Here is a 55374-nt window from a genome sequence, read left to right on the forward strand (position 1 = left end):
CAACCTTTTCGCGCCGCTGCGGTCCGTGCCCGCTATGACATCGACATGTTGCGGTCGCGCTTCGGCGTCTCTTTCGAGCAGGCGGCGAACCGGCTGACCACGCTGCAGCGGCCGGGTGCGTCGGGTGTGCCGTTCTTCATGCTCGAGGTCGACAGTGCCGGCAATCGGTTCCGCAAGGCGGGCAGCCACGGCTTTCCGCAAAGCCGCTTCGGCGGCGGCTGTCCGAAGCTGCCGGTCCATGCCGCCTTCGCCCAGCCCGGCCAGATCCTGGTCGAGGCAGTGGAAATGCCCGACGGTGCGGCGTTCCTCTGCATGGCCCGCACGCTCGAAGGGCCGCAGGGCTCGTTTGCCGAGCGCCCGCGGCGCACGGCGCTGTTGCTCGGCTGCGACATCGGTTTTCGCGACGAGGTCGTCTATGGAGCGGCATTGCCGGGGCCGGCCGCCATCGGCAAGACCGGACAGAGCGCCGCTGCGCTGGCGACGCCGGTCGGCCCTGCCTGCCGGCTGTGCGAACGCATCGGCTGCCTCGCCCGCGCCGAGCCACCCGTTACACGTCCGCTCGGCCTCGACGAGATGGTCACGGGACTGTCGGCGTTCGATTTCCAGTGACGGCAAGCAGAATTGCCGGGATCGCGCCGCCGGCGCATTCTTCTAGTGGCAACCGCTGCCTATCAGAACGTCCATTTCAATCGTCAGCGGCTCTCCAGCGCCCGGCGAAGCTAGCCCGCGCCAGACCTCCTCGCGCACGATGCGCTTCGTATCTTGAGGAAGCTGGACATACTCCTGGCCGCTCAATGTTGCTCCCTTGGCGATGCCGCTGAAATAGTCGTCGAAGGACGCGAACTTGATCGGCCGAGTTTCGAGCTGGACGTCAATCTTTCGAAACCCGGCGCGATGCAGCAAGTTATGCAAGCATGTCGCGTCAGGGATGGAGAAGAAGCGATTTAGCCTTTCAGCTTTCTCAGGGGCATAGCGGGCGATTACCGCGCCGATTCTGGCGAATAACGAACGCTCTGGCGTCGTCGTCACGCTAACCGCAGTCCAGCCGTTGGGGCGCAGAACCCGGCGAAATTCCGAAAGCGCTCCAAGCTGGTCCGAGAAGAACATGAGCCCAAGCTGACAGGTCACCGCGTCGAACCGACGGTCCTCATAAGGAAGTGCGTGAGCGTCAAACGTTGCGAGGGTGATTGGCTGGTCCTTCAAATTGCGTTTGGCGGATTCGAGCATGGCCGGCGAGATGTCGCCGCCAATCACGGCGCCGGAGCGGCCGACAATGATGGCAGCAGCTTGCGCTGCTGCTCCGGTGCCCGTTGCGACGTCGAGCACACGATGGCCAGGCGCAATCCGTGCTGCCTTCAGCAAGGACGGGATAAACGAGTTCGTCGCACGGGCGAACAGCTCGTCATAGCCGATCGCCGCCGTTTTGTAGAATGGCTCATCCATGGCGTCGCCCCATGCATCTGCAACTTACGTCGATCATGGGCGTCTGTCGATGATAGGGCATCTTTGCGCGCCGGCCGGTGCGCCAAATGGAACACGATGCTGGATCACGCCCGATCCCCTCCTTTGCGTTACGCGATTAAAGCACGTTTCTGTCGTCCGCTGTGCATCGTGCTGCCCCGAAATCGCCGACAGTCCGAGTCATGACCGATATATCATCACCGCAGATCGTCGTTTCGCCTCCGCGAAATGAGGAGCGTATCGGCTTCCTGCTGGTATTCCTGTCGGCGTTGATGTGGAGCTTCGGCGGCAGCATTGCGCGCTTCATCGACAACGCCGACAGCTGGACGGTGGTGTTCTGGCGCTCGGTCTGGGCCGCCGCCTTCCTGCTCTGCTTCATGGTCTGGCGCGACGGCTGGCGTGGCACGCTGAAGCTGTTTCGCGGCATGGGCCTGGCCGGCCTTGCGGTGGCGTTCTGCTTCGCCACGGCGTCGACCTCTTTCGTCGTGGCGCTTGCCTATACCACCGTCGCCAACATCCTGTTGATGCAGGCCGGCGTGCCGCTTCTGGCGGCGCTGTTTGCCTGGGCGCTGTTTCGCGAACGGGTGGCGGTGGCGACCTGGGTGGCGATCGCCGCCGTCATTGTCGGCGTCGCCATCATGGTGTCGGAATCGCTCGATGGCGCGGTGTCGCCGATCGGCGACGGGCTGGCGCTGCTCATCGCCGTCATGTTCTCGATCGCCACCGTGATCACGCGCCGCTTTGCCCATGTGCGCATGACGCCGGCGACCTGCCTCGGCACGATGCTGGCGGCCGCCTTTGCGGCATCGCAGGCGTCGGCGCTGGGCGTCTCCAGCCATGATATGGGCTTCCTCTTTGCCTTTGGCGTGATCAATCTGGGCCTCGGTCTCGCCTTCTTCGCCACCGGAGCCCGGCTTGTTCCGGCCGCCGTCGCGGCGCTGCTCGGCACGTTCGAACCGATCCTTGGCCCGATCTGGGTCTGGCTCATCCATTCCGAGGTGCCGTCGGCGCGCACCATCGTCGGCGGTGCGGTCGTGGTCACCGCGCTGCTCGTCCATATCGGGCTCGAGTTCAAGCGTCAGACGCGGCCCGCGCGAGCGGGCGTCACCGGTGTGCCGTCACCTAATTGATGCAGTGCGCGCGTCAAAGCGAGATGAGCCATTGACAACGTCGCAGCCGCGCGGGCAGGCTGCGATCACGGCAACAACAAGACAGGCGTATCTTGCCAAGTCTCCATGCCGGCCGCATCGAGGCCGGACAATATCGTCGTCTCCCTGCCCGCGCCGCAGCGAAAGCGTCGGACGGCGTCGGAACACCACCAACGCCACGCCAGGTCTTCGCTGTCGGCTCGCCGCCGAACGATAATGGCGCCGGCAATTCGCGCTTGTCGCCTGCCTGCAAGCCCAATACCTTGAAGCAAATGCCCAGCCGCGCGGACGCCGCGACGAGCTGGCGACGGAACACTCATCAAAGGAGAATAGCATGACCCGCAAAGCGCTCTGGCTTTCGGCGACTTCGGCGTTTCTGGCAGTTTTCACCTTGGGCGCGCATGCCGAGGATCGCGTCGTCAACGTCTTCAACTGGTCGGACTATATCGACAGTTCGATCATCGACGACTTCACCAAGGAAACCGGCATCAAGGTCGTCTACGACACTTTCGATTCCAACGAGATCCTGGAAACGAAACTGCTCGCCGGCGGCAGCGGCTACGATGTCGTCGTGCCCAGCGGCAATTTCCTTGCACGCCAGATCCAGGCGGGTGTGTTCCAGAAGCTCGACAAGTCGAAACTGCCGAACATTTCAAATATGTGGGACACGGTCATGGAACGGACCGCCAAATATGATCCCGGCAACGAATATTCGATCAACTACATGTGGGGTACGGTTGGCATCGGCTACAACATCAAGAAGGTGCAGGCAGCGCTCGGCACCGACAAGATCGACAGCTGGGACGTGTTCTTCAATCCCGAAAGCCTGGCCAAATTGAAGGACTGCGGCGTCTATGTGCTGGATTCGCCGGCCGACATCATACCGGCGGCACTGAAATATCTGGGCCTCGATCCAAACAGCACGTCGCCCGATGAGATTGCCAAGGCCGAAGAAACCTTGCTGAAGGTCCGGCCCTATATCCGCAAGTTCCACTCTTCCGAATACATCAACGCCCTTGCCAATGGCGACATCTGCCTGGCGGTCGGCTGGTCGGGTGACGTCTTCCAGGCCCGCAACCGCGCCGACGAAGCCAAGCAGGGCGTCGAGATCGGCTATTCCGTGCCGAAGGAAGGTGCCCAGATGTGGTTCGACCAGATGGCGATCCCGGCCGATGCGCCGCATGTCGCCGAAGCGCATGAGTTCCTGAACTACATGATGAAGCCCGAAGTGATCGCCAAATCGTCGAACTATGTGCTCTATGCCAACGGCAACAAGGCTTCGCAGCAGTTCATCGACAAGGCGATCCTGGAAGATACGGCGATCTATCCGGATGCAGCCACCTTGCAGAAGCTCTACACCGTATCGCCTTACGATCCCAAGACCCAGCGCATCATCACCCGCACCTGGACCAAGATCGTCACCGGCCAATAGCAATCTGACCAGGCCCCGGCAGCCGTTGCCGGGGCCGCTTTCTCATGGGGCAAGCAGCAGGACGGAGTGGGACATGAAATCGCTTGGCAGCATCCGCAGGGATTTTGCGCCATGGAACGATCCGAACGCCAAGCCATACATCCAGTTCGACAACGTCACCAAGAAATTCGGTGAGTTCACAGCGGTCAACAACCTGTCGCTGACCATTTTCGAACGCGAATTCTTTGCCCTGCTCGGGGCCTCAGGCTGCGGGAAATCGACACTGCTCAGGATGCTCGCCGGCTTCGAGGAGCCGACCGCTGGCCGCATCCTGCTCGATGGCCAGGATCTGCGCGGCATTCCGCCCTACCGGCGGCCGGTCAATATGATGTTCCAGTCCTACGCCTTGTTTCCGCACATGACGGTCGAGAACAACATCGCGTTCGGCCTCAAGCAGGAAGGCATGGCCAAGGCCGACATCGACAAGCGCGTCGCCGAGATGCTGAAGCTGGTCAAGCTCGAGCAGTTCGCCAAGCGCAAACCGCACCAATTGTCGGGTGGCCAGCGCCAGCGCGTCGCGCTCGCGCGCTCGGTGGCCAAGCGGCCGAAAGTCCTGCTGCTCGACGAGCCGCTTGGTGCGCTGGACAAGAAGCTGCGCGAGGAAACCCAGTTCGAGCTGATGGACCTGCAGCAGAACCTCGGCCTCACCTTCGTCGTCGTCACCCATGATCAGGAAGAGGCGATGACGATGGCCGACCGCATCGCCATCATCGACAAGGGCGAGGTGATGCAGGTGGCGACGCCGGCCGAGGTCTACGAGGCGCCGGGTTCGCGCTTCGTCGCCGGCTTCGTCGGCAACGTGAATATGTTCGACGGCAGGATCGCGGCTGGCGAGGCCGGCAGCGCAAGCATCGACGCCGGCAACGGCATCACCATCCGCACCGAAAATGCCGGCAGTGCGACCGCCGGAACATCCGTCACCTTCGCCATCAGGCCGGAGAAGATCAAGGTGTCTTCGACGAAACCGGCCGGTGCCGTCAACGCCATCGAGGGCGAGGTCTACGACATAGCCTATCTCGGCGACATGACCGTCTATCACGTCAGGCTGGATGACGGTCAGGTGGTGCGGGCGAGCACCATGAACGCGGCACGCCTCACCGAGGACCCGCTGACCTGGAACGACCGCGCCTGGGTCTCTTTCCGCCCCGACGCCGGCGTCGTCCTGACGCGGTAGGAGCTGATCATGTCCGCTGTCACCGCCGCAACAAGCTCTCCGGCAAGCGCTGCCGGCAAATCCGCCTTGGTCAGGCTGGGAGCGGCCTTCGTTAGCCGGCTCGTCATCATCGTCCCCTACCTCTGGCTGCTGTTCTTCTTTCTCGTCCCTTTCATCATCGTCTTCAAGATTTCGCTGTCGCAGACTGCGATCGCCATGCCGCCCTACACGCCGGTGCTTGATTTCCGCAGCGGCATTTCCGGGTTTATTTCAGAATTCGGCGCACTGAATTTCGACAACTATACCTGGCTGACGCAGGACGCGCTGTATTTCAATGCCTATGTGACGAGCGTCATCGTCGCCGCCATCTCGACGGTCCTGACATTGCTGGTTGGCTATCCCATAGCCTATGGCATGGCGCGCGCCCCGGCGACGATTCGCCCGACCTTGCTGATGCTGGTGATCCTGCCGTTCTGGACCTCGTTCCTGATCCGTGTCTACGCCTGGATTGGCATCCTCAAGCCCGAGGGCCTGCTCAACCAGCTGCTGCTCGCCACCGGCATCATCAGCCAGCCGCTGATCATCCTCAACACCTATACGGCGATCTTCATCGGCATCGTTTACTCCTATCTGCCGTTCATGGTGCTGCCGCTCTATTCGTCCTTGGAGAAAATGGACCATTCTCTGATCGAGGCGGCCAAGGATCTCGGCTGCCCGCCGACCAGCGCCTTCTGGAAGATCACCTTTCCGCTGTCGCTGCCCGGCGTCATCGCCGGCTGCCTCCTGGTGTTCATTCCTGCCGTCGGCGAGTTCGTCATCCCCGACCTGCTCGGCGGCTCGCAGACGCTGATGATCGGCAGGACGCTGTGGAACGAGTTCTTCGCCAACCGCGACTGGCCAGTGTCGTCCGCGGTTGCCGTCATCTTGCTGCTGCTGCTGATCGTGCCGATCATGCTCTTCCAGCGAGCCCAGGCGCGCGCCCAGGAGCAGGACCAATGAATGCGACCTGGAGCCGCTTCAACATCACTTCGATCGTGCTCGGCTTTGCCTTTCTTTACCTGCCGATCGTCCTGCTCGTTGTGTTCTCTTTCAACGAGTCGAAGCTGGTCACCGTCTGGGGCGGCTTTTCGACGAAATGGTATGTGTCGCTGTTCCACAATCGGGGTCTGATGGACGCCACCTGGGTGACGGCCCGCGTCGGCGTCATCTCGGCCACGGTGGCGACCGTGCTCGGCACGCTGGCGGCGCTCACCTTGACACGCTACACGCGCTTTCGCGGCCGGCTGCTGTTTTCGGGCATGGTGTTTGCGCCGCTGGTCATGCCGGAAGTCATCACCGGCCTGTCGCTATTGCTGCTCTTCGTCGCCGTCGGCCTCGACCGCGGCTTTCTGACGGTGACGCTTGCCCACACCACGCTTACCATGTGCTTCGTGGCGGTGGTGGTTCAGTCGCGCCTGATCACTTTCGATCGTTCGCTGGAAGAGGCCGCGATGGATCTCGGTGCGCCACCGGTGAAGACCTTCTTCCAGATCACGCTGCCGGTTATCATGCCGGCGATCGTCTCCGGCTGGATGCTGGCCTTCACGCTGTCGCTCGATGATTTGGTTATTGCCAGCTTCACCTCGGGACCCGGCGCCACGACGCTGCCGATGAAGATCTACAGCCAGGTCCGCCTTGGCGTGACGCCGGAAATCAACGCAGCGTGCACCATCCTGATCGCGGTCGTCGCAGTTGGCGTGATCATCGCTTCGCTCGCAAACAAACGCCGCGAGGTGCAGCGCCAGCGCGACGAGCAGGCGGCGCAGCGAGGTTGAAGGCTCGCTACTCTCCCGAAACGCCGCGGCTTATCGGCGAGATGAACGGCGTGCTCCACGTGCCGCCGACGAAGAACGACGACTGCTTGGGCGCCTGGCCGTTCGTCTGCGTGGCAGCTTGGCTCGGCTGGACGATGCCGCCGGACAGCGCCAGCCCGCGTCCGGCATAGGATGCGATGCCGGAAAGCCAGATCTTGTATTGCGCGGAATTCACCTCGGCCTTGTCGATGCGCGCCACGCCGTTCGAAATGCTCGCCTTGAGCTCGGCCCCGTCGATCGGCAGCGTTCCGTCCGAGACGTCGTCCAGCGCGAAGAATCCGCCCTGTTCGGTGTGCTTGAGGAACGCCGGCAGGTTAAGCCGGCTCAGCGCACCCGCGCCGAACGTCGCGGACAGCGAGCCATTGGCGTTTTCGAAAATCGAGTCCCAGGTTCTGCCAGGCCCCTTGAGGATGACCGAAACGGTTCCAGTGCCGATCGGCACCAGCCGCGTCATCCCGGCCGCGGTGCCGAAAGCGCCGCCGTCGATATCGGAAGCAAGCAGCCGGATCTCGACTTCCGTGCCGGCGGGCTTGCGGTCGAAACGGACGCTGCTCTGGACGTTGCCGCCAAAGGCGGATGCATCCGAGATGTCGAAGGCGGCAAGGCCGTTCTTGACCTGGGCAGTGGCAGCGACGTCGGCAAGCTGGATGGCGCCGGCGGTGGCATGCGCCGCCGACAGCCTGAGATCGAGATTGATCCGGTCGGCGAAGCTTGTGTCGATTTCGCCCGGGCCGGTGCCGCCGGCGGATGGTACCGGCGTAAAGGCGGAGAGAAATGATCTGAGGTCGAGCGTATCGAAGGCAAGTGTGCCGGAGATCACCGGCAGTGCCTCACCATAGGTGAAGTCCAGCGCACCCATTCCCGGGTTGTTGTCGAGGGTCAGGGCCGTGTTTTCAAATTTGACGCGCCCGGCCGTCGCCGTGATCTTGCTTGAAACCGAGATCGAGCCGATTGCGGCACCGGGCGCGATGCCGGCCTGCGACCATTCGAGCACGCGTCGGAGCGAAGGTGCGGCGAATTTTGCCTGGCCGTCGAAATAGCCGTTCTCCGACATGCTGGCGCGGCCGTCGAACGAAAAACTGGCCGGTGCCGCCTTGAAGGAAAATGTGGCCGGTGCTGTACCGCCACCAAACAGCACGAGCGGGCTCGGCGATGCGGCGTCGATGGCAACACTTTCGCCGCGCCATATCCCGGTCGCCGACAGCGTCGCATTGCTGTTCATCGCGGCCCAGTTCGCCTGGCCGCTCAGGCTGCTCAATATCTCCTGGTCCTTGCCGCCGATGGCAGCCACTACGCGGCCGTCCCTGAACTCGACTGTGCCGAACGGATCTGTCGGCAGCTTGCCGAGATCCGGCTTGGCGGGATTTGTGTTGACCACCGCGCGGGCAGCATCGATCGAACGCGTAATGCGCCCGCCGCTGGGAATCGCAGGCAGGAAAAACCCGCTCGCGGTACGCTGAACCCGGATCGTCGGTCGTACCAGCCGCGCCGTCGAAAACATCACATCGCCACGCAGCGCCGCCATGGCCGAGAGGTCGACCTCGACCCGTTCGGCCTCGACCACGGGCGGCGCATCCGTCTCCGTCCATTGCGACAGCGTCACGTCGCTCAGGATCGCCCGGAAATTCGGCCAGACCTCGATGCGCGGCGCGCCGTCGATGGTGACCCGGAAACCGCTCCACGCGCTCATTTCCCACGCGATACGGTCGCGTACGATGCGGGTCGAGGCGATCAACGGCAAGGCTGCGACAACCAGCGCGATGACGATGACGGCTGCGCCGATCGCCCATATACCGCGTCGGATCAAAGGTGATGGCATATCGCCCCGTATGCTTCCATTCCGACAAAATCGCCCGACGGGTGTAACCGACGGCTGACGCATTTCAAGTCTTTATGGCCCGGCGATGGCATTTGCGCACACCCTGACCGGCGCGGTCCAACAAAATCTTGCTCTGCTGCATCGCGATATGCATAAGCGATGCCAATGCATGTCGCCCAAAAGTGCGCAGCGGTTTTGGGATAAACGACATGCATAAAGACAAAAGTTTAAAGCGCGTCGCGTGAATCTCTTCAAACGTGACGTGCTTTAAGGAGGAACAATGATGGCTGACGACGCACCGCTCTGGATCCCGACGCAAGAGCAGATCGACGCAGCGCCGATGACCGCCTTCATGAACGCCGCGGCGAGCATAGCCGGCGAGGCTTTCTCCTCCTATACCGACCTGCATCGTTGGTCGATCGATCACCGCGAGACCTTCTGGAGCCTGGTCTGGGACTTTTGTGGCATCGTCGGCGACAAGGGCGAACGCGTGCTGGTCGATGGCGACAAGATGCCCGGCGCGACCTTCTTTCCTGAGGCGAAGCTGAACTTCGCCGAGAATCTCCTCAAGAAAACCGGGCTTGGTGACGCAATCGTCTTTCGCGGCGAGGACAAGGTCGAGCGGCGGCTGTCCTGGAACGAGCTGCATGCGCTGACCTCGCGGCTGCAGCAGCTTTTCCTGTCGCTCAAGGTGAAGAAGGGCGACCGCATCGCCGCGATGATGCCCAACATGCCGGAGACCGTTGCTGCGATGCTGGCGGCCGCGTCGATCGGCGCGGTCTGGTCGTCCTGCTCCCCAGATTTCGGCGAGCAGGGGGTTCTCGACCGGTTCGGCCAGATCGAGCCTGTCGTGTTCATCGCGCCGGACGGCTACTGGTACAATGGCAAGGCGATCGAAGTCGCCGACAAGATCGCGGCCGTGGCGGGCAAGCTCGCCACCGTCCGCAAAGTCCTCATTGTCGACTATCTCGGCACCTCGCTCGACGTCGCCGCGACCATCGGCAAGGCGGCTGCGCTGGAAGAGGCGCTGTCACCCTTTGCCGCAGGGCCTGTCGCCTACGAAAGGCTGCCGTTTTCGCATCCGCTGTACATCCTGTTTTCATCGGGCACGACCGGCATTCCCAAATGCATTGTCCATTCGGCCGGCGGAACGCTGATCCAGCACGTCAAGGAAGAACGGCTGCATGCCGGCCTGCTCGACGGCGACCGCTTCTTCTACTTCACCACCTGCGGCTGGATGATGTGGAACTGGCTGGTGTCGGGCCTGGCATCGGGCGCCACCTTGCTGCTCTACGACGGCTCGCCGTTCTACCCGGACGGCAATGTGCTGTTCGACTTCGCCGATGCCGAAAAGATGACCTATTTCGGCACCTCGGCCAAATTTATCGATTCCGTGCGCAAGGCCGGCCTGAAGCCGATCCGCACGCATGATCTTTCCAGCGCGCGCACCATCTCATCGACCGGCTCGCCGCTATCGCCGGAAGATTTCCGCTTCGTCTACGAAGGCATCAAGAAGGACGTGCATCTGGCTTCGATTTCCGGCGGCACCGATATCGTCTCCTGCTTCGTGCTCGGCGTGCCGATCGAACCGGTATGGACCGGCGAGATCCAAGGGCCCGGGCTCGGCCTTGCCGTCGATGTCTGGGACGATGACGGCCGCCCGCTCCGCCAGGAGAAGGGCGAGCTCGTCTGCACCAAGGCGTTTCCGGCAATGCCGATCGGCTTCTGGAACGACCCTGACGGCAGGAAATACAAAGCCGCCTATTTCGAACGTTTCGACGATGTCTGGTGCCACGGCGATTTCGCCGAATGGACCGTCCATGGCGGCCTGATCATCCATGGCCGTTCCGACGCCACGCTCAATCCGGGCGGTGTCAGGATCGGCACGGCGGAGATCTACAATCAGGTCGAGCAGATGCCGGAAATCCTCGAAGCGCTGTGCATCGGCCAGGATTTCGACAATGACGTGCGCGTCGTACTGTTCGTGCGGCTGGCGGCCGGCGTTGAGCTCGATGCCGAGCTGGAAAAACGCATCCGCGCGAAAATCCGCACCGGGGCGAGCCCGCGCCACGTGCCGGCCAAGATCGTCGCCGTCAGCGATATTCCGCGAACCAAATCGGGCAAGATCACCGAGCTCGCGGTACGCGACATGGTGCACGGCCGCGCCATCAAGAACAAGGAAGCGCTCGCCAATCCCGAAGCGCTCGAGCTGTTCCGCAACCTGCCGCAGCTTGCCGACTGACCCCGGGATCCAAGGTGGGAGCCGTTTTGAGGTCTCAGGTATCGTTAACAAATTATCTCTTCGGAATTTACCTAGATTTCATGAGTGGTACACATTGGTAAATTTTCCGGCGTGCCGGTAAGGATTTGTTAAGGCCCGGCATCAATAGTCGTGCGTAACTTGAGGGAGAAATCCCGTTCCTCTTAGCCCCGAGAGGATCTGATTCGCTCAAGCCCCGTTGTGACAGCAATCCTATCATTCAAGGCGTCCTGTTGGACGCCTTTTTTCTTTGCGCAACCATAGCTAACCGGCGAGCACGCGGGTCGAGGGAAAGGCGACTTCGACCAGGGTTCCCTCGCCGGGCGTCGAGTTGATGGTGAACCGGGCCCGGTTCGCTTCGACCATCGCCTTGGTCAGCGGCAGCCCAAGACCCGTGCCGTCGCCACGGCCGCGCTTCAGCGCATTGATCTGCTTGAACGGCTTCAGCGCCTGCTCGATCTCGGACTGGCTCATGCCGATGCCGGTATCGCGCACGCGCATGACGACATCGCCGGAGATCTCGTAAGCCGTCGACACGATCACCTGGCCGCCAGCCTGCGTGTAGCGGACGGCGTTCGACAGGATGTTGAGCGCGATCTGCCGCACGCTGCGCAGATCGGCCACCACTTCCGGCAGCCGCGAGGCGAAGCTGGAGCGGATGATGACGCGTTCCCGGTTGGCTTGCGGCTGCATCATCGCCACGGTTTCGGCCAGCGTGTCGTTAAGCGACACCGCCTCATAGGCCATCTCCTGCTGGCCGGCCTCGATTTTCGAAATGTCGAGCAGGTCGTTGACCAGATCGAGCACGTGGTTGCCCGAACGGTTGATGTCGCGCAGATAGTCGCGATAGCGGTCATTGGCCACCGGCCCGAATTTCTCGTCGACCATCAGCTCGGAAAAGCCGATTATGGCGTTGAGCGGCGTGCGGATCTCGTGGCTGATGCGGGCCAGAAAATCGGTCTTCTGCGACGAGGCGCGTTCGGCGACCGCGCGCGCCTGGGTCAAGTCCTCTTCGGCCCGCTTCCACTGGGTGATATCGCGCACCACCGCACAGAAGCCGCTGTCGTTGGGCAGCCTGCCGATGGTCATGAACAGCGGAATGAAACGCCCCTGCGCCTCGCGCCCGATCACCTCGCGGCCATCGTTCATCACGCTTGCGACGCCGGGCTCCGACAACCCCTCGAGATAGTCACGCGCCGCGCGCTGGCTTTCGATCGCAAACAGCGAGACGAACGGTTTGCCGGTCACCTCGTCGCTGTCGAAGCCGAACAGCGCTTCCGCCGGACGGCTAATTGAACGGATCGTTCCGTTACGGCCGATCAGCACGACGCCGTCGGTGGCGGTGTCGATGATGGTGCGCATTTCGGCAATGCGTGCCTTGAGCTCGGAAACATCCGGCTGCGTTTGGTCTTCGGCGGCGCCATGTGGAATGGCTGCTGCTTCGTCGTCGCCGGAACGGCGTACGACCAGCATCAGCGCCTTGCCGTTTCCCCAGGGCACGGAGCGTAAAATCGCATCGATCGGAAACTCCTGACCTTCGCGCGTTTTCAGCCGCAGAGCGCGGTCGCCGCCGTCGGAACTGCCGTCGTCCGCATAAGGATCGGCAAACAGCGCGCCGAGCCCGCCGGCCTCGTCCAGGGCATTGAGCGTCGCATAGCCGGTCAAGCCGAGCAATTCGTCGTTCGCGTAGTGCAGTTGATCGCCGGAATGGATAAGCACCGGCACTGGCAGCTTGCCGAGGATCGAGGTATCCGGCCCCTTGTTGTCCTCTCCGGCAAAGGCCGACGGCACGAAGCCGTCGAGTTTGAGCGGTGGTGCCTGCGGCCGCTCGACAGGCGGCACCTGGCCGGCAGCGTCGGCTGCGGCTGCGCTGTCCTCGGACCAATCCTCGCTATCCTCGGCGTCACGGAAATCTTCGGCCGTCATGCTATCGTCGTCGCCATCCCGCGGCGCTTCGGCGACGATCGTTCGACGGTTCGTGCTGGGCTCAACGCCTTCCTGCGCTTCATCGCTGGGTTCGCGATCGGCATAGTCGAGCAGCGATCCGGAAACAGGGCGTGTGACGGGTTCGCCGGCTTGCGCCTCTGCTACCGCCTCATCCGGCTGCTCGCCGTCGAGCCGGGCGAGGTCCTTCTGGTCCTCGGCATCGGCCTCGGGCGGTTCGGCGGCAGCCGCCTCGCTTTCCGGACCTGGTTCCGGCATCTCACCCTTGTCCGTCGGGCCGGCTTCTTTCAGCTTTGGCTCGTCGGCCTTGCCGGCTGCCTCGACTTTCTCAACCGGCTTCTGCTTTCCGGCGCTGGGCTGTTCTTCGGCCGGGGTGCTGTCCTTCTTGAGACGCTCGCCAATCTCGCGAAACGCGCTGCGTTCCAGCGTCGACAGGCCCTTGTCGTTGGCCGGCTGCCGGTGCTCGGCCAGCCGGATCACCTTGTCGGCAAAGCGCCGCTCGGGTTTTGGCACGATGGTCAATGCCGGCACTTCGCCCCTGAACGGATCGGCGGGTTTAGGTGTCTCGGGGAGAGGTTCGACGGCTTTCGGCCCGATGGTCGCGGCAGGTTTCTCCTCGGCGACAAGGGCCATGCCGACGGCATTCGGATCGACCACCGCATCGCCGCTCCTGGCCACGCCGAAACCGCGAAAACCTTCGAAAACGCGGCTGCGGCTGTAAACCGGGAGCGCCGCCAGATCGACGGGTATCTTCAGATCGGTGCCGGCGACCGGCCACAGCACGGAGCGGCCGGACCAGGTGTCGCGCCGTTCGAGCAGGCCGGCAATCTCGCCAGAAGCATCGAGGCCATAGGCGGCCGAAACATCCTCGAAGCGGCGGCCGATCACGTCGGCGGCAGGCTTGCCGACGAGCTCGGCAAATTCCGGCGACAGGGCGCTGAAATGGCCCTCCGCGTCGGTACGCCAGACGAAACGCATGGGCGCGGCGGTGCGATCGATCGCCGAAGCGCGGTGTTCGGCCGGCGAGGCGGCTTTGGTGGCCTTTGCGGCGCTTTCCGGCGAAGTATCCGCGCCGGCCTGCGAAGCGTCCGGGCTGGTCTCGACTTTGCCGGACGCAGCTGCCCCGGGCGGGACCTGCGCGTCGTCGCCGGCATTGAAGTACCAATGGTCATGCTGCGTCGGCGCTTCGCCAACCGTGCGGTGATCGTCGGCCGCGTCGGCAGGTTCGTGCTCGGCCGATGCCGAGGTGCCTTCCATCGCTGCAAGGTCGATCTCCGCCGCGCCGGTGCTGGCGATTGGCTGCTCGTTGTCCTGGTCCGTTGGCTGGGGAAGATCGCCACCGCTCAGTGCCGCTGCCGCCTCGGTTTCCCCGCCGGCGCGCTCGCCATCGGGGGCCTCGCCGTCAAGCCGGTCCTCGTCGATCACCACCAGCAGGTGCCGCTCTTCCGTCAGCCGGGCAAGGCCCGCGGGATAGGAGCTGGACCCACCCGGAACCAGGCGCTTGACGATGCGGTCGCTCTCGTTCGCCACATCGGCGACAAGTGCGGCCAGCGTCTCAGGCCGGATGCCGAGCGCCGAAAAGCCGTGCGATGCGGCGTCGATATTGCCCTTGGCATCGACAAAGGCGATGTAGTGGCCGTCTTCCGTAAAGCCACCGATGGCGCGGTCGGCGATCTCGGCGGCGCTTCGCGAGCCGGTCTGCGCCGCCTGCAGCGCCAGCATGATTGCTTCCTCGCCATCGGGCATGGTCACCGCGCTGGCCAGGAAACCGACGGCACGGCTGGTCAGGCCGGTCGCCAGCCGGACCGTGATGGCACGGTCGCGGCCGATCTGCGGAAAACCGCTGGTTGCCATGATCTGGCGCCGGGCGATCAGCGGCAACCCTGCCGAGGCGCCGATGATAGCGCCGATGTCCGGATAGCCGAATACCGCCGCGCCGGGCCCGTTGGCCCAGATCACCTGCTCGAGATCTGCCGACAGAATGGCGATCGCGTCGCCTGCGGCGAAGCGCAGGCGGACGGCGTCGAGCACGGCGACGTCAAGGAAGGAGTAGTTTTCAGCCGGCATGCGCTTGGCGACCCTCACAGAGCGGGCAATTTGCGGTTAACGCTTTGTTAATAAAAGCCGACGGCGCGAAGGTCCACAAGTCATAGCGTGCAACCAGCGGAATCTCTAGGCGCGTGGTTAACGCTGCGAACCAAATATTTTATGGTGCGATGCAACAAACATGTTGCAACGCACAAAATTTGCCGTTATATTGCCATGATAGATGAACGAGACGGCATTTTGTCAAAGCCGCTGCCGCTGAAAAGGATGGAAAATGTCCAGGACCAAGACCGCTGAAACGATCGAAAACGTTGAATTCCCGAGCTTCGACGCTTCGAAGGCCACCGACCAGATCCGTGCCTTCGCCGAAAAGGGCGTTGAGCAGTCGAAAGAGGCCTACGCCAAGCTGAAGACCGGCGCCGAGGAGACCCAGAAGGCTCTGGAATCGACCTACGAGACCGCCAAGTCCGTTTCCAGCGACCTGTCGCTCAAGACCATCGCCGCCCTGCGCGCCAATGCCGAAGCCGGCTTCTCGCATTTCGAAGCCCTGATCGGCGCCAAGTCGCTGTCGGAAGTCGTCGAGTTGCAGACCGCTTTCCTGCGCAAGCGCGTTGAAATGACCGTCGAGCAGGCTAAGGACTTCCAGGCGGTTGCTGCCAAGGCGGCCGAGGACGTATCCAAGCCGATCAAGACCGCCTTCGAGAAGGCCGTGAAAGAAATCAAGATCGCCTAATATTTGCGCACAGTTTGACGATGCATCAAAAGGTCGCATTTCGTCAGACAAATAGATGTGCGATATAGTGGTTTAAGTGAATACCCGGCGGGTGGAACCTCCTCCCTCTGCTCACCGGGGTGACCAGCCAGCACCTCCTCCCGCTGGCTCGTAACAGGAAAAGGCCGGCACCTCCTCCCGCCGGCCTTTTCTTTTGTCCGGCGGAAAATGACGCGATGCCGGAGCGAGCTTTTGCCTTGCCAAAAGCCTTGAATTAAACTCCGATAGCCCGTATGGACGCATCGCCGAACGACAGAGCGGATCCCGAACGTTTCATCTCGATCCCGCTCAGGCAAACGTGCCGTTGTAGCTCAGATGGTTAGAGCGCCGGATTGTGGATCCGGAGGTCGCTGGTTCGATCCCAGCCAACGGTACCATTCAGCTTTCAGCCAGGCTTCTGACCAATAGCGCAAGCGATCTCTACGAGCCGGTTGCGGTTACCTGCGATCCCGCGCCTGGCGCGTGGCGCGCAGGTGGTCCACGAGGCCCCTCAGCTTCGGCGCGATATTCCGTCTGCTGGGGAAATAAAGATAGAAACCCGCAAACGGCGGAAAATAGCCGTCGAGGATTGGCACGAGCTCGCCGCGGTCGAGCCAGGGGCGGAATGTATCGGCCATGCCGAACGTGATTCCGGCGCCTGCAACGGCCAGTCGGATCATCAGCCACATGTCGTTGGTAGTGATCTCGGGCGCAACCGCCACGTCGAACTCGCGCCCGTCCTCGCCGAACTCCCACCGATAGGGCGAAACTCCCGGCGCCGGCCGCCAGCCGATACATCGATGTGCCACAAGCTCGCGCGGATGGGCGGGTGCTCCGAACTTCTCGAGATAGCGCGGGGCGCAGACGGCCATCTGCCGCTGATCGCCCGATACCGGCACGGCAATCATGTCCTGCTCGATCACTTCGCCGAGCCTCACTCCCGCATCATAGCCTTCGGCAACGATGTCGAATTCCTCGTCGGTGACCACAATATCCAGATGCACCTCGGGAAACCTTTCTGCAAAGGACGCCAGCAGCGGTCCTGACAGAAAGGCCTCTGCGATAGACGAAACCGCGATCCGTAGGCGGCCGCGCGGGCGGTCCAGAAACTCCGTGGTGGCTTCGATTGCCGCGTTCACGTCGGCGATCGCCGGTGCGACGCTCGCCAGCAGGCGTTCGCCCGCTTCGGTCAGGTTGACGCTGCGTGTCGTGCGCTGCAGCAATGCGATGCCAAGGCGCTGTTCAAGCCTGAGGATGCTCTGGCTGACCGCTGAGCGCGTCACGCCCAGACGGTCTGCCGCAGCGCGAAAATTGCGTTCCTCGGCCACGGTGACGAAGACGGCAATCGCATTGAGATCGATGTCCATTGGTTAGTCAAACTTACCATCTAGGTTAACGGCGGGCGGGTTATCGCGACAATGCCATGGCTCTATCTCTGTCGCAACGGCAAGAAAGGCTTGATCCCCCGATCCAAGTCGATGCCGGCTGACCAAGGAGATACCCCCATGACATCACTTCCTTCCCCCTGGGACCTGGATGGAAAAGTCGCCCTCGTGACCGGCGCGGCACGCGGCATCGGCTGCTGCACGGCGGAACTGCTGCGGGCGCGGGGCGCCCGGATCGTGGCAAGCGATCTCAGCGACAGCGTACGCGAATTGGAAGCCGAGGATGTGGCGACCCTGGTCGGCGATGTCGCCGACGAGGATCTGGCCAGACGCTCGGTCGAACTCGCCGCGAAGCGCTTCGGACGACTGGACATTGTCGTGAACAATGCCGGTCGCACGCTCAACAAACGACTGACTGAGACCTCGGTCGACGACTATGACCGCATCCTGCAGATCAACGCGCGCGGCAGCTTCGTCACTGCCCGTGCCGCAGTGGAATTGATGGCCGCCGGCGGTAGCGGCGCGATCGTCAATGTCTCGTCGATCTCGGCCGTCGCGGCCTTCGAGACGCAGGCGGCCTATGCCTCCTCCAAGGCGGCTGTCGCACAGCTGACCAAGGTGATCGCGATCGAATACGGGCGCACGGGCATTCGCTGCAACGCCGTTGCCCCTGGCGTGATCGAAACCGACATCATGGAAGGCGTGGTGGAGAATGGCCGGGAGATGCTGCGCAGCTTCGGCGGCGCGCATCCAATCGGCCGGATCGGCCAGCCGCAAGAAGTTGCCGAGGCCATCGCCTTTCTTGCCTCGCCGGCATCCAGCTTCATCACCGGGGCCTTGCTTCTGGTCGATGGCGGCTACACCGCCCAGTGAGCCCCCCAATAGGGCCGGCGCGCCGCGGGAGCTCACCCGCACCCAATCCCTTCACATCGTGAAAATAATCACAGACCAAAAGGATTATCTCGATGACCATGAACAGAGTTGTTCTGATCACCGGTGCCTCCAGCGGCATCGGCGCTGGCATTGCCCGCGAGCTTGGCGCGGCAGGTGCGAAGCTGATGCTCGGCGCACGCCGCACCGACCGCCTTGAAGCGCTTGCGGCCGAAATCGAGGCAGCTGGTGGAACGGTTCGCGTGCGAGCGCTCGACGTCACCAGGAGGGCGGATGTCGCAGCATTCGCCGACGCAGCCCGGGCCGAATGGGGCCAGGTCGATGTCATCGTCAACAATGCTGGCGTCATGCCGCTGTCAGCCATGGCAGCCATGAAGGTCGACGAGTGGGAGCTGATGGTGGACGTCAACATCAAGGGTGTTCTGTACGGCGTCGCGGCGGTTCTGCCCGAGATGACGGCACGCGGCTCCGGTCACATCATCAATATCGGTTCCATCGGCGCACTGGCCGTCTCGCCCACGGCCGCCGTCTATTGCGCAACGAAATACGCTGTCCGCGCGATTTCCGATGGGCTCCGCCAGGAGAGTGACGATATCCGCGTAACCTGCATTCATCCTGGCGTGGTGGAAAGCGAGCTGGCGAACACGATCTCCGACGAAGCCGCTGCCGCCGCCATGAAAACCTGGCGTGCTATTGCCCTGCAACCCGATGCCATCGCCAGGGCAGTGCGCTACGCAATCGAACAGCCCGACGATGTCGACGTCAACGAGATCGTCGTGCGTCCGACGAAGGCGGCGCATTGATGCGATCCACTTTGGCCGCAGTGCTTACGCGTATTGCCGTTGCTGTAGCTCCAACCGGCCTGACCCTTCCTTCAACTCCAATCCTCGCGGAAGAACCAATGACGCACCAAGATCATCCCTATGTCGGAATGTGGGTCACCGAGGATCGCCATATCAGGCACGAACTCCTGCCGAACGGCCGTTATGACGAAGCGCGCGGTGACCGCGAAAGCGCCTACCGGGGACGCTATGAAGTGCACGGCAACCACATAGAATACTGGGACGATACGGGCTTCACCGCGGATGGTGAGTTCGTCGAAGGCGTCCTCTATCATGCCGGCATGATCCTTTACCGCCGGCGGTAGAGAGCCACCCTGAGACAAGCACTTCAGGATTCCACAAGACGCTATTGCATGCCTTGCATGAGACGCTCGGCAGCTTGCACTGCAAGGCCCGTCACACCACATATCTTCACGCAAGCGCGGCGGAAAGAAGCAGGATCGCGAGCAGAGTCGACATTGCAAATGGTTGTCACTATATAGCGGCGGCTTTGACGGCTCGCCTCTTACATGGTGCCGGCGAGAGCGCGGTAAATGTGCTTGTCATTGTGACATCTGTTGTGATCTAAAACGGCTTGAAAATCGAAAAAAAGCAAATAGAAACAATAGCGCGGGTCGAACGAGTTTCGTCGAGAGAATCAGTCCTCAAGAACTAGAACGTGCTCCTTGAACCCTCCATTCCCTTCAGCTCTGTGGACCTCGGACAAGTTCGGCTTGCCGGGCGAAGCCGACTCGGCTCGAATGGCAGCACGCATCTTTTCGAAGATGCCGACGTTTATGATTACCAACCGGCATAGCCGCTAGGGAAACAGCAGTATGAGTGAACACGCGATCGAGTTCTTGCGCGGGTGGATTGGCGAAAAAGTCCACTGCCAGCCCTCGCCAGCCAGAATCGAGAAGCAGGCCGAGACCCTCGCCAGGGAATGTGCGGCCAAGGCTGCCGAGGCCGGCATACCCCTGGAGGATATCCAGGAAGAGGTCGGCGACATTCAGGAGCTCATTGCTTCGAGGCTCGAAGAGGCGGCCGAGGCCGACCAGGACGAGCAGAATTCCAACAAGCCTGCCGGCTGACGGACCGCCTCCGGCAAAACCTGCCGGGCGAACATTGCCTGTCTGATGCAGTTGCGCGGTCTTATCGCCGCGCAGCTCTGCCAAATCTCTCCTTAAGCCATGTTTTCGGCAACGCCGGCACGAAATTGCCGTCGCGCCCGGTCATGTCTTCATTGGCGACCAGCGCGTTGAGGATTGCTTCCTCCACGCTCTGAACGACGGCGTCGAAGAACGGGTTGATATCGGCATCCGGTATGTAGCCGGCGCTGACCAGCTTGCCGGCCGCGCCGCGCGCCGCATCGGCATTGGCCGTGCTGAAGGCGAGAAAAATATCGCCGGATGAATTGTATCCATAGCCGCCGGCCAGCGCCACGCCGAGCGGCACGCGTTTCGCCAGTCTTTTCAACTGATGCGGCATGAATGGCGCATCGGTGGCGACGATCGCGATGATCGAGCTCTTTTCCGCTCGCGGCGTGTTGTCCCGGATCGCCGGTTCGGCGAGTTCCGCTCCGGCTCTGATGCCACGGATCACGAGGTTTCGCCGTGCACCGAAATTCGACTGAACGAAGCAGCCGATCGTGAAACGCTCTCCATTCCAGTCGACGCTGCGCGAGGATGTGCCGGACCCTGCCTTGAAGCCGAAGGTGATCATGCCTGTGCCGCCGCCGACGCTGCCCTCTTCGATCGGCCCGCTTTCAGCCGTTTCGAGCGCGGAAAACACGTGCTCGAAGCTCACATGGTGGCCGTTGATATCGTTCAGGAAGCCGTCGTAAGTCTCGCCCGCCACCGGCAGCGCCCAGGCGCTGTCGAGCGATTGCGGCAGCACCGTCTGCATCCAGCGCAGCGTTGCGTCGCGGCTGACGCCGCAGGAATGCGTGTTGGTGATGGTGATGGGAAGATTGAACGCTCCGAGCTCCTCTATCAGATGCGAGCCGGTCAGTTCGCCATTGCCATTGGCGCTGAACATCCCGGCAAACGCCGGGACGGCCAACTCGTCTCTGGGCCGTGGCAGGATCGCGGTCACGCCGGTGCGTACCGGACCCTTGCCGACGACGAGCGGCCCATCCCCTGAGATCAGCGTGGTATAGCCGACCGTCACGCCGGGCACATCGGTGATGGCATTGAAGCGGCCTGGCGTGCCATCGAATGGGATCGCGAAGGCGCGGGCGCGCAGTTTGCCCGAGGGCGTCGCAAGATGCGGGTCGGTCATTTTTTCCTCAGAAAAGCGAACCTTGGCCGCCCGGCGCCTTGAGCTTGGCCGCGGGCTTGGCAACCGTCTTCGGCCGCGCCGTGCCACTGATGGCGACTGCATCGGCGGTGCCGTCGGCGAACTCCAGCGAAAGCGCCATCCCCGACACAACTTCTGCCGCGTGCTTGACCACCGCGCCGTCCGCATCCTTGACCAGCGCGAAGCCTCGCGCCAGCACGGCCTTGTGCGAGAGCGTCGCCAGCAGCCGGTCGGCCTGCGTCAGTTTTCCACGCAGACGGTCCAGCCGCCGCGAAATCGCCTGGTCCTGCCGCCGCGTCAGTGCCAGCAGGGCATCGCCTTGCAGTTTCTGCCGTCTTGCGATCGGCGCCGGTGACAGTCTGGTCGCCGTGCGCGAAAACCGCGCCCGACGCTCGCGCACGATGGCGAAGAAAGCCGCTTGCGCACGGGCGAGGTCGCGGCGGGTCAGAGTGCGGGCTTCGTTCATGCGCCGCGACAAAGTCGCCGGCGTCAGCCGCTGCCCCAGAAGCCTGGCTCGCTTGCGCTCGACGCTGACCGACAGCGCCCGGCCGAGCCGGCTCGTCGCCTCGTCGAAGCGCCGCCGCGGCAGCGCCAGCAACTGGTCGGGCGAGGGCAGCGCACGGGCGGCCGCGCGTGCCGCCTGCCGCTTGCGTTCGAAATTGCGCGACAGTGCGGTCTTCAACCGCGCGCCAAGGCCGGCAAGCGTCGCTTCGAGGTCGACCTTGACCGGCACGGCGATCTCGGCGGCGCCTGTCGGCGTCGGCGCCCGCACATCCGCCGCCAGATCGATCAATGTCCAGTCGGTCTCGTGGCCGACCGCGGAAATCACCGGAATGCCCGAAGCGGCGACGGCCCGGGCAAGCGCTTCGTCGTTGAACCCCCACAGATCCTCCAGGCTGCCGCCGCCGCGCGCCACGATCAACAGATCGGGCCGCGCGATGGCGCCGTCCCATGGCAGTGCGTTGAAGCCGTTGACGGCAGCGGTCACTTCCGCACCCGCCGTCTCGCCCTGCACCCGCACCGGCCAGACCAGCACGTGCAGCGGAAACCGGTCCTTGATGCGGTGGATGATGTCGCGGATGACGGCGCCTGTCGGCGAGGTGACGACGCCGATGACGCACGGCATGAACGGCAGCCTGCGCTTGCGCGCCGCGTCGAACAGGCCTTCGGCCTGCAGCCGGCGCTTGCGCTCGTCCAGCAGCGCCATCAGCGCACCGGCACCGGCCGGCTCGAGATTGTCGATAACGATCTGGTAGTTCGACTTTCCGGGATAGGTGGTGAGCCGGCCGGTGGCGATCACCTCCATGCCTTCCTCTGGACGGAATTTCAGCCGGCTCATCGTGGTCTTCCACACCACGGCGTCGAGCCGCGCGCGATCGTCCTTCAGGCAGAAATAGGCATGGCCGGAGGAATGCGGTCCGCGATAGCCGGAAATCTCGCCGCGCACCCGTACATTGCCGAAGACGTCCTCGACCGTACGCTTCAGCGCGCCGGAAATTTCGCTCACCGTATATTCGGTGGCGTTGGTGCGTGATTCGGATGCTGCGTCGCTCATCGGCCGATTGGGGGACGATTGCTGGCCGGCGTCAAGGCGGCCGTGTTCGATGTCCGCCCCAATCGCGCGATCACCAGCCCGGCAGGATCTGGTTCGGCTTGGTCCGCTTCATCTTGGCGAAGGCGAGGGCGGCGAAATCGAACGTGCCGGTCTCCTCGCCGAGTGGCACGGAAATATTGTCGAGGCTCTCCGAAATGTGGCGCGCAAGCGCGTCGACGATCTCCGGCCGCGAGGTCTGACCGCGCATGATGCCGATGCGGCAATCGGGCAGGGCGCCGAAACCGTCGGCCTCGCCCAGCACCCGCATGCCGGGCCGCAGCGCGCATTCCGGCAGCACCGAGATCGCCAGACCGGAAAGCACCGCGGCGGCGATGACGGTGGCAGAGAAGCTGGTGAACAGGATGCGATAGTCGCGGCTCTGCTGATCGAGCACGTCGGCGGCGGCCCGCCGCCAGATGCAGTTCGGCCGGCCGAAGGCCATCGGCAGGATCGGCTGCTCATGCGTCGCATGGTTGGCCGAGGTAACCCACAGCAGCGGTTCGCGCCGCACCACTTCCGACTGGCCGCGCGCGTCGTTGTGCGTCACCAGCGCCAGGTCGAGATTGCCGCGCTTGATGTGTTCGACCAGTCCCGGCGTCGGTTCGCAGATAACGGTCAGTTCGACGTGCGGGTTGGAACGGGCAAACCGCGCCATGATCTCTGGCAGGAAGCGATCGGCATAATCGTCCGGCGTGCCGATGCGGATGGTGCCTTCGAGCCGGCGGTCGTCGAAGGCGGCCAGTGTTTCCTTGTTGAGATAGAGCAGCCGCCTTGCGTAGGAGAGCAGTCTGTCGCCTTCCTCGGTCAGCCTGTTGGTGCGGCCGTCTTTTTCGAACAGCGGCTTGCCGATCCGTTCCTCCAGCCGCCGCATCTGCATCGACACCGCAGACTGGGTGCGATGCACCGCTTCCGCCGCGCGGGTAAAGCTGCCGGTGTCGACAATCGAGATGAAGGTCTGCAACTGATCGAGATCGAGCGGCGCTTTCATTGGCCTAATCCATCATTGATGCTGATGCTAAAGATTAGAAACATTCGTTGGATTAATCAATCGGGCCATGGCAAATTCCGATTGTCCACATGAAGGCATGTGAATCGAAGCCGGAACGGCCGCTGTCGCCAGCGCCCGATCGACCGGTTTCGCCCGTTCGAATGTGAAGGAGACCGACATGGCTACGTTTGATTTCGCTACCGAGACCTCGCGCATCACCTCGCGTCCGGCCGTTGCGACGCGCGTGGCCAATGCCGCTGCCAATGTTTACCGCGCCTGGAGAAACCGCCGCGCCTTTTATCGCCTCGGCGAGATGTCGGATGCCGAGCTCGCCGACATCGGCCTGACCCGCGCCGACCTGCACGTCGCTGTCGGTGTACCCTTTGGCCGCGATCCGACAGAAAGGCTTCGCGTCATCGCGGTCGAGCGCGCCGAAACGATCGAGGATATTGCCCGCAAGGTGGTGTGATCGCGTGGTTTCGCCGTTCGGGCGCGTTGAACCTTTTTGAGGCACGACGCCACTAAGTTACGCAGGCTCCCCACTCCCTGCCGGATCCCCCCGGCCAGCCTGCGCGCTGCCCGGTCCTCCCAGGACCGGGCTTTCTTTTTTGGGCGGCACTGATGATTGATTGCCGGTGTCTGGTCTACCGCCGGCCCATGCCCTGCTTGAACTGGTCGAAGATCGACTCCATGCCTTTCTGGTAGTCGTCGCGCTGCTGGGCGCCTGTCTCGAACATCTTGCCGAACAGGTCGTCGAACGGATTTCTCGGCCTGCCGCTCGGATTGGCCTGCGGCTGCGGCGCCTGGGATTGCTGCGGCGCCTGACGCGGCTGAGACTGTTGTGCGCCACCGCCGAACATGTCCTGCAGTACTTTGCCGAGCGGATTGTCACCATAAGGGTTCTGTGTCTGTTGGGGTTGGTTCTGCGGCTGCTGCGGCTGTGGTGCACCGCCGCCGAACATATCCTGCAGCACCTTGCCGAGCGGATTGTCACCATAAGGGTTCTGTGTCTGCTGCGGCTGGCTTTGCGGCTGCTGCCCGCCGCCGAACATGTCCTGCAGCACCTTGCCCAGCGGGTTGTCGCCGTAAGGGCTCTGCGTCTGTTGCGGCTGCTGCCCGCCGAACATATCCTGCAGCACCTTGCCGAGCGGGTTATCCGTGGGGTCTGCAGGCTGAGGGGCCGGCGCCTGGCCGCCGCCGCCCGCCTGCCGCATCATCTGCTCGATGAGCTCGCCGAGCGGATTGCCGCCGCCTGCCGCATGCATCTGCCCGCCTAACTGGTTGGTGGTCTGCTTGAACAGCCCGCCCATCATCATCGAGGCGATTGCCGGCAGCATCTGCTGCAACACCTGCTGGCTGACGCCGCTCGCCTGCGCGGCCTGGTTGGCGACGGCCCGCGACAGGTCCTTCGAGCCGAACAAATGGCCGAGAATGCCCTTGCCTTCATCGAGGCCCTGGGGCGAGAAGGCCCGGCTTGCATCGTCGAAATATTTGGCGTGCTGGCCGCTGGCCATCGCCGTCATGAAGGAGCCGAGCCCGTAAGGATCGGACGTGTTGCGCTTCAGCCCCTGCGAAAAGGCCGGCAGCAGCGCCGCGACCGCCGCCTGCGTCTGCTGCTGCGAAAGCCCGAACTGCTGGGCCAGCGCCTGCATGCCGTTGCCGTTCTGGGCCTGTGCCAGAATATCGAACAAGGAAGGCATTGTTTTCTCCTCCGGGAAAATCCTCGTTGGAGAAGCCTAATTCGTTTCCATCACTGATTGAAGCGAATTTGCCGGACCATCGGCCAAGCGGATAGCGAAGCGTTAATACGCGTATTCCATGAACACCGGCTCGATCGAGCCGCCCCAGCGTGTGTGGTAGGCCGAGAGCATCTCTTCGGCGCTGGTGGTGCCACGCGCGACGACCTCGTCCAGCGTGTTGAGGAACGAGGTCTCGTCATAGCCGTCGCGGTTCTTGCGGCCGCGGTTCTTCAGTCCCATGCGCGAGATGACGAGCACGTCGCGGGCTATCTCGCGCAGTGTCGTGTTGCGGAAGGGCGCCGAAATGCCCTGTTCGGGCACCGCGTTGCGCATCGCCAGCACCTCGTCATAACTCCAGCTCGAGGTCAGCGCCTCGGCCGCGTCGAGCGCAGCCGCATCATAGAGCAGCCCGACCCAGAAGGCCGGCAGCGCGCAGATGCGCCGCCACGGCCCGCCATCGGCGCCGCGCATTTCGAGAAAGCGCTTCAACCGCACGTCCGGGAACAGCGTCGACAGATGGTTCGCCCAGTCGCCCATCGTCGGGAGCCCGTCCGGCAGTTCGTTGCGGGCGGCGCCCGCCATGAACTGGCGGAAGGTGATGTGCGTCATGTCATGGTACTGGCCGTCGCGGATGACGAAATACATCGGCACGTCGAGCGCCCATTCGACATAATCGGCAAAGCCGAAATCGGGCGAGAAGCAGAATTCGAGCAGGCCGGAGCGCTGATTGTCGGTGTCGCGCCAGATCTCGCCGCGCCAGCTCTGCAAGCCGTTCGGCCGGCTTTCGGTGAAGGGCGAGTTGGCAAACAGCGCCGTCGACAGCGGCTGCAATTTCAGCGACACTTGCATCTTGCGGCGCATGTCGGCTTCGCTTTCGAAGTCGAGGTTCACCTGGATCGTGCAGGTCCGGTACATCATGTCGAGACCTTTGGTGCCGACCTTGGGCATGTAGCGGGTCATGATCTCGTAGCGCGATTTCGGCATCTTCGGCGTCTCGGCCAGCGACCATTTCGGGCTGCCGCCAAGGCCGAGAAAACGAATGCCCATCGGTTCGGCGATCTCGCGCACCTGCGCCAGATGCGCATTGCCTTCGCGGCAGGTCTGGTGGATCGTCTCCAGCGGCGCGCCGGACAGTTCGAACTGGCCGCCGGGCTCCAGCGAGATCGCGCCTTGGCCGGTCGGCTCGACCAGTCCGATGATGCGGCCGGCATCCATGATCGGGTCCCAGCCGAGTTTGTCCTGCATGCCTTCGAGGATGGCGCGGATGCCGCGCTCGCCGCCGTAGGGCACCGGGGCATTGCCGTCAACATAGAACGGGAATTTCTCGTGCTCGGTGCCGATGCGCCATTTGTCGCGCGGCTTGTTGCCTTCGGCCAGGTGCTCGACGAGTTCGTCGACGCCTTCGATCGGCCGGAAATCGGTAGTATCGCGCGCCATAATAGCCCTCCGCACATGGCCCCGAAAACCGGCTTCGATTTTCGGAAAGGATCATGTGCCCAATCAATATGTTACAGCGTCCTTTGCGCGCCCGAAAGGACGCGCGGCCACTGCCGGCGCTAGATGGACGAAATGTCAGTAGCCGATCAAGCGAAAAATCCTGAGCCAGAGGGTAACTGGAATTGATCACCAATCCCCGATTGTCGCCTGGATCAGCGCCAGTGCCGCTACGGCCGCCGTGTCCGCCCGCAGGATGCGCGGCCCAAGCGGAATGGCGGTAACGAAGGGCAGGGTTCTCAGCATCCTGCGCTCCTCGTCGGAAAAGCCGCCCTCCGGCCCGACCAGCAGGCCGAGCTTGTTCTCCCGCACCGCCTGCAATGCCGGCAGGGGACTGTTGGTCGATGCATCCTCGTCGCAGAAGATCAGCCGCCGCTCACGGTCCCAGTTGCTGAGCAGGCGCTCGAATTTTTCCGCTTCGCGCAGCTCCGGCACCGCCAATATGCCGCATTGTTCGGCCGCCTCGACGACATTGGCGCGCAGGCGCTCGATGCCGGGCTTTGCCACCTGCGTATGCTGGGTGATGACCGGCTGCAGGATGCCAGCGCCCATCTCGACCGCCTTTTGCACGAGGTAGTCGAGCCGCCCCTGCTTCAGCGGCGCGAAACAGTAGACGAGATCGGGCAACGGCGGCTGCGGCCGCTGCAATGCCAGCAACTTCAGGCGCAACGCCTTCTTCGATTTTGCCGCGATCGCCGCCGACCATTCGCCGTCGCGGCCGTTGAAGACCAGAATTTCGGCGCCTTCGCCGAGCCGCAGCACGTGCGAGAGATAATGGCTCTGCTGCGGGCCGATGTCGAACTCGATGTCCGGTCCAAGCCCGTCCGGCACGAACAGCCGCTGCATCTTGTAATTGGCGCGCATCGCCGAGGAATGCGGCAACGTCACCCTCGGCGTCAAGCCTCGGCGGAAGGATGCCAGACAGGCTCGTAGCCTTTCTGCAGCACCGAAACAGTTGTCGCTGGCGTGAGCAGGCGGATTGGACTGTCGGTAAAACCGCCGAACCCCACCGGTTCGCCATAACCGCCGAAACTCCAGGGCAGCGCGGCGCCGTCAAACAGGACGTACGCCCTGTTTCCTGACGAGATCATCGTGCCGTCCGGCAAGTCCGCAAGCGCTTCCGGTTCCAGTCTCGGCGCCCGCCCGCCCGATGCCACGCGCTCCTTGTGCAGGCGCTTGTCGAGTTGCGGCGCGCGTGGCTCGGCAATGCCGAAGGCGTCGCCGAAACGCCGGACAAAATCCCTGGCCCGCTCGCGCCGGCAGAAGAAGCAGGGCCGGTGCCCGGCGGCAAGTGCCGTCACCTCGTCGAGGAAAAACAGTTCGGTCCAGCCGGCCTTGCCGCCAGCCCGGTTGCGCCCCATCGGCTCGCGCCGCACGTTATGGAATTCGCAGACGCAGATGATCCAGGCTTGCAGCGCCCAGCGCTTCTTCAACAGCGTTCTCGTCTCGGGGTCGTGAATGATGCCGCGATTGCCCATGAACAGGCCGCGCTCCGGCACGGCATGGATGGCGCCGAACGGGTCGACCCGGTTTTGCAGTGGCATAGGCGTTCCCTGTTGGCTGCAATGCTGGCGCCATGATATCGCTCGTTGCATCAATTTCATGTCAGCAGGTTTCGATGCGGGTCTTGGTTGTCCAGAACTTCGACAATGAGGGCCTTGGCCAGATCGGCGCGGCCCTTGTCGAGGCGGGCGTCGATATCGACCTGCGCCGTCCCTACTGCGGCGACGCGCTGCCGCAAGATAGCGGCGGGCATGACGCCATGGTAGTGCTCGGCGGCGCCCAGAATGCGCTGGACGACGAGCTCTGTCCTTATTTTCCGGGCCTGCTCGACCTGACGCGCGACTTTGCCGAGAGGGATCGCGCGGTGCTTGGTATCTGCCTCGGCAGCCAGTTGGTCACGCGCGCCTTTGGCGGCGAGAACCAGATCGGCGGCGCGTCGGAGTTCGGCTGGCACGAGGTCGCGCTCACCGCGGCGGCGCAGGCCGATCCGGTGCTCGCCGCTTTGCCCGCAAAATTCCCGATCTTCGAATGGCACGACGACACCTTTGTCTTGCCTAAGACTGCCGTGCGGCTGGCCGGCAATGCCGTCGCCGAGAACCAGGCGTTCCGTATCGGCCGCGCCGTCTACGGCTTCCAGTTCCATTTCGAGGCCGACAGTCCGATGGTGCGCGACTGGAGCACCTCCTTCGCACCGCTGATCGCCGAGCGGCATCCTGAATGGGCGGGCCGGCTCGACGATGAAATGGCCCGCAACGGACCGCAAGCCGATGCCGCCGGCCTGGCCATCGCCCGCGCCTGGGTGGCGACGATCTGACGGCTCATATAGTCAGCGTATTTGGCGACGTTGCATATTTGGCACGCGGCGGCAAATCCGCCGGGGATAACGCGTTTCATCCTTGGCCTGTGTCTGTCCGCCAGCCTAAAAGGCGCCCGCTCTGCATCTTGCGTGCAACCGCGATGAACCTTTCCTGTGACCCGCGCGACACACCGCCGATACAGAACATGCCTAGAAGCGCGAAACCGTCAGACATTTGCGACGTATTTTGCGTTTCAACGCATTGGTAACCCGCTCGTGCATAGATGCAGAAAGCTCAACAAGAGATGACGTCCGTGAAAGCAGCCTTTTTGTCCTTTGCCATGTTGTCGGCCATCGTCTTGTGCGGCCTCGGCATTTATTCCGCCGACGCAGCCAACAACCATAATGCCGTCGACGGCTACGGCGTCACCGCCGCGCTTCGCTAGACCCTCTGCACATAACCTCACGCCTTACCTACGCCCGCTCACCCGTCACTGTCAGGATATGCTTGTCAGCGCCGTCCACGACAAGCGCGGTGAGGTTTCCCGACTGCCAGGCGAGGGTGTCGACATTGACGCGGTTGCCGGTGATCTCGGGCTTGGCCACCGGCGTATGACCGTGCACCACGATCTTCGGATGAAGACCGGTGTGGTCGTGGAAGACCTCGCGGATCCAGATCAGGTCCTGCCGGCTCTGGCTTTCCAGCGCAACGCCGGGCCGGATGCCGGCATGGCAGAAGAAGAAGTCGCCGAAGGTCACCGAAAAGGCCAGCGAGCGCAGGAACTCGACATGGTTCTGCGGCACGGCCTCGATCAGCGCGGCGTGCCCTTGCCGCAATGCCGCATCGGCGCGGCCAAACCAGGCGCTGCTCCCACCGAGCGACACGCCATAGGACAGCGCCGTCTGGATGCCGCCATAGCGCATGAACAGGCCGTCCGGGTCGGGGACATCGAGAAAATCGAGGAAGCCGAGATCATGATTTCCGGCCAGCATCAGGTGACGCGGATCGCGTCTTTGCGCGTCGATCAGGAAATCGATGACGCCCCTGGAGTCCGGGCCGCGGTCGACATAGTCGCCGAGATGGATCACGCGCCAATCGGCCGACGGCCTTTGACCGAGCTCCGCCTCGATCCGCCGGTGCATGGCGGTCAGCAAATCGAGCCGGCCGTGCACATCGCCGATCGCGTAAAGGCGCATGCCTTGCGGTCCGCGCGCCTCGTAGAAACTGATGCCGGGCTCCGTCAATGCCTGCGTCGCCTCCGTGGTCATGCCGTCACGGGACTTTAGCGCCGAAGCTGATCCTTGCCCATGTCGGTGACCAGACGCTTTCCGCACAGTGCCAGCGTTATGTCCATCTCCTTGCGGATGATTTCCAGCGCCTTGGTAACGCCTTCCTTGCCGAGCGCGCCGAGGCCGTACAGGAAAGGCCGGCCGATATAGGTGCCCTTGGCGCCAAGGCACAGTGCTTTGAGCACGTCCTGGCCGGAACGGATGCCGCCGTCCATATGCACCTCGATCGTGTCGCCGACGGCGTCGGCGATCTCTTCCAGCGCCATGATCGACGACGAGGCGCCGTCGAGCTGGCGGCCGCCATGGTTGGAAACGATGATCGCGTCGGCGCCCGTTCTGGCGGCCATCAGCGCATCTTCCTTGTCGAGTATGCCTTTCAGGATCAGCTTGCCGCCCCAGCGCTCCTTGATCCAGGCGACGTCCTTCCACGACAGATGTGGATCGAACTGCTCCTTCGTCCAGGACGACAGCGAGGCGAGGTCGCCGACGCCCTTGGCATGGCCGACGATGTTGCGGAAGCTCCGGCGCTTGGTGCCGGCCATGCCGACGCACCAGCGCGGCCTTGTCGCCATCTGCCAGAGGTGCTTCGGCGTCATTCGCGGCGGCGCCGAAAGCCCGTTGCGGATATCCTTGTGGCGCTGACCGAGGATCTGCAGGTCGAGCGTCAGCACCAGCGCCGAACATTTCGCCGCTTTTGCGCGATCGATCAAATCGAAGACGAAGTCCTTGTCGCGCAGCACATACAGCTGGAACCAGAACGGCTTCCTGGTCACCGACGCGACATCCTCGATCGAGCAGATGCTCATTGTCGACAGCGTGAACGGCACACCGAATTCTTCCGCAGCCTGCGCCGCCAGCATCTCGCCGTCCGGATGCTGCATGCCGGTCATGCCGGTCGGCGCCAGCGCCACCGGCATCATCACCTTCTCGCCGATCATGGTCGATTCCAGCGAGCGGTTGTCCATGTCGACAAGCACGCGCTGGCGGAACTTGATCTTCTGGAAATCTTCCTCGTTGGCCCGGTAGGTGCTTTCGGTCCAGGCGCCGGAATCGGCGTAGTCGAAGAACATCTTCGGCACGCGGCGGCGCGCTAGGTCCTTGAGGTCGGCGATGGTGAGAATGCTGCTCATGGATCTTTTTTTTCCGCTGGTTCTTCGCTGGTTCGTCGTTGAATTTTCTGGGCGGGGCCTACGGCTGTTTTCTTGCCGCCTCACCGTCACCGGGCTCGGAGCGTTGCCTGAGCCTCAGCCGCGACACGCGCTGCCAGTCGCCGCTGCGCTCGGCCTCGGCCATCGATCGTTCGACGTAGGAGATGTGGTCCATCGCCGCCTGCCGCGCCGCGGCTGCATCGCCGGCCTTGACCGCCGTGTAGATTGCCCGGTGCTGCGAAAGCAGCGTCTCGCGCGCGCCCGGCACGCTGAACACCAGCCGCCGGTTCTGGAACACGCCTTCCGACAGCAGCCGATAGCAGGAGCGCAGCGTGTGCAGCAGGATGATGTTGTGCGCGCATTCGCAGATCGCGTGGTGGAACTCGACGTCGATTTCCGCCTCGTCGTCGAAATTGCCGGTCCGGTGCGCCTCGTCCATACGTGCCATGATGCGGTCGAGCAGCGCCAGATCGTCCGATGTGGCACGCCGCGCCGCATATTCCGCCGCCACCGCCTCGATCTCGCGGCGGTACTCCAGATAGTCGGTCACCGCCTTGCGATGCATCGAGATCAGGTCGGTCACCGGCTTGGTGAACAGCTGGCCGATGACATCGGCGACATGGGTGCCGCCGCCTGGCCGTGTCGTCAACAGCCCGCGCCCTTCCAAGGCTTTTAAGGCATCGCGCAGGATCGGCCGCGACACCTCGAACTGGCGCGCCAGTTCGCGCTCGCCCGGCAGCCGGTCGCCGGTGCGCAGGACGCCTTCGAGGATCAGGCTCTCGATCTGCTGCACCACCTCGTCGGCGGTGCGCGAATGCTCGATCCGGGAGAAAATGTCGCTCAAACGGAATGCCTGGGGTTGAACCGATGTCGCGCACGATAAAGCCAGCGTCGCCAACTGGTCAAATTATTTATCCAATTCGCCCCGGGCGCCGGGTCGGTTTCACAGCCGCGGCTTCATATCACCTTCAGCTAAACTGGCTGTTTGCGTCCTCTGGAGATTGTCTCTAGAGCAATTCCAGGAAAAGTGTGAAACGGTTTTCCGTCCGGAATTGCGCAGAATAAAAGAGATAGAGCGGTTCGGCGTTTCCATGAAACAATGAGCCGCTCTAGAGGGACATCATTGCCAAAGGGCTCAGAGAAGCCTGGGGGACCAGCCGTGCCAGACGCCGACCCGTCCAGCCTCGAATTCCAGTTGCGCGCCAAAGCCGTGGGCGGCACCGTCATGGGCTTTCCGGCGCATGAAGGTCGGCCGGGCGCGCTCGGCGAGGTCCACGCCCGGCCGCAGCCGCTGGTCGAAAAGCCGCGCGTGCTGGTGCAGCTTTCCTTCATGACCGAAGCTGGATCCGGGATCGATCAGGCCGTGCTTTCCGAATTGTCGCGACGCCTCGGCATTGCCGCGCCCGACCCTCACGCCCGCCATCACGCGATGAAATGGGGCAAGGGCTCGCTGCGTTGGGAACGCCACACGGAATTCTCGACCTATCTCTGGGAAGGCCCGCTCGCCGAAAACGGCAGGGGGCAAGAAGACACACCCTTCGGCAACGGGTTTTCGCCGCCGGGCACGGTGATTTCCGGCATCAGGCTGGAGATCCGCAATTGGACGCCGGCGAACGAAAAACTGATCGCCGGCTTCGACCCGACCAGCCTGTGCTATTCGCTGGTCGAGCGCGGCAACGCGGCCATCGTCACCGATTTCCGTCAGGATGGCGACGGCTTGACCCGCATGCTGGTGCTCGACCGCGGCCTGACCCCGGCGCGCACCGGGGCACTGTCGCAGCGGCTGATCGACATCGAGACCTACCGCACGCTGGCCATGCTTGGGCTGCCGCTGGCCCTGACGCTGTCCGGTCGCGCCCGCCGCATCGAAGACAGGCTGGCCCAGACCACGTTGGAAATGAAGGTCGCCGAGACCCGCGACAGCCAGACGCTACTTGCCGACTTGACCGAACTGGCCGCCGAGCTGGAGGCCGATGCCGCCTCCAGCCTCTACCGCTTCGGCGCCAGCCGCGCCTATGACGGCATCGTGCGCGAACGGCTGGAGGCGCTCGACGAAGAGGCGGTGCCCGGCTACGACACCTGGGGCGGTTTTCTGCAGCGCCGCGTGGCGCCGGCGATGCGTACCTGCCGTTCGGTCGAGGAGCGTCAGGCCAACCTGTCAACGAAGCTCACCCGTGCCACCACACTGCTGCGCACCTGGGTCGACGTCGAGGTCGAGAAGCAGAACCGCGATCTTTTGGCATCGATGAACAATCGCGCCCGCCTGCAATTGCGGCTGCAGCAGACGGTGGAGGGGCTCTCGGTCGCCGCGGTTTCCTACTATGTCGTCGGCCTCATCGGCTACGTCGCCAAGGGCGCCTCGATCTTCGGCCATGCCTTCGCGCCGGAAATGGTCACCGCCGCCTCGGTGCCGCTCGCCATCGTGCTCGTCTGGTGGGGCGTGCGCCGCGTCCGCCGCATGCACTCCGAACCAGGCAAGCAGCCGGGCGAGTAGTGTGGGGCGCAGCGGCAGATTGCCGCTGCGGAAGGCTGTCTCGGCCATAGGCCTCTCATCCCGGCCAAAGCGGCATTTGCAAGCGACCACCGTCGCTGGTAAAAGATTTTTACCAGTCGATCGAAGGAGGCTGTCGATGTCCGGCCTTGCCATGCCGAAACCAGACGACGCCACGATGCGCCGGCGCGACGAGATCGTCGCCGATATGCGCATCATGGTGCCGGGCGAGGGCGTCGTCGACGCCGCCAATGCCATGCGCGCCTTCGAGAGCGACGGGCTCACCGCCTACCGGCAATTGCCGCTCGTCGTTGTACTGCCGCAAACCGTGCCCCAGGTCTCGCGGGTGCTGAAATATTGCAGCGACCGCAACATCCGCGTCGTGCCGCGCGGCTCCGGCACCTCGCTCTCCGGCGGTGCGCTGCCGCTCGAAGACGCGGTGCTGCTGGTGATGAGCCGCTTCAACCGCATCCTCGAGATCGATTTTCAGAACCGCGTCGTCGTCGCCCAGCCCGGCGTCACCAATCTCGGCATCACCACCGCCGTCGAGCAGGAGGGCTTCTATTACGCCCCCGATCCATCCTCCCAGATCGCCTGCTCGATCGGCGGCAATGTCGCGGAAAATTCCGGCGGCGTGCACTGCCTGAAATACGGTCTCACCGCCAACAATGTGCTCGGCATCGAGATGGTGCTGATGAATGGCGAGGTGGTGCGCCTCGGCGGCAGCCATCTCGACGCGGAAGGCTACGACCTGCTCGGCGTCATGACCGGCTCCGAAGGACTGCTCGGCGTCGTAACCGAGGTCACCGTACGCATCCTGAAGAAGCCGGAGACGGCGCGTGCCCTGCTGATCGGTTTCCCGACCAGCGAGCAGGCCGGCCAATGCGTTGCCGACATCATCGGCGCCGGCATCATTCCGGGCGGCATGGAGATGATGGACCGTCCGGCCATCCACGCCGCCGAGGATTTCGTCCAGGCCGGCTATCCCTTGGATGTCGAGGCGCTGCTGATCGTCGAGCTGGACGGGCCGGGTGTCGAGGTCGATCACCTGATCGGCCTGGTCGAAGCCATCGCCTATAGGAACGGCTCGACCATATGCCGCATTTCGCAATCGGAGCAGGAGCGGCTGAGCTTCTGGGCCGGCCGCAAGGCGGCTTTCCCGGCGGTCGGCCGCATCTCGCCCGACTACTACTGCATGGACGGCACCATCCCGCGCAAGGAACTGCCGCGCGTGCTCGCCGGCATGCGCGAGCTGTCGGAGAAATACGGGCTCGGCGTCGCCAATGTCTTCCACGCCGGCGACGGCAATCTGCACCCGCTCATCCTCTATGACGCCAACGTGCCGGGCGAACTCGACAAGGCGGAGAGTTTCGGCGCCGACATATTGCGGCTCTGCGTCAAGGTCGGTGGCGTGCTGACCGGCGAGCACGGGGTCGGCGTCGAGAAGCGCGACCTGATGCCGGAAATGTTCAACCAGATCGACCTCGACCAGCAGATGCGCGTCAAATGCGCCTTCGACCCCAACCATCTTTTGAATCCCGGCAAGGTCTTCCCGCAATTGAGGCGATGCGCCGAGCTCGGGCGGATGCACGTGCATCGCGGGCAAGTGGCGTTTCCGGACATTCCGAGGTTTTGAGTGGGTATGTTGGCGCTTGAACACCCCCCTCTGTCCTGCCGGACATCTCCCCCTCAAGGGGGGAGATTGGCAGCTTGCACGCCTCAGCCTTCTTTCAATATTGACGATTGGCGAAGCCAGACGCGACGTCCGATCTCCCCCCTTGAGGGGGAGATGTCCGGCAGGACAGAGGGGGGCGCGAAGGAACGCGACGTCTTTGCATTTGCCATTGGCGCATCCGCCTCATGACCACCTTCGTCCCCACCACCGCAGCCGAAGTCCTCTCCACCGTCGCCTGGGCCGCGGCGGAAGACGCACCGCTGGAAATCCTCGGCCACGGCTCCAAGCGCGGTATCGGCCGGCCGCAGCAGGGCGAGCATACGTTCGACCTTTCCAAACTCTCCGGCGTCATGCTTTACGAGCCGGCCGAACTGGTGCTGTCGGCAAAAGCCGGCACGCCGCTGGCCGAAATCGAAAGCCTGCTTGCCGAAAACGGCCAGCAACTTGCCTTCGAACCGATGGATTACGGCCCGCTGCTCGGCGGTGAGCCAGCGCGAGGCACGATCGGCGGCGCACTCGCCGCGAACCTTTCCGGCCCGCGCCGGCTGAAGGTGGGTGCTGCGCGCGACCATATCCTCGGCATAGCGGCCGTTTCCGGGCGCGGCGAGGCCTTCAAGTCCGGCGGCCGCGTCGTCAAGAACGTCACCGGCTACGATCTGTCCAAGCTGATGGCCAACAGCTGGGGCACGCTGGCGGTGCTCACCGACGTCACCTTCAAGGTGCTGCCTGCTGCCGAGACCGAAGTCACGCTTGCCATCCGCGGCCTGCTCGACGATCACGCCGCCGCCGCCATGGCGCTGGCGCTGGGTTCCAGCGCCGAAGTGTCGAGTGCTGCCCATCTTCCCGAACGGGTCGCAGCTAGGGTCGCTGGCGGCAGTCTCGGCAGCGATGCCGCGACGCTGCTGCGCATCGAGGGCTTCGGCCCGTCGGTCGCTTACCGCATTGCCGCGCTGAAAGACCTGCTGAAAAACGCTGGGCCGCTGCAGGAGATTTCCGGTTCGGTCTCGTACTCGGTCTGGCGCGATGTCCGCGACTGCGCGCCGTTCGCCGATGGCAGTGAAAGGCCGGTGTGGCGCGTCTCGATGGCGCCGTCGCGGGGCCACCAGATGGTGCTGGCGCTGCGCATGCAGGCCCCGGTCGATGCCTTCTACGATTGGCAGGGCGGGCTGATCTGGCTGCGCATGCAGCAGGACGATCCCGAGGCTGGCCTGTTGCGCGGCCTGATCAGAAGACATGGCGGCGGCCATGCGACGCTGGTGCGCGCAATCCAAGCACATCGCGCCGCCGTGCCGGTGTTCGAGCCGCAGGCGCCACCGCTGGCAGCACTGTCGGCGCGGCTGAAGGCCGAATTCGACCCGAAGAATATCCTCAATCCCGGCCGTATGGCGCCGGGCGCAAGCTCTGCTACTCTCGCGCCGGCAACCGAGGGAGGAGCACAATGAGCGATCCAGGCCAAAACGGTACGTCACGCCAGACCGACCGCTGGCTGGAGCCCGGCCCGACCAACGCGCTGGTCATCTACATCCTCTATCTCGCCGGCCTGGCCATCGGCGTCAGCGGTATTGTCGGCGTCGTCCTGGCCTATATCAATCGCGGCAAGGCCGGCGGCTTCGTCGAGAGCCATTACACATTCCTGATCCGCACCTTCTGGATCGGCCTGCTCTATGCACTGATCTCGGCGCTGCTGATGATCGTGGTCATCGGTGTCGTGCTGATGGTTGCCGTCGCGGTCTGGTTCATCGCCCGCTGCATTCTCGGCCTGCAGGCGCTGCAGCGCGGCGAGCCGGTCAAGAACCCGGAAAGCTGGTTTCTGGGATTATGAGCATGATCCCCAAAAGTGGGTACCGGTTTTGGGAAAAGATCATGCTCAAACGGTAGGGATTCGTTTACGTGCAGACCAATTTCTCAGCTGCCCAGCTCGCCGATCCGCATGTCGCGGAATCGGAGAAGATCCTGCGCAAATGTGTGCATTGCGGCTTCTGCACCGCCACCTGCCCGACCTATGTGACGCTCGGCAACGAACTGGATTCGCCGCGCGGCCGGATTTATCTGATCAAGGACATGCTGGAAAACGGCCGGCCGGCCGACAAGCAGATCGTCACCCATATCGACCGCTGCCTGTCCTGCCTCGCCTGCATGACCACCTGCCCGTCGGGCGTCAACTACATGCATCTGGTCGACCACGCCCGCGTCCATATCGAGGAGACCTACAAGCGTCCGCTGGCCGATCGCCTGACACGCGCCATGCTGGCCTTCGTGCTGCCCTATCCCTCGCGTTTCCGCGCGGCGCTCAAGCTGGCGAAGCTCGGCCAGCCATTCGCCGGCCTGTTTGAGAAAATCCAGGCATTGAAGCCTTTGGGCGCGATGTTGAAGCTGGCCCCGGCGTCGGTCCCGGCAGTCTCGCCGATGGCCTCGCCGGGCGTCCATGCCGGGCAGGGCGCGAAGAAAAATGGCCGCGTCGCCATCCTCACCGGCTGCGCGCAATCCGTGCTCGATCCCGGCATCAACGACACGACGATTTCGCTGCTGACCCGGCTTGGCGTTGAGGTCGTGGTGCCCGAGGGCGAGGGCTGCTGCGGCGCGCTGGTGCATCATATGGGGCGCGAGGACGCTGCCTTGGCGTCGGCCCGACGGAACGTCGACGCCTGGACGCGCGCCGTCGAGCAGGGCGGACTCGACGCCATCGTCATCACCGCATCCGGGTGCGGCACCACCATCAAGGATTACGGCTTCATGCTGCGCCTCGATCCGGCCTATGCCGACAAGGCCGCGCGCGTCTCGGCGCTGGCCAGGGACATCACCGAATATCTGGCAAGCCTCGACCTGCCCGAGCCGGTCCGCAAGCCGGGCACCATCGTCGCCTATCACTCAGCCTGCTCGATGCAGCACGGCCAGAAGATCACCCGCCAGCCGAAGGAGCTTCTGGTCCGTGCCGGCTTCGTCGTGCGCGAGCCGCGCGAAGGGCATCTGTGCTGCGGTTCGGCCGGCACCTACAACATCCTGCAGCCCGGGATTTCGGCAACGCTGCGCGACCGCAAGGTCAGGAATATCGAGGCGACCGGTGCCGAAATCGTCGCCACCGGCAATATCGGCTGCATCACCCAGATCGCTTCTGCCGCCAAGCTGCCGGTGGTGCATACGATAAAGCTGCTCGCCTGGGCCTATGGCGGGCCGAAGCCGGAAGGCGTTCCGGAAGAAAAGCTGGTTGCGGCTGAGTAACAGGATGGTCGTGGGCGTCAGGCCCCTCATCCGGCCGCTTCGCGTCCACCTTCTCCCCGCTGGGGAGAAGAGGGTGGCACCAACGCTGGCGATCTCCTCTCCCCTCGGGGAGAGGTCAGCCGAGCGAAGCGGAGGCTGGGTGAGGGGGCTTGGCGCCTGCGGGTCTTTATTCCGCCGCGAGCCTGTCAACTACGCCATAAGTCGCCTGATAGCGGGCACGCTGCCGGCTGAGGGCCACCATCGTGTTGCGCAGCAGGATCGCCACAGTGATCGGGCCGACGCCGCCCGGCACCGGCGTGATCCAGGACGCGACATGCTTGACGCTCTCGGCATCGACGTCGCCGACGATGCGGCTCTCGCCGTCCGGCCCGATTTCCGAATTGATGCCGATATCGATGACCGCTGCACCAGGCTTGACCATGTCGGCCTTGATCAGCCGCGGCTTGCCGACGGCGACGAACAGGGCGTCGGCGCGGCGTGCGTGTGCCGCCACCGAACGCGTCATGTGGTGACAGACGGTCACCGTCGCGCCTTCGCTCATCAAAAGGAACGCGATCGGCTTGCCGACGATCTCGGAATGGCCGACGACCACCACCTCGAGCCCCTTGAGGTCGAGGCCGGTTTCCCTGAGCAGTTCGACCGAAGCGGCGGCGGTGCAGGGCGCCAGGTCGAGCTGGTTGTAGACGATGTTGCCGATCGAGGCCGGATGCATGCCCTCGACATCCTTGAGCGGATGCACCGCCGCCTGCAGCGTCTTGATCGGAATGTGCACCGGCACCGGCCGCTGGATGATGATGCCGGTGACGCGCGGGTCGGCGTTAAGCCCGTGGATTGCCGCTTCCAGTTCGCCGGCGGTGATGTCGGCGCGAAAGCGCCTTTCCTCGAAGCCGATGCCGGCCAACCCGGCCTTGGCGCGCTGGTTGCGGACATAGACGTCGACCGCGGCGGTATCGCCGACGGTGACCGACACCAGCTTGGGCGGAAAGCCTTCGGCGGTGGCGATCGCCGCGTCCTCGCGCACGCCGGCGATGATGCGTTGGGCAACCGGGCCGCCTCTGAGATAGCGGCTGTCATCGGAAAGGGACATTGGGATGGGGCCTTTATCTGGATTTTAGCCGCCACATAGCAAAGCAACCGCGAAAAGGCAGCGCGAAAAGCGAACCGCCATGCCGGTCGCGCGACGTGCCGGCAAAATCTTCCCGTCAATTCCTGCTGGCGGAAACAAAAAGGGCAGCACGGCTTGCCGCGCTGCCCTTTCGTGACTGGCCGCATCCCCACACGGCCCGTCCCCCGTTATTCAATGCTCCCGAGGCTTCTGAGCAGAATCATCGGTGAGGTCAACCGCAGATTACATCACTACAACCGTCGTGCCAACATTGACCCGCTCGTAAAGGTCGACCACGTCCTCGTTGCGCATGCGGATGCAGCCCGACGAGACCGCGCCGCCGATCGTCCAGGGCTGATTGGTGCCGTGGATACGGTACTCGGTCGAGCCGAGATAGAGCGCGCGTGCGCCGAGCGGGTTTTCCATGCCGCCGGCGAGATAGGTCGGCAGATAACGGCCCTTGGCGGCTTCGCGGGCGATCATCACCGCCGGCGGCCGCCAATCCGGCCAGACGCGCTTGTTGGTGATCTTGTGGGTGCCGGACCATTCGAAGCCCGGCTTGCCGGTGCCGACGCCATAACGCCGCGCCTTACCGTTCTTCCCGACCAGATAGAGGAAATTCTCTCGCGTATCGATGACGATCGTGCCCGGCTTCTGCGGGCCGTCATAGGCGACTTCCTGCGGCAGATAGATCGGGTCGATCTGCGGCCGCATCACCATGCGCCTGGCCGGCGCCTGCACCGCCGCGGTGCGCAGCTGATCGGGTTCGGCCAGCCGCCGGTAGCGCCGTTGCGGCTGCGCCTCTTGCCGGCTCTGCCGCACGATGCCCGGGGCATGGCCGAGCTGCAGCACCCAGGGCGCCGAAAGATCTGGGCTGACCACCACCGGCGGCCTCTCGGCATAGCGGTCGTTGGCATTGGCGGCGCCGGCCGCAAGCACCGCCGCGGCGCCGAACAGTGGGAACAAGAATATCTTCATCGCAACGCACCTTGATCGTCGAACATGCCGGGGTGCAAAGCCTCCCCGATTTCGCCGACATTGGGCGCGAAGCGGCAACCGAAACATGAATCGGAATGCGTAAAATGCCGATCTGTCAGTAAAGCTTTTGGTGTGGTTACCGCCCGGTTCAGGAATCTGGTAAAGCCGCGGTAAAGCCCGCGTCAAAACGCGTTAACGCCAAGACACGAACGGAATTCCGCCATGGATGAAAAGACAGGTCTGCTTGCCGGTCCCGACGGCATCGCCCGCTGCTTCTGGCACGGCAACCTGCCGGATTATCTGCACTACCACGACCACGAATGGGGCCGGCCGGTCGCCGACGACCGCCGCCTGTTCGAGAAGATCTGCCTCGAAGGTTTTCAGTCGGGCCTGTCCTGGCTGACCATATTGCGCAAGCGCGACAATTTCCGCGAGGCGTTTGCCGGCTTCGATGTCGACAAGATCGCCGCCTTCACCGACGCCGATGTCGAGCGCCTACTCGGCAATGCCGGCATCATCCGTCACCGCGGCAAGATCGTTTCGACCATCAACAACGCCAAGCGCGCCCGCGAGCTCATCGACGAGGCCGGCTCGCTGGCCGCCTGGTTCTGGAAGTTCGAACCCGGCCCAGGCGAGCGGCCCGAGATCGTCGATCTCGCCCATCTGCGCGCCAATCCGACGACGGCCGTCTCGGTCCGCATTTCGAAAGAGCTGAAGAAGCGCGGCTGGAGCTTTGTCGGCCCGACCACCGTCTACGCCTTCATGCCGGCGATGGGGCTGGTCAACGACCATCTCGAGGGCTGCGTCTGCCGCGAGCCGGTCGAGGCGGAACGGAAAGCGTTCAAGCGGCCGAAATAGCGGCTCAGGCGCCGCCGGCGCCGGCGAGGAAAAACCCGGCAAGGATGGCCGCCAGCGCGGCGACCACCGGATAGATCACCAGCAGTCCGGTCATCAGCACGTCGCGCATGGTCGGTCCGCTGCGCTGTTGCGCCGCGATCTCGAACGGTCCGGCGATTTGCTTCGTATTCGGCGCATAACCATCGGCCGGCCGCAGCCGGACCGAGGCGTCGCGTGCGCCGCTATCGATGATGTCGAACTTCTGTAGCGTGGCCATGGCCCCGAACCCCTTGTTTCGGCGCGCTTATCGGCCCGGATTGTGTCGGCACGATGCCGCGCGCAAGGCGCAACTGTTTCAGCTTCTTTTTCGCCTTTCCTTCTCCCCTTGTGGGAGAAGGTGGATCGGCGCGCAGCGCCGAGCCGGATGAGGGGTGTTGGACGGAGTGCCGTCATAGCCAAGCTGGAACACCCCTCATCCGACCGAGCTTCGCTCGGCCACCTTCTCCCACAAGGGGAGCAGGGAGAAGCGCAAACCCTTGCCTTCTCCGGGCTGCATCGGTAGGACACGCCGACCCGAAATAAGTCACCGTTTACCTAGCAAAGTACCCATCCCATGGCCGACAAATCCGAAAAGATGAAAGCGCGGCTGCCGCGCGGCTTTGTCGACCGCGGCGCCGACGATCTGCGCGCCGTCGAGAAGATGATGGCGACGATCCGCTCGGTCTTTGAGCTTTACGGTTTCGAGCCGGTCGACCAGCCGCTGATCGAATACACCGATGCGCTCGGCAAATTCCTGCCCGACCAGGACCGGCCGAACGAGGGCGTGTTCTCGTTCCAGGACGATGACGACCAGTGGCTGTCGCTGCGCTACGACCTGACCGCGCCGATGGCGCGCTTTGTCGCCGAGAATTTCGAGCGCCTGCCGAAACCCTATCGCAGCTATCGCTCCGGCTGGGTGTTCCGCAACGAGAAGCCCGGCCCCGGCCGCTTCCGCCAGTTCATGCAGTTCGACGCCGACACGGTCGGCACGCCGGGCGTTGCCGCCGATGCCGAGATGGCGATGATGATGGCCGATGTGATGGAGGCGCTCGGCATCAAGCGCGGCGATTACGTCGTCCGCGTCAACAACCGCAAAGTGCTCGATGGCGTGCTCGAGGCGATCGGCCTTGGCGGCGACGAGAACGCTGGCCGTCGGCTGCAGGTGCTGCGGGCGATCGACAAGCTGGACAAGCTGGGCGTCGAGGGCGTGCGTCTGCTTTTGGGCGCCGGGCGCAAGGACGAGAGCGGTGATTTTACCAAGGGCGCCGGGCTGGGTAAGGCGCAAATCGATGTTGTGATCAGCTATTTCACGGTCATGGCGCAGCATGATCCCGAACAAATTGTCCAGACACTGGGATCTATCACCCCAGGGCTCAGCAATCTTGTCGAGGAAAGGAAACTCGAACATCTCGGCATAACGAATGCCTCGTTTGTTGAGGGCCTTGCAGAGCTGGAGCAGATAAGAACCATGGTCGCACAAAGCGGCTACGGTGAGGATCGCATTCGCATCGATCCCTCCGTCGTCCGTGGCCTCGAATATTACACCGGCCCGGTCTACGAGGCCGAGCTGCTGGCCGAGATCCCCAACGAGGACGGCCAGATCGTGCGCTTCGGCTCGGTTGGCGGCGGCGGACGTTATGACGGCCTCGTCTCGCGCTTTCGTGGCGAGCCGGTGCCGGCGACCGGTTTTTCCATCGGCGTCTCGCGGCTGATGACGGCGCTGAAGAACCTCGGCAAGCTCGATATTTCGGATGTGATCGCGCCGGTCGTCGTGCTGACCATGGACAAGGATACGGAAAGCCTCGGCCGCTACCAGAAGATGGTGGCCGAGCTGCGCGCCGCCGGCATCCGCTCGGAAATGTATCTCGGCGGCGCCGGCATGAAGGCGCAGCTGAAATATGCCGACCGCCGCGGCAGCCCGGTCGCCGTCATTCAGGGCGGCGACGAGCGCGCCAAGGGCGAGGTGCAGATCAAGGACCTGATCGAAGGCGCGAAAATGTCGGCCGAGATCGCCGACAACGCCGAATGGCGCGCCGCACGACCGGCGCAGGTGACCGTGGCGGAGAGTGAGCTGGTTGCCGAAGTGAAGAAGATACTGGCGGCGCAGGCCGAGGAGCGGGCGCGTGGCAAGTAGGGCGCCGCTTCCTTCTCCCCTTGTGGGAGAAGGTGGCCGAGCGAAGCTCGGTCGGATGAGGGGTGTTCCAGGGAACGCCGACGCCTCATTTCTTCCGGCACCCCTCATCCGTCTTGGCGCGTCGCGCCAATCCACCTTCTCCCACAGGGGGAGAAGGGGAGGTGGGGTTTTATGACCTCCCGCCCCGCCATCGCATCCGACATCGCCAGCCTCTTCGCCGCGCGCAACACCCATGCGGTCGAAGTCGCCGTGTTGCAGCCGGCCGATCCGTTCCTCGACATGGCCGGCGAGGATTTGCGGCGCCGCATCTTTCTCACCGAGAGCGAGACCGGGCAGACGCTTTGCCTACGGCCGGAATTCACCATTCCGGTCTGCCTCGACCACATCGCCAGCCAGGCCGGCACGCCGCGCCGCTATTCCTATCTCGGCGAGGTGTTTCGCCAGCGCCGGGAGGGCGGCAACGAATTTTTCCAGGCCGGCATCGAGGATCTCGGCGACCGCGACACGGCCGCCGCCGATGCGCGTTCGCTGGCCGATGCGCATGCGCTGCTTTCGCTGGTGCTGCCCGGCCGGGAGCTGGCGGTCACGCTCGGCGACCAGACCATTTTCGAGGCGGTGCTGGCCGCCCTTGGCCTGCCGCGCGGCTGGCGCATGCGGCTGGCGCGGGCCTTCGGCTCGGCGCCGATGCTGGAGGCGGCGCTTGCCGACCTCGCCAATCCGCCGCGCAACAGCCAGCTCGCCGGCGCGGCCGCCGCCCTTGTCCTCGACGGCGATCTTGACGGTCTTTCGGCGCATGTCGCCGGCGGCATGGAACAGGCCGGCCTGTCGGCAACGGCCGGGCGTTCGCCGTCCGAAATCGCGCGGCGGCTGATCGAGAAGGCCGAATTGCGCAGCGTGCGGCTGTCGAACGAGGCGTTTGCGGCGCTGAAGAGCTTTTTGGCCATCGACGTGCCGCTCGACAGCGCCGCCGGGGCGCTCGAAAGTTTTGCGATCGATGCCGGGCTTTCGCTGGGCGCAGCGCTGGAGAATTTCGCAGCCCGCGCCGCGGCCATAGAAAGCCTCGGCTTGCCGATGTCTGAAATCCGCTACGACGCCGCCTTCGGCCGGCCGCTCGATTACTACACCGGCATCGTCTTCGAGATCGCGGCGCAGGATGGCGAGCGGCCGCTCGCCGGTGGTGGCCGCTACGACCGGCTGCTGACGCTGCTCGGCGCCAAAACGCCGATCCCCGGCGTCGGTTTTTCCGTCTGGCTCGACCGCATCGAGGCGCTGCGGGAGACGGCGCCATGATCACGCTGGCGATCCCGTCGAAAGGCCGGCTCAAGGAGCAGGCGCTGGGGGTGCTGGCCAAGGCCGGGCTTGCCGTCAGCCTGCCCGGCGACGAGCGCAAATATCGCGCCCGCATCGACGGCCTTGACGGCGTCGAGATAGCGTTCCTGTCTGCCTCGGAGATATCAGGCGAAATCGGCCAGGGGTCGGTCGATCTCGGCATCACCGGCGAGGACCTTTTGCGCGAAAACCTCGCCGATTGCGAGGCGCGCACCGAAATCATCGCCCGCCTCGGTTTCGGCAATGCCGATGTCGTCGTCGCCGTGCCCGACATCTGGCTCGATGTCGACACCATGGCCGACCTCGACGACGTCGCCGCCGATTTCCGCCAGCGCCATGGCCGTCGGCTTAGGATCGCCACCAAATACTGGCGCCTGACCCAGCAGTTCTTTTCGCAAAAGCACGGCATCCAGGTCTATCGCATCGTCGAAAGCCTGGGCGCCACCGAGGGTGCGCCGGCGGCCGGATTGGCCGATATCGTCGTCGACATCACCACCTCAGGTTCGACGCTGCGCGCCAACCATCTCAAGGTGCTGGCCGACGGCCTCATCCTGCGCTCGCAGGCCTGTCTCGTCGCGTCGAGGAAGCAGCGCGAGGCGGCCGACGAGGCGACTTTGCGCGATATTGCGGCCAGGATGGCATCGGTGAATTCAGGCTGACGTCGCCAATCTCCCCCCTTGAGGGGGGAGATGTCGCCGAAGGCGACAGAGGGGGTCGGTACGTCTTGACGCGACTCTCCTAACGGACAGAACAGGCAGGTGCTCCACGCGAGACGACCCCTCTGGCCTGCCGGCCATCTCCCCCTCAAGGAGGGAGATTGGCAGCTTGGCCGCTGGCACCGACCTGAAGCGATTTTCTTGACGTACAGCAATTTTGTTCTTGCTTTGTGCCGGCAGCTATGCTACTAATCTCCGTATGGTGCCAATTGGCCCCGAAGACCCGCCCACCGAGGCGGGTTTTTTATTTTCGGCGCCATCCCTCACGTTCGAACCCCAACCGTACCATCGACGGGATTTCCACTACCCCGCCGGGCTGATAGGCTTGTTCTGTCTGCGGAGGACACGGCGATGCCGATCAATCTCGACGAGTTGAAGAATGCCAGCAATTTGCGCTCCAAGCGCGATGGCGGTTCGTTCATTGCGCCGGTCGACGGCACGGCGCATGTCTCGGGCGAGCGCAGCGTGCCGCTGCTCAACCTGACCATCCCGGCGCTGTTTGCCGATACGGTCGGCAAATACGGCACGCTCGATGCCGCCGTCTTCGTCGAGCAGGACAAGCGCTTTACCTGGGAGGAACTGTCGGAGACGGTCGATGCGCTGGCCGCCGGCTTCCTGGCGCTCGGCCTCGAGAAAGGCGATCGCGTCGGCATCTGGTCGCCGAACCGCTGGGAATGGCTGGTGACGCAATTCGCCACCGCCCGCATCGGCCTGATCCTGGTCAACATCAACCCGGCCTACCGGTTGGTCGAGCTGGAATATGCCTTGAACAAGGTCGGTTGCAAGGCGCTGGTCACCGCCGCCAAGTTCAAGAGCTCCGACTATCTCGGCATGATCGAGACGCTGGCGCCGGAGATCGCCAAGGCCACCCCTGGCAAGCTCGACGCCAACAAGCTGCCGGCGCTGAAGACCGTCATCCGCATGGACGAGGAGAATTCGCCGGGCATGTTCAATTTCGCCGACGTGCTGGCGATGGCCGGGCGCGACGAGCATGACCGGCTCGACCGCATCTCCGACGGGTTGAAACCCGACGATGCCATCAACATCCAGTTCACCAGCGGCACGACCGGCGCGCCCAAGGGCGCGACGCTGACCCACAACAACATCGTCAACAACGGCAACTTCGTCACCTCGGCGATCCGGCTCACCGTCGACGACCTGCTGTGCATCCCGGTGCCGCTCTATCATTGCTTCGGCATGTCGATGGGCACGATGGGCTGCGTCACCAAGGGCGCGACCATGGTTTTCCCGAGCGAGGGGTTCGATGCGGGCGCCACCCTAAAGGCGGTGGCAACGGAACGCTGCACCGCGCTTTATGGCGTGCCGACCATGTTCGTCGGCCTGCTCGACCATCCGGATTTCGCCTCCTTCGATCTCACCAGCCTGCGCACCGGCATCATGGCCGGCTCGCCATGCCCGATCGAGGTGATGAAGAAGGTGGTGTCGCTGATGCATATGGCTGAGGTGACCATCGCCTACGGAATGACCGAGACCAGCCCGGTCTCGTTCCAGAGCAGCGTCGACGATCCCCTGGAAAAGCGCGTCTCCACCGTCGGCCGCGTCCATCCGCATGTCGAGGTCAAGGCCATCGACGCCGAAGGCGCCACCGTCGCGGTCGGCGCGCCGGGCGAGCTCTGCACGCGCGGCTATTCCGTGATGAAGGGCTATTGGGACGACGAGCAGAAGACCCGCGAGGCCATCGACGCCGACGGCTGGATGCACACCGGCGACCTCGCCACCATCGATGCCGAGGGCTATTGCAACATCGTCGGCCGGGTCAAGGACATGGTCATCCGCGGCGGCGAGAACGTCTATCCGCGCGAGGTCGAGGAGTTCCTCTATCGCCACCCCAAGGTCAAGGAGGTGCAGGTGTTCGGCATTCCCGACCCGAAATACGGCGAGGAGCTGTGCGCCTGGATCGTGCTCAAGCCCGGCCAGATCACCACGGAGCAGGAGATCAAGGCTTTCTGCGCTGGCCAGATCGCCCATTTCAAGATCCCGCGCTACATCCGCTTCCGCACCGAATTGCCGATGACGGTGACCGGCAAGCCGCAGAAATTCCTGATGCGCCAGGCGATGATCGACGAGCTGGGATTGGTGACGCAGAAGACGGCGTGAAAAGGCTTCCGTTTGTATCTACGCGTGACGGAGGCGTTGTTTGGGCAACATATTTGAGGGGTGTTCCATGCGGATTGGATTAGGCGTGCTTTTCCTGGCAACTCAGCTGGCAGCCACCGCGGTGCTGGCGCAGACGGCGGCCGAGCGTGAGGCCTGCCAAGCAGATTACCAGAGATTGTGCAAGGGCGTGTTGCCGGGCGGTGGCCGCGTCGTCAAATGCCTGGCCGGTCACATGAGCGAGCTGACGCCCGAATGCAAGAAGGTCGTCAAGGCCAACACGCCCGGCTAGCACGCGAGCTTCCTGCGGGTGCGATTGTCCTTCCCTTGTGGGGAGGCGCTAGGGGGTGGGGTACGCTGCGATGGCGCCATGACCTGTCATATGCGATTTCTCTGGATGGTCGCGGTGCGCAACAGTGGTTGCAAATCGCCCTTCCACGGGATTTGCGGGAAGGCAAGAAGGTGACAATGAGTGGTCTCGCAAGATCGGCGGTTTCCTACGGCATGCCGCTGGCCGCGCTGGCGATGGCTGTCGCGGTCAGGGCCAGCGGGGTGTCGGTGGACGAAGGGTCGCTGGGCACCAGGATATTCATCGGCGCGCTGTCGAGCGCGATCATGTTCATCACGATTTTCGTGGTGCTCGACCACGCCGAGGCGGTGGCCAGGCGGGTTGGGGAGCCGTACGGCACGTTGGTGCTGACCATCGCCGTGACGGCAATCGAAGTGTCGATCATCGTTTCCATCATGCTGCACGGCGCGAACAACCCGACGCTTGCCCGCGAATCCGTGTTCTCGACGGTGATGATCACCTCCACCGGCGTTGTCGGCATGTGTCTGACGTTTGGCGGCTGGCGCCATCGCAAGCAGGCGATCGTCCGGCAAGGGACCAGCGCCTATCTGGCGGTTCTGGTCGCGCTCAGCGTCATGACGCTTATTCTGCCGACCTACACGCGAACCACCGATCCCGGCACGTTTTCGGCGGCCCAACTTGGCTTCGTCAGCGTCCTTTCAGTGCTGCTCTATGCCGGTTTTCTGTTCGCGCAGACTGTCCGCCACCGCGACGATTTCATCGATGGACAAGCGCATGGCGCCGCAGTGCGAACCGACGCTCACGAAAGCGTCGCCGCCGGCGCTGTTCTCCTGCTGATCGGGCTGATCGGCATCGTCATGCTGGCCGAACAGGTCGCCGCCAGCGTCGAGGATGCGCTCGTCGCCTACCAGGTGCCGCAGGCCGACGCCATTGTCGGCGCAATGATCGCCGCGCTGGTCTTGATGCCGGAGGCCATTTCGGCCGTTCGTGCCGCACTCAACAACGAGCTGCAGCGCGGCCTGAACGTCGCCATGGGCTCGGCCTGTGCCACGATCGGCCTGACAATACCGGCAATCGCCGCCGCCAGCCTGCTGACCGGAAGAGGCCTGACCCTGGGGCTGCCGGCGACCGACACGGTGCTTTTGGTTCTGGCGCTCTTCATCTGCAATGTAAGCTTTAGCACCGAGAGAACGACGTTCTTGACCGGCTTGGTGCATCTGGTGGTGTTTTTTACTTGGGTGTTTTTGATATTTGTGCCGTGAGGGTTGGGGGGAGGTGGCAAACCACTATCGACCGGTTTTCGAACGAGCGGTCATCCGTTTCCGCACTGAGTTGCGAAGTAGGCGAGCCGCAGAAGTTCCGGATGAGGCGATGGTCGAGAATTGAGAGTGGTGACGGCAAAGACGGCTTGACGGGTGGGCGCCAATTTGTCTCCTTTGCGCCGTGGGCGGACGCTTAGCACCAAGGCCTTGAACGTCTCGATCTGCAGCCGATTGCGGAATGGCGGCTTTAACGTTTGAAGAAGGATTGCGGACGTTCAGCCCGACGGGACCAAGGTCTGCTCCCGGGTCTAGCCGTCCCGTCTCAATGGCGTCCCGGACCGCCCGGTGGATCTGCGTTGCCAGTGGCGGGTGGCGGGGCAGCCACAGGGTGGACATTTCGGCCCACATGGAAAATGATCATGTTGCCATGCACAACACTGCAGTGCTCTGATCTCGACGAAAAGCCTGAGCGTAGAAGCGGATCAACCGACCTCCGGGTCCAGCGAGCGAGGACGCAAATGGACACCCCAGAGAATGGGCAATTGCATCGCGACGCGGGCGGGCGACCCTGTCGATCGGCCGGCTGGCTTCCCCGCGCCGCCGTGTCGGCGGCATTCCTGCTCGGCATGGCTTTCAGCAGCACTGCATTTGCGCAGGACCAGCAGCTACCCGTGGTGACAGCGGCCAAGCCGGTGGTCCGTGAAATCGTCGAAGACGACGAGTTCGTCGGGCGCTTCGAAGCCGTCGACCAGGTCGCCATCCGTTCGCGCGTCAGCGGCTATCTGGACAAGGTCAGCTTCCAGGACGGCGCACTGGTCAACAAGGGCGACCTGCTCTTCACCATCGACGAGCGTCCGTACCAGGCGGCTTATGATGCCGCCAAGTCGCAAGTGGACGTCGCCAAGAGTCTGCTCGAATTCTCCAAGATGCAGCTGGATCGCGCCGACGAACTCGCCAAGACCGGCAATATCTCAACCGCGACGGTCGACGACCGCCGGCGGGAATACCTTTCGGCGCAGGCGCAGATGCAGGGCGCGACGGCTGCGCTGACGACGGCCAGCCTGAACATGGAATTCACCGAGATCAAGGCGCCCTTGTCCGGCCGCATCGACCGCCGGCTGGTGTCGGTCGGCAACCTCGTGCAGCCGGATTCCACCTTGCTGACGACCATCGTTACGCGCGATCCGATCGACTTCTATTTTGACGTCGATGAGCGCCTGTATTTCAGCTATGCCCGCGACGCGAAGGAGCGCGGCGGCAGCATGCAGGAAGGCGCCGGCGGGCTCGAGGTGGTGGTGCGCGTCGCCGACCGCGCGGAGGCGGTATTCAAAGGCAAGCTCGATTTTGCCGAGAACCGGATCGACAACGCGACCGGCACCATGCGGGTGCGTGCAAGGTTTCCCAACGCCGATGGCATTCTCCAGCCAGGCATGTTCGGGCGCATCAACGTGCCGGGGTCGCTGCCGCATAGCGGCGTGCTGGTGCCCGACGAGGCGATCGGCGCCGATCAGGATCGCCGCATCGTGTTCCTGGTGGATGAGACCGGGATGGTGTCGGCGAAGCCCGTGCGCACCGGCCCGCTTCTCGACGGCTACCGGGTCATCCGCCAGGGCCTGACCGGCGACGAGACAATCATCGTCAAAGGGCTGATGCACGCCAGGCCCGGCACCAAGGTGAAGGTCGAGATGGTGACGTTGCCGCCCAAGGCCGAGACCGCCGAGTTACAGCAATGAGGTTCGCACATTTCTTCGTCGACCGTCCGATCTTCGCATCGGTCGTTTCGATCGTCCTGCTGATCCTCGGCGGGATTGCTTATACGCAGCTGCCGGTCGCGCAATATCCCGAGATCGCGCCGCCGACCATCGTCGTTCGCGCGCAGTATCCGGGCGCCGACGCCGAGACGGTCGCAGCGACGGTGGCAACGCCGATCGAGCAGGAGATCAACGGCGTCGAGGGCATGCTCTACATGTCGTCCTATTCGTCGGGCGACGGGGCGATGGCGCTGACCATCACCTTCAAGCTGGGCACCGATCTCGACCAGGCTCAGGTGCTGGTGCAGAACCGCGTGTCGGTCGCCGAGCCGCGCCTGCCCGAAGAAGTCCGCCGCCTCGGCATCACCACCACCAAGAGCTCGCCCGACCTGATGATGGTCGTGCACATGCTGTCGCCCGACAATACCTACGACCAGCTCTACGTCTCGAACTACGCCCGCTCGCGGGTGCGCGACATACTGCTCAGACTAGACGGCGTCGGCGACCTCATCATCTTCGGCGAACGCGAATATTCGCTGCGCATCTGGCTCGATCCGGAAAAACTGTCCGCCCTGGGGATGACCTCGGGCGATGTGGTGCAGGCGCTGCGCGACCAGAACGTCCAGGTGTCGGGCGGCTCGATCGGCGCGCCGCCGACCAGCACCGGCACGGCGTTCCAGTACACGGTCACCACGCAAGGCCGCTTCAACGACGCACGCGACTTCCGATACGTGATCGTCAAATCGACCGACGACGGCCGCCTGATCTCGCTGCAGGACGTGGCGCGCATCGAGCTCGGCGCCAAGGATTACGTCACCAACTCCTATCTCAACGGCAAACCGGCGGTGGCGCTCGCCATCTTCCAGCGGCCGGGCACCAATGCGCTCGCCGCAGCCGCGGAGATCCAGGACAAGATGAAGGAGCTTTCCCGCGACTTCCCGAAGGGGTTGAGCTACGACATCGTCTACAATCCGACTGAGTTCGTCGCCGAGTCGATCCAGGAGGTCTACAAGACGATTCTCGAGGCGATGCTGCTGGTCATCATCGTCATCATCGTCTTCCTGCAATCGTGGCGCATGGCGATCGTGCCGATCGTGGCGATCCCCGTGTCGCTGATCGGCACGCTGGCGGTGCTTTACGCCGCCGGCTTCTCGCTCAACATGCTGACGCTGTTCGGCCTAGTTCTGGCGATCGGCATCGTCGTCGACGATGCGATCGTCGTGGTCGAAAACGTCGAGCGCAATATCGCCAGAGGGCTGGCGCCCAATCCGGCGTCGCACCTGACCATGGACGAAGTCGGAACGGCCGTCATCGCGATCTCGCTGGTGCTGATAGCCGTGTTCGTACCGACAGCCTTCATCCCCGGCATTTCTGGGCAGTTCTATCTGCAGTTTGCGATCACCATCGCGGTGTCGACGGCGATCTCGGCATTCAATTCGCTGACGCTTTCGCCGGCGCTGGCCGCACTGCTGTTCAAGCCGCATCACGCCGCGGCGGCGCCGCCGCGCTTTTTCCTGGCGCGGTTCGGACGGGCGCTCGCCGACGGCTTCAATCGCGGCTTCGACAGGGTCGCCCATTGGTATTCGAGCATCATCCGCGTGCTGGTCGGCTCGTGGATAACGATCGCCGCCATGCTGGCCGTTTTCGCGGCCCTCATCTACGCCACGGTCTACATGGTGCAGTCGGTGCCGCGCGGTTTCATTCCGTCGCTTGACCAGGGCTATGCGATCGTCGTCATCCAGTTGCCGGACGGCGCTTCGCTGTCGAGGACCGATGCGGTCATCCAGCAGGCGTCGCAGATCATCCAGAAAACGCCAGGCGTCGACTACGCGGTCGCCTTCGCCGGCTTCTCCGGCGCGACCTTCACCAACGCCAGCAACGCGGGCGTGATCTTCGCCAGGTTCAAGCCGTTTGACGAGCGACTGAAAGCCGGCCAGTCGGCGACCCAGGTCATCGGCAATCTGTTCGGCAGCCTGCAAAGCATCAAGGAAGCCTTCATTATCGCACTGCCGCCGCCGCCGATCCGCGGCGTCGGCAATGCCGGCGGCTTCAAGCTGCAGATCCAGGAGCGCAACAGCGCCGACATGCGGCAGATCCTGGCGCTTGCCAACGAAATCGCCGGCAAGGCCAACAAGACGCCTGGGCTGACGGGCGTGTTCACCACGTTCTCCGCGTCGAGCCCGCAATTCTTCCTGGCGATCGATCGCGACAAGGCGCGCATCCTGAACGTGCCGATCCCCAACATCTTCGAGGCGCTGTCGATCAATTTGGGCACCGCCTACGTCAACGACTTCAACGCTTTCGGGCGCGTCTACCAGGTGCGGGCGCAGGCCGACCAGGCGTTCCGTCTCGATCGCGCCGACATCTTGAAACTGAAGGTGCGCTCGGCGACCGGCGCGCTGGTTCCGCTCGGCACGTTGGTCGAGATCCGCGACGTCACCGGCCCGGCGCTGGTCCAGCGCTACAACATGTACGTCTCGGTGCCGCTGCAGGGCAACGCCGCGCCCGGCGTTTCCACGGGCGACGCGCTGGCATTGATGGAAGGGATCACGGCAAAGACGCTGCCGGCCGGTACCTCCTATGAATGGACCGAGCTCGCCTATCAGGAGCGCAACACCGGCAATGCCGCTGTCTATATCTTCGGACTGTCGGTGCTGTTCGTGTTCCTGGCGCTGGCGGCGCAATATGAAAGCTGGGTGCTGCCGTTCGCCATTGTGCTGGTGGTGCCGCTCGGCGTGCTCGCGGCGTTGCTCGGCGTGTCGTTCCGAGGGCTGGACAACAACATCCTCGTGCAGATCGGCCTCATCGTGCTGATCGGGCTTGCCGCCAAGAACGCGATCCTGATCGTCGAATTCGCGCGGCAGGCGCAGGAACGCGGGCTGTCGGCCGCCGAGGCTGCCGTCGAAGCCTGCCGGCTCAGGCTGCGGCCGATCCTGATGACCGCCTTCTCGTTCATCCTCGGCGTCGTGCCGCTGATGATCGCAACGGGCCCGGGCGCAGAAATGCGGCAGTCGCTCGGCACCGCGGTGTTCTCCGGCATGCTCGGCGTCACCTTCGTCGGCCTGTTCCTGACGCCGGTGTTCTACGTCACGCTCAGGTCGCTGTTTTCACGGCGCAAGCCCCGTGCCGAGGCCGAGCCTTCGGGGCCGGCAGAGGCGCCATCGGAGACGGCCGCCGAGTAGGGTTACGAATTCGCCGCGTCGGGCGCGGCTTATCCACTCCAGAGAATCGGCGCGGCGCGGCAACGGCCACGATCTGCGCGACCTCGGCGTCGAGGTGCGGCGGAGACCCTGCTCGGTCTGATCCAGCCTAACAGCCGCATCCAGCTCAGCGAGACGATGCCGGGCGGCGAGGCCAATGCGATCTTCTATCTGGTCGACCGGGCGGGGCTTGAGGGCGCAACCGCGACCTCCGGAGTCCTCGCTTGCGATGTCTGCTTTCAGGACGCGGAGAAGCTGATCTCTACGGCCGAGAATGCTGAAGGGTTTCGGGTGCCGTCAGGCGTACGAAAGTCTCTGATGCAGGAACCCGCGGGCCGCAGGCGATTGCCTATGGGGATT

At 63.8% G+C, this 55374-nt stretch carries 47 protein-coding genes and 1 tRNA gene (1 of these 48 cut by a window edge); 31 read left to right on the plus strand and 17 right to left on the minus strand.

What is annotated here, in order from left to right:
* On the plus strand, positions 1-609 hold the 3' end of the coding sequence (locus NKK47_RS15795; protein WP_352577538.1) for a helix-turn-helix domain-containing protein. It extends 843 nt beyond the left edge of the window; the window shows 609 of its 1452 coding nt (coding positions 844-1452); its start codon lies off the left edge, out of view; it ends in the stop codon at positions 607-609.
* Positions 610-651: 42 nt separating this feature from the next.
* Here the strand turns inward: NKK47_RS15795 and NKK47_RS15800 are convergent, their stop codons facing one another.
* Positions 652-1443 (minus strand): class I SAM-dependent methyltransferase, encoded by a 792-nt coding sequence (locus NKK47_RS15800; RefSeq protein ID WP_352577539.1) that lies wholly within the window; start codon positions 1441-1443, stop codon positions 652-654.
* 200 nt (positions 1444-1643) lie between these two features.
* On the opposite strand from NKK47_RS15800, the gene NKK47_RS15805 reads away from it, so the two are divergent.
* The 5 genes from NKK47_RS15805 (at position 1644) to NKK47_RS15825 (ending at position 7047) form a co-directional block, all read left to right on the plus strand.
* Positions 1644-2591: a DMT family transporter gene (locus NKK47_RS15805; RefSeq protein WP_352577540.1), complete on the plus strand. Its 948-nt coding sequence runs from the start codon at positions 1644-1646 to the stop codon at positions 2589-2591.
* A gap of 352 nt (positions 2592-2943) precedes the next feature.
* Positions 2944-4041 carry a polyamine ABC transporter substrate-binding protein gene (locus tag NKK47_RS15810; RefSeq protein ID WP_352577541.1) on the plus strand — a complete coding sequence of 366 codons (1098 nt, stop codon included), beginning with the start codon at positions 2944-2946 and terminating at the stop codon, positions 4039-4041.
* A gap of 73 nt (positions 4042-4114) precedes the next feature.
* Complete coding sequence (locus NKK47_RS15815) at positions 4115-5254, plus strand: ABC transporter ATP-binding protein (RefSeq protein ID WP_352577542.1); 1140 nt, start codon at positions 4115-4117, stop codon at positions 5252-5254.
* A 9-nt stretch (positions 5255-5263) separates the two neighbouring features.
* On the plus strand, positions 5264-6232 hold the full coding sequence (locus tag NKK47_RS15820) for an ABC transporter permease subunit (RefSeq protein WP_352577543.1): 969 nt from the start codon (positions 5264-5266) through the stop codon (positions 6230-6232).
* Positions 6229-7047, plus strand: coding sequence for an ABC transporter permease (locus NKK47_RS15825; RefSeq protein ID WP_352577544.1), 819 nt, complete (start codon positions 6229-6231; stop codon positions 7045-7047). The genes NKK47_RS15820 and NKK47_RS15825 overlap by 4 nt, the downstream gene beginning before the upstream one ends.
* Before the next feature lie 7 nt (positions 7048-7054).
* Here the strand turns inward: NKK47_RS15825 and NKK47_RS15830 are convergent, their stop codons facing one another.
* On the minus strand, positions 7055-8905 hold the full coding sequence (locus NKK47_RS15830) for an AsmA family protein (RefSeq protein WP_352577545.1): 1851 nt from the start codon (positions 8903-8905) through the stop codon (positions 7055-7057).
* Between the two features lie 283 nt (positions 8906-9188).
* On the opposite strand from NKK47_RS15830, the gene NKK47_RS15835 reads away from it, so the two are divergent.
* Positions 9189-11147: an acetoacetate--CoA ligase gene (locus tag NKK47_RS15835; protein ID WP_352577568.1), complete on the plus strand. Its 1959-nt coding sequence runs from the start codon at positions 9189-9191 to the stop codon at positions 11145-11147.
* 282 nt (positions 11148-11429) lie between these two features.
* Here NKK47_RS15835 and NKK47_RS15840 read toward each other — a convergent pair whose 3' ends face one another.
* Positions 11430-15176 carry a PAS domain S-box protein gene (locus NKK47_RS15840; RefSeq protein ID WP_352577546.1) on the minus strand — a complete coding sequence of 1249 codons (3747 nt, stop codon included), beginning with the start codon at positions 15174-15176 and terminating at the stop codon, positions 11430-11432.
* Between the two features lie 253 nt (positions 15177-15429).
* On the opposite strand from NKK47_RS15840, the gene NKK47_RS15845 reads away from it, so the two are divergent.
* Both NKK47_RS15845 and NKK47_RS15850 read left to right on the plus strand, forming a co-directional pair.
* Complete coding sequence (locus tag NKK47_RS15845) at positions 15430-15888, plus strand: phasin (protein ID WP_254819298.1); 459 nt, start codon at positions 15430-15432, stop codon at positions 15886-15888.
* Positions 15889-16227: 339 nt separating this feature from the next.
* A tRNA-His gene (locus NKK47_RS15850) sits at positions 16228-16304 on the plus strand.
* Positions 16305-16364: 60 nt separating this feature from the next.
* Here NKK47_RS15850 and NKK47_RS15855 read toward each other — a convergent pair.
* On the minus strand, positions 16365-17273 hold the full coding sequence (locus NKK47_RS15855; RefSeq protein ID WP_352571618.1) for a LysR family transcriptional regulator: 909 nt from the start codon (positions 17271-17273) through the stop codon (positions 16365-16367).
* A gap of 138 nt (positions 17274-17411) precedes the next feature.
* Here NKK47_RS15855 and NKK47_RS15860 point away from each other — a divergent pair, with 138 nt between their 5' ends.
* From NKK47_RS15860 to NKK47_RS15875, 4 genes are all read left to right on the plus strand, one after another.
* Positions 17412-18164 carry an SDR family NAD(P)-dependent oxidoreductase gene (locus NKK47_RS15860; protein ID WP_352577547.1) on the plus strand — a complete coding sequence of 251 codons (753 nt, stop codon included), beginning with the start codon at positions 17412-17414 and terminating at the stop codon, positions 18162-18164.
* A gap of 92 nt (positions 18165-18256) precedes the next feature.
* Positions 18257-18985 (plus strand): SDR family oxidoreductase, encoded by a 729-nt coding sequence (locus tag NKK47_RS15865; RefSeq protein WP_352541770.1) that lies wholly within the window; start codon positions 18257-18259, stop codon positions 18983-18985.
* On the plus strand, positions 18985-19329 hold the full coding sequence (locus tag NKK47_RS15870) for an Atu4866 domain-containing protein (RefSeq protein ID WP_352577548.1): 345 nt from the start codon (positions 18985-18987) through the stop codon (positions 19327-19329). Before NKK47_RS15865 ends, NKK47_RS15870 begins: the two co-directional genes overlap by 1 nt.
* 510 nt (positions 19330-19839) lie before the next feature.
* A complete protein-coding gene (locus NKK47_RS15875) occupies positions 19840-20094 on the plus strand; it encodes a DUF768 domain-containing protein (protein ID WP_023719384.1) in 255 nt (84 codons plus the stop codon).
* A 61-nt stretch (positions 20095-20155) separates the two neighbouring features.
* On the opposite strand, the gene NKK47_RS15880 is transcribed toward NKK47_RS15875, so the two are convergent.
* The 3 genes from NKK47_RS15880 to NKK47_RS15890 all read right to left on the minus strand — a co-directional run bounded on the left by NKK47_RS15880 (position 20156) and on the right by NKK47_RS15890 (position 23883).
* Positions 20156-21283, minus strand: coding sequence for a DmpA family aminopeptidase (locus tag NKK47_RS15880; protein ID WP_352577549.1), 1128 nt, complete (start codon positions 21281-21283; stop codon positions 20156-20158).
* 7 nt (positions 21284-21290) lie between these two features.
* Positions 21291-22856, minus strand: coding sequence for an exodeoxyribonuclease VII large subunit (xseA, locus tag NKK47_RS15885; RefSeq protein WP_352457093.1), 1566 nt, complete (start codon positions 22854-22856; stop codon positions 21291-21293).
* Between the two features lie 70 nt (positions 22857-22926).
* Positions 22927-23883: a LysR substrate-binding domain-containing protein gene (locus NKK47_RS15890; RefSeq protein WP_023680469.1), complete on the minus strand. Its 957-nt coding sequence runs from the start codon at positions 23881-23883 to the stop codon at positions 22927-22929.
* Between the two features lie 178 nt (positions 23884-24061).
* Between NKK47_RS15890 and NKK47_RS15895 the strand changes: the two genes are divergently transcribed.
* Positions 24062-24352 (plus strand): DUF1127 domain-containing protein, encoded by a 291-nt coding sequence (locus NKK47_RS15895; protein ID WP_352571613.1) that lies wholly within the window; start codon positions 24062-24064, stop codon positions 24350-24352.
* A gap of 175 nt (positions 24353-24527) precedes the next feature.
* On the opposite strand, the gene NKK47_RS15900 is transcribed toward NKK47_RS15895, so the two are convergent.
* From NKK47_RS15900 to NKK47_RS15915, 4 genes are all read right to left on the minus strand, one after another.
* A complete protein-coding gene (locus NKK47_RS15900; protein ID WP_352577550.1) occupies positions 24528-25583 on the minus strand; it encodes a DUF937 domain-containing protein in 1056 nt (351 codons plus the stop codon).
* Positions 25584-25685: 102 nt separating this feature from the next.
* Complete coding sequence (locus NKK47_RS15905) at positions 25686-27059, minus strand: glutamate--cysteine ligase (protein ID WP_023680466.1); 1374 nt, start codon at positions 27057-27059, stop codon at positions 25686-25688.
* A 186-nt stretch (positions 27060-27245) separates the two neighbouring features.
* Positions 27246-27980, minus strand: a complete 735-nt coding sequence (locus tag NKK47_RS15910) for a 16S rRNA (uracil(1498)-N(3))-methyltransferase (RefSeq protein WP_352577569.1) — start codon at positions 27978-27980, stop codon at positions 27246-27248.
* A gap of 32 nt (positions 27981-28012) precedes the next feature.
* Positions 28013-28660, minus strand: coding sequence for a hypothetical protein (locus NKK47_RS15915; RefSeq protein WP_023680464.1), 648 nt, complete (start codon positions 28658-28660; stop codon positions 28013-28015).
* Positions 28661-28734: 74 nt separating this feature from the next.
* Here NKK47_RS15915 and NKK47_RS15920 point away from each other — a divergent pair, with 74 nt between their 5' ends.
* Together NKK47_RS15920 and NKK47_RS15925 are read left to right on the plus strand one after the other, a co-directional pair.
* Positions 28735-29433, plus strand: coding sequence for a type 1 glutamine amidotransferase (locus NKK47_RS15920; RefSeq protein WP_023680463.1), 699 nt, complete (start codon positions 28735-28737; stop codon positions 29431-29433).
* 296 nt (positions 29434-29729) lie between these two features.
* Positions 29730-29861 carry a hypothetical protein gene (locus NKK47_RS15925; protein ID WP_280952144.1) on the plus strand — a complete coding sequence of 44 codons (132 nt, stop codon included), beginning with the start codon at positions 29730-29732 and terminating at the stop codon, positions 29859-29861.
* 28 nt (positions 29862-29889) lie between these two features.
* Here the strand turns inward: NKK47_RS15925 and NKK47_RS15930 are convergent, their stop codons facing one another.
* Genes NKK47_RS15930 through NKK47_RS15940 form a run of 3 tightly spaced genes read right to left on the minus strand, consistent with a single transcriptional unit; the run spans position 29890 to position 32697 of the window.
* Entirely contained in the window at positions 29890-30660 is a 771-nt protein-coding gene (locus NKK47_RS15930; RefSeq protein WP_352577570.1) for a metallophosphoesterase, read from the minus strand.
* A 38-nt stretch (positions 30661-30698) separates the two neighbouring features.
* The gene (locus tag NKK47_RS15935; protein ID WP_352457559.1) at positions 30699-31835 is read right to left on the minus strand and encodes an alpha-hydroxy acid oxidase; all 1137 of its coding nucleotides are present in this window, start codon (positions 31833-31835) and stop codon (positions 30699-30701) included.
* 58 nt (positions 31836-31893) lie between these two features.
* Positions 31894-32697 (minus strand): FCD domain-containing protein, encoded by an 804-nt coding sequence (locus NKK47_RS15940; RefSeq protein ID WP_352457560.1) that lies wholly within the window; start codon positions 32695-32697, stop codon positions 31894-31896.
* A gap of 315 nt (positions 32698-33012) precedes the next feature.
* Between NKK47_RS15940 and NKK47_RS15945 the strand changes: the two genes are divergently transcribed.
* The 5 genes from NKK47_RS15945 to glcF all read left to right on the plus strand — a co-directional run bounded on the left by NKK47_RS15945 (position 33013) and on the right by glcF (position 39238).
* A complete protein-coding gene (locus NKK47_RS15945) occupies positions 33013-34347 on the plus strand; it encodes a DUF3422 family protein (protein ID WP_352457561.1) in 1335 nt (444 codons plus the stop codon).
* 136 nt (positions 34348-34483) lie between these two features.
* Complete coding sequence (locus tag NKK47_RS15950) at positions 34484-35980, plus strand: FAD-linked oxidase C-terminal domain-containing protein (protein WP_352577551.1); 1497 nt, start codon at positions 34484-34486, stop codon at positions 35978-35980.
* Positions 35981-36204: 224 nt separating this feature from the next.
* Positions 36205-37461, plus strand: coding sequence for an FAD-binding protein (locus tag NKK47_RS15955; protein ID WP_352577552.1), 1257 nt, complete (start codon positions 36205-36207; stop codon positions 37459-37461).
* Positions 37458-37841 (plus strand): DUF4870 family protein, encoded by a 384-nt coding sequence (locus NKK47_RS15960; protein WP_352577553.1) that lies wholly within the window; start codon positions 37458-37460, stop codon positions 37839-37841. Before NKK47_RS15955 ends, NKK47_RS15960 begins: the two co-directional genes overlap by 4 nt.
* 68 nt (positions 37842-37909) lie before the next feature.
* On the plus strand, positions 37910-39238 hold the full coding sequence (glcF, locus tag NKK47_RS15965; RefSeq protein WP_352577554.1) for a glycolate oxidase subunit GlcF: 1329 nt from the start codon (positions 37910-37912) through the stop codon (positions 39236-39238).
* Between the two features lie 166 nt (positions 39239-39404).
* Here glcF and NKK47_RS15970 read toward each other — a convergent pair whose 3' ends face one another.
* Positions 39405-40325, minus strand: a complete 921-nt coding sequence (locus NKK47_RS15970; RefSeq protein WP_352577555.1) for a bifunctional 5,10-methylenetetrahydrofolate dehydrogenase/5,10-methenyltetrahydrofolate cyclohydrolase — start codon at positions 40323-40325, stop codon at positions 39405-39407.
* Positions 40326-40586: 261 nt separating this feature from the next.
* A complete protein-coding gene (locus NKK47_RS15975; protein WP_352577556.1) occupies positions 40587-41321 on the minus strand; it encodes a L,D-transpeptidase in 735 nt (244 codons plus the stop codon).
* Positions 41322-41543: 222 nt separating this feature from the next.
* On the opposite strand from NKK47_RS15975, the gene NKK47_RS15980 reads away from it, so the two are divergent.
* Positions 41544-42179: a DNA-3-methyladenine glycosylase I gene (locus tag NKK47_RS15980; RefSeq protein ID WP_352577557.1), complete on the plus strand. Its 636-nt coding sequence runs from the start codon at positions 41544-41546 to the stop codon at positions 42177-42179.
* Positions 42180-42183: 4 nt separating this feature from the next.
* Here NKK47_RS15980 and NKK47_RS15985 read toward each other — a convergent pair whose 3' ends face one another.
* The gene (locus tag NKK47_RS15985) at positions 42184-42435 is read right to left on the minus strand and encodes a hypothetical protein (RefSeq protein WP_352577558.1); all 252 of its coding nucleotides are present in this window, start codon (positions 42433-42435) and stop codon (positions 42184-42186) included.
* A gap of 336 nt (positions 42436-42771) precedes the next feature.
* On the opposite strand from NKK47_RS15985, the gene hisS reads away from it, so the two are divergent.
* From hisS to NKK47_RS16030, 9 genes are all read left to right on the plus strand, one after another.
* A complete protein-coding gene (hisS, locus tag NKK47_RS15990; protein WP_352577559.1) occupies positions 42772-44331 on the plus strand; it encodes a histidine--tRNA ligase in 1560 nt (519 codons plus the stop codon).
* A 171-nt stretch (positions 44332-44502) separates the two neighbouring features.
* Complete coding sequence (locus tag NKK47_RS15995) at positions 44503-45621, plus strand: ATP phosphoribosyltransferase regulatory subunit (RefSeq protein ID WP_352577560.1); 1119 nt, start codon at positions 44503-44505, stop codon at positions 45619-45621.
* Positions 45618-46319, plus strand: a complete 702-nt coding sequence (gene hisG, locus NKK47_RS16000) for an ATP phosphoribosyltransferase (RefSeq protein ID WP_352577561.1) — start codon at positions 45618-45620, stop codon at positions 46317-46319. The genes NKK47_RS15995 and hisG overlap by 4 nt, the downstream gene beginning before the upstream one ends.
* 408 nt (positions 46320-46727) lie before the next feature.
* Positions 46728-48494, plus strand: coding sequence for an AMP-binding protein (locus NKK47_RS16005; RefSeq protein ID WP_352577562.1), 1767 nt, complete (start codon positions 46728-46730; stop codon positions 48492-48494).
* A 67-nt stretch (positions 48495-48561) separates the two neighbouring features.
* Positions 48562-48783 carry a cysteine rich repeat-containing protein gene (locus NKK47_RS16010; RefSeq protein ID WP_352450969.1) on the plus strand — a complete coding sequence of 74 codons (222 nt, stop codon included), beginning with the start codon at positions 48562-48564 and terminating at the stop codon, positions 48781-48783.
* A 176-nt stretch (positions 48784-48959) separates the two neighbouring features.
* Complete coding sequence (locus NKK47_RS16015) at positions 48960-50063, plus strand: calcium:cation antiporter (protein WP_352577563.1); 1104 nt, start codon at positions 48960-48962, stop codon at positions 50061-50063.
* A 626-nt stretch (positions 50064-50689) separates the two neighbouring features.
* A complete protein-coding gene (locus NKK47_RS16020) occupies positions 50690-51796 on the plus strand; it encodes an efflux RND transporter periplasmic adaptor subunit (protein ID WP_352577571.1) in 1107 nt (368 codons plus the stop codon).
* Positions 51793-54996 (plus strand): efflux RND transporter permease subunit, encoded by a 3204-nt coding sequence (locus tag NKK47_RS16025; protein WP_352577564.1) that lies wholly within the window; start codon positions 51793-51795, stop codon positions 54994-54996. The genes NKK47_RS16020 and NKK47_RS16025 overlap by 4 nt, the downstream gene beginning before the upstream one ends.
* A 156-nt stretch (positions 54997-55152) precedes the next feature.
* Positions 55153-55374 (plus strand): hypothetical protein (locus NKK47_RS16030; RefSeq protein WP_352577565.1); only part of this gene is annotated, 222 nt, incomplete at its 3' end.

Source organism: Mesorhizobium sp. M0019 (assembly GCF_040323975.1).
GTDB lineage: Bacteria > Pseudomonadota > Alphaproteobacteria > Rhizobiales > Rhizobiaceae > Mesorhizobium.

Bases quoted from the DNA above. Each gene is read 5' to 3' on its own strand.
- NKK47_RS15800 (WP_352577539.1), bottom strand. From the start codon at position 1,443: ATGGATGAGCCATTCTACAAAACGGCGGCGATCGGCTATGACGAGCTG.
- NKK47_RS15805 (WP_352577540.1), top strand. From the start codon at position 1,644: ATGACCGATATATCATCACCGCAGATCGTCGTTTCGCCTCCGCGAAAT.
- NKK47_RS15810 (WP_352577541.1), top strand. From the start codon at position 2,944: ATGACCCGCAAAGCGCTCTGGCTTTCGGCGACTTCGGCGTTTCTGGCA.
- NKK47_RS15815 (WP_352577542.1), top strand. From the start codon at position 4,115: ATGAAATCGCTTGGCAGCATCCGCAGGGATTTTGCGCCATGGAACGAT.
- NKK47_RS15820 (WP_352577543.1), top strand. From the start codon at position 5,264: ATGTCCGCTGTCACCGCCGCAACAAGCTCTCCGGCAAGCGCTGCCGGC.
- NKK47_RS15825 (WP_352577544.1), top strand. From the start codon at position 6,229: ATGAATGCGACCTGGAGCCGCTTCAACATCACTTCGATCGTGCTCGGC.
- NKK47_RS15830 (WP_352577545.1), bottom strand. From the start codon at position 8,905: ATGCCATCACCTTTGATCCGACGCGGTATATGGGCGATCGGCGCAGCC.
- NKK47_RS15835 (WP_352577568.1), top strand. From the start codon at position 9,189: ATGGCTGACGACGCACCGCTCTGGATCCCGACGCAAGAGCAGATCGAC.
- NKK47_RS15840 (WP_352577546.1), bottom strand. From the start codon at position 15,176: ATGCCGGCTGAAAACTACTCCTTCCTTGACGTCGCCGTGCTCGACGCC.
- NKK47_RS15845 (WP_254819298.1), top strand. From the start codon at position 15,430: ATGTCCAGGACCAAGACCGCTGAAACGATCGAAAACGTTGAATTCCCG.
- NKK47_RS15855 (WP_352571618.1), bottom strand. From the start codon at position 17,273: ATGGACATCGATCTCAATGCGATTGCCGTCTTCGTCACCGTGGCCGAG.
- NKK47_RS15860 (WP_352577547.1), top strand. From the start codon at position 17,412: ATGACATCACTTCCTTCCCCCTGGGACCTGGATGGAAAAGTCGCCCTC.
- NKK47_RS15865 (WP_352541770.1), top strand. From the start codon at position 18,257: ATGACCATGAACAGAGTTGTTCTGATCACCGGTGCCTCCAGCGGCATC.
- NKK47_RS15870 (WP_352577548.1), top strand. From the start codon at position 18,985: ATGCGATCCACTTTGGCCGCAGTGCTTACGCGTATTGCCGTTGCTGTA.
- NKK47_RS15875 (WP_023719384.1), top strand. From the start codon at position 19,840: ATGAGTGAACACGCGATCGAGTTCTTGCGCGGGTGGATTGGCGAAAAA.
- NKK47_RS15880 (WP_352577549.1), bottom strand. From the start codon at position 21,283: ATGACCGACCCGCATCTTGCGACGCCCTCGGGCAAACTGCGCGCCCGC.
- xseA (WP_352457093.1), bottom strand. From the start codon at position 22,856: ATGAGCGACGCAGCATCCGAATCACGCACCAACGCCACCGAATATACG.
- NKK47_RS15890 (WP_023680469.1), bottom strand. From the start codon at position 23,883: ATGAAAGCGCCGCTCGATCTCGATCAGTTGCAGACCTTCATCTCGATT.
- NKK47_RS15895 (WP_352571613.1), top strand. From the start codon at position 24,062: ATGGCTACGTTTGATTTCGCTACCGAGACCTCGCGCATCACCTCGCGT.
- NKK47_RS15900 (WP_352577550.1), bottom strand. From the start codon at position 25,583: ATGCCTTCCTTGTTCGATATTCTGGCACAGGCCCAGAACGGCAACGGC.
- NKK47_RS15905 (WP_023680466.1), bottom strand. From the start codon at position 27,059: ATGGCGCGCGATACTACCGATTTCCGGCCGATCGAAGGCGTCGACGAA.
- NKK47_RS15910 (WP_352577569.1), bottom strand. From the start codon at position 27,980: ATGCGCGCCAATTACAAGATGCAGCGGCTGTTCGTGCCGGACGGGCTT.
- NKK47_RS15915 (WP_023680464.1), bottom strand. From the start codon at position 28,660: ATGCCACTGCAAAACCGGGTCGACCCGTTCGGCGCCATCCATGCCGTG.
- NKK47_RS15920 (WP_023680463.1), top strand. From the start codon at position 28,735: ATGCGGGTCTTGGTTGTCCAGAACTTCGACAATGAGGGCCTTGGCCAG.
- NKK47_RS15935 (WP_352457559.1), bottom strand. From the start codon at position 31,835: ATGAGCAGCATTCTCACCATCGCCGACCTCAAGGACCTAGCGCGCCGC.
- NKK47_RS15950 (WP_352577551.1), top strand. From the start codon at position 34,484: ATGTCCGGCCTTGCCATGCCGAAACCAGACGACGCCACGATGCGCCGG.
- NKK47_RS15955 (WP_352577552.1), top strand. From the start codon at position 36,205: ATGACCACCTTCGTCCCCACCACCGCAGCCGAAGTCCTCTCCACCGTC.
- NKK47_RS15960 (WP_352577553.1), top strand. From the start codon at position 37,458: ATGAGCGATCCAGGCCAAAACGGTACGTCACGCCAGACCGACCGCTGG.
- NKK47_RS15970 (WP_352577555.1), bottom strand. From the start codon at position 40,325: ATGTCCCTTTCCGATGACAGCCGCTATCTCAGAGGCGGCCCGGTTGCC.
- NKK47_RS15975 (WP_352577556.1), bottom strand. From the start codon at position 41,321: ATGAAGATATTCTTGTTCCCACTGTTCGGCGCCGCGGCGGTGCTTGCG.
- NKK47_RS15980 (WP_352577557.1), top strand. From the start codon at position 41,544: ATGGATGAAAAGACAGGTCTGCTTGCCGGTCCCGACGGCATCGCCCGC.
- NKK47_RS15985 (WP_352577558.1), bottom strand. From the start codon at position 42,435: ATGGCCACGCTACAGAAGTTCGACATCATCGATAGCGGCGCACGCGAC.
- hisS (WP_352577559.1), top strand. From the start codon at position 42,772: ATGGCCGACAAATCCGAAAAGATGAAAGCGCGGCTGCCGCGCGGCTTT.
- NKK47_RS15995 (WP_352577560.1), top strand. From the start codon at position 44,503: ATGACCTCCCGCCCCGCCATCGCATCCGACATCGCCAGCCTCTTCGCC.
- hisG (WP_352577561.1), top strand. From the start codon at position 45,618: ATGATCACGCTGGCGATCCCGTCGAAAGGCCGGCTCAAGGAGCAGGCG.
- NKK47_RS16005 (WP_352577562.1), top strand. From the start codon at position 46,728: ATGCCGATCAATCTCGACGAGTTGAAGAATGCCAGCAATTTGCGCTCC.
- NKK47_RS16010 (WP_352450969.1), top strand. From the start codon at position 48,562: ATGCGGATTGGATTAGGCGTGCTTTTCCTGGCAACTCAGCTGGCAGCC.
- NKK47_RS16015 (WP_352577563.1), top strand. From the start codon at position 48,960: ATGAGTGGTCTCGCAAGATCGGCGGTTTCCTACGGCATGCCGCTGGCC.
- NKK47_RS16020 (WP_352577571.1), top strand. From the start codon at position 50,690: ATGGCTTTCAGCAGCACTGCATTTGCGCAGGACCAGCAGCTACCCGTG.
- NKK47_RS16025 (WP_352577564.1), top strand. From the start codon at position 51,793: ATGAGGTTCGCACATTTCTTCGTCGACCGTCCGATCTTCGCATCGGTC.